Consider the following 56,954-nt stretch of genomic DNA (forward strand, 5'->3'; position numbering starts at 1 on the left):
GCCGGGGGGCGCGTCCGGGAGGGCGGCGCGGACCTCGGAGAGAAGACGGAGGGTGAGGGGGTGGCGAGCGTCGGAGGCGGCGAGCGTGCCGTCGGGGAGGGCGTAGCGGGCCCGGGCCCGGCGGGCCTCGTCCTCGGTGAGGTCGCCCAGGTGTACGCAGGGCGGGAGGTGCCCCCGCGAGTCGCCGTACAGGAGCTCGTCCGGGAAGCCCGCGCCCTCCCAGTACTCCGCGCGGCACGCCACCACCAGCCGTGCCCCCGTCTCCGCCAGCCACTGTGCTGTGCCCTGCGTCCACTCGGCGAGGCGGTGCGCCAGGACCGGGGGCATCTCCTCGGGGCCGTCGAGGAGGAGGAACAGGGGGCGGCCGGCGGCGCGGGCCAGCCGGGCCAGCCGCTCGGGGGTGAGGTCGCCCAGGTCGGCGGGGACGGTGCCCCCGGAGGTCGCGACGATCCGGGCCGCCCTGGCGAGCGCGCGGCGGGCCGCGTCGCCCACCGAGGCGTCGGTGTCCGCCAGGTCGGCGCCGCGCAGCCAGAGCGTCGGGGCCGGAGCGGGGCCGCGGTGGCGGCGGGCGGCGAGGGCCGCGAGTTGGGTCGTACGGCCGCTGCCGGGTGGCCCGACGAGTCCGAGGACGGGGGCCTGTCCCTCGGTGAACGCGGTGAACTCCCCTGTGACCGCGGCCCGTTCGACCGGTTCCGGGGTGTCTCCGGGGCCCGGACGACCTGTCAGTGCGCCCGGCGGCCCGTCCTGCGCCACCGAGGTGGCCGTCAGCTCCAGCACACCGGCGAGGTTGAGGTCGGCGCCGTACGCCGGGACGGTCGTGGCGTTCTCCGCGAGCAGGTCGGCGAGGGGGCCGGTGCGGACGGAGCCGAGCGGGACCGCGTAACCGCTGTCGCGGTGGCCGCTGTGCAGGGCGGTGCCGAGGACGGCGACGACCGCGCCGGTCACGGCGTCGAGGACAGGCCCTCCCGCGGCTCCGCCCCCCAGCCGCAGCGCGTCCCGTCCCGCGGTGCCGATCGCCAACTCCACTGCTTCTTCCAGGAGATGGAAGCCGTCGGTGGCCGTGTAGGTCACGGCGGCGGGGCCGAGCACCCTGGCCTCGCGCCAGCAGCCGGCGAAGAGCCGGACGTAGGTGCCGGTGGCGACGGTGTCCCGCACGGAGACGGGCAGCGGGTCCACGCCGAGTCCCTCGGTGCGGACGAGCGCCAGATCAAGCTCGGGCAGCGGGGTCACGGCATCGGCGGCCACCACGCATGTGCGGTCACCGGCGTGCAGAACGAGCCGGGCCGGACCGTCGACGGCCTCGTGGCTGGTGACGACGGTGCCGTGGTGATCGCCGACGAAGCCGGTCCCCCAAAGCCGTCCTGCCAGGTCGTGGATCCGCACGAGGTGCGTGTCCCGCCCGGGTCCGGACGAGACCTGATCCCGGGGCTCGCGTCGGTGCTTTTGCACGGGCCGGGAACGGTCGTCGCGCCGCCCCCACCGGTGCCTCTCGCACCCCGGCCGCGGCTGCCCGTCCTCCTCGGCGGCCACCCGGTCGCCTCGGCCCGTCGGCCCGGCCGGCTGCCCTGCGGTTCCGTCCTCCTGCCGCGCGCTCCGCGTGCCGGAGTCGGGTGGCACGGCTCCACCGACGGAGTCACCCCCTGCCGTCATGGCCGAACCTCCCCGCCGTACGCACGTTCCTGTTCTCGACGGTAGGCGTGCGGTGATCAGCGGGACAGATCGCGTGGTGAACGCGCCCCCTTCCACACCCCCGGTTCACTCCGAGCGCCTGCCCGCGCGGGTGAATGGAAGGGGGACGGCGGATACACCCTAGGGGTGGGGGAACCGAGGGGGGACCGTGGAGCGGCGGCACAACCCCGTGATCGCCGCTCCACGGGCGGACCGCCCCGGTGCCCCCGCGTTTCCGGCGTCAGCCGAAGACGGCCAGGCTCTTGGCCTTGCCCTTCTGTTCCTCGACCAGTGCCAGGAATTGGCCCTCGGGGCCGAAGACGGCCACCGTGCCGGCGCCCGTGTACTCGTCGGGCATGTCGAGCCGTACGCCGTTGGTGAGGAGCTTGGCCCGGCGGTCGTCGACGTCCCAGCGAGGGAAGGCGGCTGCCGCGGCCTCCGCGATCGGCATCACCGTCAGCTCCTGCTGGAGCTGGTCGATGGTCCTGGCCGAGTCCAGCTTGTACGGGCCCACGCGGGTGCGCCGCAGAGCCGTCAGATGGCCGCCGACGCCCAGGTCCGCGCCCAGGTCACGGGCGAGCGCCCGGATGTAGGTGCCGGACGAGCAGACCACCGACACGACCAGGTCCACCACGGCCGTGCCGTCCTCGGCGACCGCGTCCCGGACGTCGTGGACCGCGAAGGACGAGACGGTGACGGGGCGGGCGGGGATCTCGAACTCCTCGCCCTCCCGTGCCCGCTTGTACGAGCGCACCCCGTCGATCTTGATGGCGCTGACCTTGGACGGCACCTGCATGATGTCGCCGGTCAGCCTGGCGATCCCGGCGTCGACGGCGTCGCGGGTGACCTTCGAGGCGTCGACCGACCTCGTGATCTCGCCCTCGGCGTCGTCGGTCAGGGTCGTCTGGCCGAGCCGGACGGTGCCCAGGTACTCCTTCTCGGTCAGCGCGAGGTGCCCGAGAAGCTTGGTCGCCTTCTCGACACCGAGGACCAGCACGCCCGTCGCCATGGGGTCGAGGGTGCCGGCGTGTCCGACGCGGCGGGTCCTGGCGATCCCGCGCATCTTGGCGACCACGTCGTGCGAAGTGAAGCCCGACGGCTTGTCGACGATGACAAGCCCGTCGGGCGTCCGGTTCTTCTGGGTCATTCGGCGGCGTCGTCCGTCTCGTCCTCGTCGCCCGGCTTCCGGTACGGGTCGGCGTCGCCGGCGTACGCGGCACCCGCGGACACCTCGCGCACCTTCTCGTCGGACTGGCGGGCCTTGTCGAGGAGGTCGTCGATGGTCTTGGCGGTGTCGGGCAGCGCGTCCGCCACGAAGGTCAGCGTCGGCGTGAACTTCACGCCCGCCGCCGCCCCGACCGCGGAGCGGAGCACGCCCTTGGCGCTCTCCAGTCCGGCGGCCGCGGCCGCCCGCTCCTCGTCGCCGCCGTACACCGTGTAGAAGACGGTCGCCTCCCGCAGGTCACCCGTGACCCGGGTGTCCGTGATGGTGACGTGTGAGCCGAGCCGCGGGTCCTTGATCCCGCGCAGCAGCTTCTGGGCCACCACCTCTCGGATGAGGTCCGCCAGCCTCTTGGCGCGCGCGTTGTCGGCCACTGGTCCGTCTCCTTAAGTACTTACTTGTTGCTTCAGTCTTCGTCGCTGTGGAGCCTGCGTCGAACCGAGAGCAGCTCCACCTCGGGCCGCCCGGCCACCAGCCGCTCGCAGCGGTCCAGTACGTCGGTGAGGTGTCCTGTGTCCCCGGAGACCACCGCGAGCCCGATCTCGGCCCTGCGGTGGAGGTTCTGATTGCCCGTCTCCGCCGCGCTCACCGCGTACTTGCGCTGGAGCTCGGCCACGATCGGACGGACGAGAGAGCGTTTCTCCTTCAGCGAGTGCACGTCACCGAGGAGGAGGTCGAAGGACAGAGTCCCCACATACATGTGTGTCCGGATGTCCCGCCGGTTCGGGGTACGGGCGCCACGCTTCGACGCCGATACCGGAACCGTACACGCAACGGCCGGGGCCGATCGACGGATATTACGTCCGCCGACCGGCCCCGATCGCGTGCTGAGACGGTCAGCCGCGCGGCTTCTCGCGCATCTCGTACGTCGCGATGACGTCGTCGACCTTGATGTCGTTGAAGTTTCCGAGGTTGATACCACCCTCGAAGCCTTCGCGGATCTCGGTGACGTCGTCCTTGAAGCGACGCAGTCCGGAGATGGTGAGGCTCTCCGCGACCACCTTGCCGTCGCGGATGAGGCGCGCCTTGGTGTTGCGCTTGACCTCGCCGGAGCGGACCAGGACACCGGCGATGTTGCCCAGCTTGGACGACTTGAAGACCTCGCGGATCTCCGCCGTACCGAGCTCGACCTCTTCGTACTCCGGCTTGAGCATGCCCTTGAGGGCCGCCTCGATCTCCTCGATCGCCTGGTAGATGACCGAGTAGTACCGGACGTCCACACCTTCGCGCTCGGCCATCTGCGCGGCACGCCCTGCGGCGCGCACGTTGAAGCCGATCACGATGGCGTCCGAGCCCATCGCCAGGTCGACGTCCGACTCCGTGACCGCACCGACACCGCGGTGCAGGATGCGGATGTCGACCTCTTCGCCGACGTCCAGCTGGAGCAGGGAGGACTCGAGAGCCTCCACCGAACCGGACGCGTCGCCCTTGATGATGAGGTTGAGTTCCTGCACCAGACCGGCCTTGAGGGCCTCGTCCAGGTTCTCCAGGGAGAACCGGACACCCCGGCGGGCGAAGTTGGCGTTCCGCTCACGAGCGGCGCGCTTCTCGGCGATCTGACGGGCCGTACGGTCCTCGTCGACGACGAGGAAGTTGTCGCCGGCGCCCGGGACGTTGGTGAGACCGAGGACGAGGACCGGAGTCGACGGACCCGCCTCTTCCAGGTTGTCGCCCTTGTCGTCGAGCATCGCGCGGACACGGCCGTACGCGTCGCCGACCACCATGGTGTCGCCGACCCGCAGGGTGCCTCGCTGGACCAGGACGGTCGCGACGGCACCGCGGCCGCGGTCGAGACGGGACTCGATCGCAATACCCTGCGCGTCCTGCTCCGGGTTGGCCCGCAGGTCGAGCGAGGCGTCCGCGGTGAGGACCACGGCCTCCAGAAGAGCCTCGATGTTGAGGCCCTGCTTGGCGGAGATGTCGACGAACATGGTGTCGCCGCCGTACTCCTCGGCCACCAGACCGAACTCGGTGAGCTGACCGCGCACCTTGGTCGGGTCGGCACCCTCGACGTCGATCTTGTTGACCGCGACCACGATCGGCACGTCGGCCGCCTTGGCGTGGTTCAGCGCCTCGATCGTCTGGGGCATCACACCGTCGTTGGCCGCCACCACGAGGATCGCGATGTCGGTCGACTTGGCACCACGGGCACGCATGGCGGTGAACGCCTCGTGACCCGGGGTGTCGATGAAGGTGATCTTGCGCTCTTCGTCGTTGACCTGGGTCGTGACCTGGTACGCACCGATGTGCTGCGTGATACCGCCGGCCTCGCCCGCGACGACGTTCGTCTTGCGGATGGTGTCGAGGAGGCGGGTCTTGCCGTGGTCGACGTGACCCATGACGGTCACGACCGGCGGACGCGCGACGAGGAACTCCTCGCCACCCTCGTCCTCGCCGAACTCGATGTCGAAGGACTCGAGCAGCTCGCGGTCCTCCTCCTCGGGGCTGACGATCTCGAGGACGAAGTTCATCTCGTCCGCGAGGAGCCTCAGCGTCTCGTCGGAGACGGACTGCGTGGCAGTGACCATCTCGCCGAGGTTCATCATCACGCCGACGAGCGACGCCGGGTTGGCGCCGATCTTCTCGGCGAAGTCGGTGAGGGAGGCACCGCGCGACAGGCGGACGGACTGTCCGTTGCCGCGAGGCAGCATCACGCCGCCGACCGACGGGGCCTGCATGGCCTCGTACTCCTGGCGCCTCTGCCGCTTCGACTTGCGACCGCGACGCGCGGGACCGCCGGGACGGCCGAAGGCGCCCTGCGTGCCACCACGACCGCCCGGACCACCGGGACGACCGCCGAAGCCGGGACGACCGCCGCCGCCACCACCGGGACCACCCGGACGGCCGGCGAAACCGCCGCCACCGCCACCGGGACCACCGGGACGACCGGCGAAACCGCCGCCGCCACCACCGGGACCGGCCGGACGACCGGCGAAGCCGCCACCGCCCGGACGACCGCCGCCACCGCCACCGGGGCGACCGCCGCCACCGGGACCGCGGCCACCGGGGCCACCGCCGCCGGGACGCGGACCGGCAGCGGGACGCTGCGGCATCATGCCGGGGTTAGGACGCGCACCACCGGGACCACCGCCGGGACGCGGACCGCCGCCCTGCGGACGGGGCATGCCGCCCGGGCTGGGACGCGCGCCGCCCGGAGACTGCGGACGGGGACCGCCCGCCGCACCCTGGGGACGGGGACCGCCCTGGCCCTGACCCTGCGGACGCGGAGCGCCGCCGGGAGCACCGGGGCCGCCCTGGCCGCCGGGACGCGGGGCGCCGCCCGGACGGGGCGCCTGCGGGCGCGCCATGCCGGTGGAGCCACCGGAGGTGAAGGGGTTGTTGCCCGGACGGGGACCGGCCGGACGAGCACCGGGACGTGCGCCCTGGCCACCCGGACGCGGAGCGCCGGGACGGTCGCCGCGGTCACCGCGACCCTGACCGCCCTGGCCGGGACCGCCGGCCGGACGCGGGGCGCCCGGACGCGGAGCCTGCTGGCCGGCCGGGCGAGGAGCACCCGGACGCGCGGTGGAACCCTGGCTCTGGCTCTGGCTCTGGGAGGCCGTCTGGCCCTGGGAGGCAGCCGGCGCGGCGGGAGCCGACGGCGGTGCCGTGAACTCGGGCGTGGTCGGAGCCGGGGACGCCGGGGCGGGCCGCGGCGCGGGCTTCGGGCCCGGAGTGGGACGGGGGCCGGAAGCGGCCGGCGCGGCGGGAGCCGCGGGCTGCTCGGCGGCGGCCGGCTTCGGGGCCGGCGGGCGCGGGGCGGCCGGACGGGCGGCCTGCGCGGGAGAGGGGGCTGCCGGACGAGCCGGGGCAGCCTTGCGTGCGGGGGCGGGCTTGCCGCCTCCGTTGCCCTGCTGGAGGGCGTCTGTCAGCTTGCGTACGACGGGCGCCTCGATCGTCGAGGAAGCCGAACGAACAAATTCACCGAGTTCTTGGAGCTTGGCCATGACGACCTTGCTCTCCACCCCGAACTCCTTGGCGAGTTCGTATACCCGGACCTTAGCCACTTCGCTCCTTTTAGGTCCGGGTTGCGGCCGGACCGTCGCTACTTCATGGGCGTACTCATCGCGTGCTCATCGAGTGCTCATCGCAATCTCGACCTACTTCCAACTCGCGGGGTACCTGGGCCGCACGGGGGTTCCGCGCGACGCTTCTTACGGTGTTGCCTGCTCAGCAACTGTCTGTCTGCTCGACGTACTGGCGCAACGCCTTTATGTCGAGTGCTCCCGGGGCGCGCAACGCCCGCGTGAACACCCGGCGGCGTACCGCCTGGTCGAGACAGACCAGGGCGGGGTGGATGTACGCACCCCGGCCGGGCAGCGTACCGCGAGGATCAGGGACGCATGCGTCCTTGATCGCCACGATGCGCAGCAGATCGGTCTTGGCCGCTCGCTGCCTGCAACCCACACAGGTTCGTTCAGGGCATGCGCGGGCGTGCGTCCGGCCAGACACTCTTAAGTCTACCTCCCCGTACCGACCTCACCCCTTGGGGGCAGCGATCGAACGGTTGTTGTCGTGATCTAAGCCACCGACGGCTTGGATCTATTCCTCGGCGCCGTCCGCCGACGCTATTCGGCGGCCTGCTCGGTGTCCGGCCGGATGTCGATCCGCCAGCCGGTGAGCCGGGCCGCCAGGCGGGCGTTCTGGCCCTCCTTGCCGATGGCCAGGGAAAGCTGGTAGTCGGGTACGGTCACCCGCGCGGAGCGGGCGGCCATGTCCACGACCTCGACCTTCGAGACGCGGGCCGGCGAGAGGGCGTTCGCCACCATCTCGGCCGGGTCGTCCGACCAGTCGACGATGTCGATCTTCTCACCGTTCAGCTCACCCATGACATTGCGCACGCGGCCGCCCATGGGGCCGATGCAGGCGCCCTTGGCGTTCAGGCCCGAACGGGTGGACCGTACGGCGATCTTGGTGCGGTGACCGGCCTCGCGGGCGATCGCGGCGATCTCGACGGACCCGTCGGCGATCTCCGGCACCTCCAGGGCGAAGAGCTTCTTCACCAGATTGGGGTGCGTGCGGGACAGGGTGACGGACGGACCGCGGACGCCCCGCGCCACCCGTACGACGTACGACCGGAGCCGCATGCCGTGCGGATAGGTCTCACCGGGCACCTGCTCCTGCACCGGCAGGATGGCCTCCAGCTTGCCGATGTCCACGAGCACGTTCTTCGGGTCGCGGCCCTGCTGGACCACGCCCATGACGATGTCGCCCTCGCGCCCCGCGTACTCGCCGAGCGTCGCGTCGTCCTCGGCGTCGCGCAGCCGCTGCAGGATGACCTGCTTGGCGGTGGTGGCGGCGATACGGCCGAAGTCGGACGGGGTGTCGTCGAACTCCCGGGGCTCCTGGCCCTCTTCGAGGTCCTCGGGGTCCTCCTTCGCCCACACGACCACGTGTCCGGAGTCCCGGTCGAGTTTCACGCGCGCGTGGCGGTGGCTTCCCTCGGTGCGGTGGTAGGCGATGAGGAGGGCCGACTCGATCGCCTCGACCAACAGGTCGAAGGAGATCTCCTTCTCCCGCACCAAGCCCCGCAGGGCACTCATGTCGATGTCCACGGCTACGCCTCCTCTTCGTTCTTGTCCTTGCGGCTGAACTCGACCTGCACGCGCGCCTTGTCGACCTCGGAGAAGGCGAGTCTGCGGGCGGTGGCCTTGCGGCCCTTCACACCGGGCACCTCCAGGTCGAGGCCGTCGTCGTCGACCTTCAGGATCCGCGCGACCAGCTCGCCGCCCTCGGCCAGCTGGAACTTCACCAGGCGGTCCACGGCCCGCACATAGTGCCGGTGCTCTTTGAGCAGGCGCTCCGCGCCCGGGGTACCGACCTCGAGGGTGTACTCCCCCGCGCCCATCGCGTCGCTCTCGTCGAGCTTCGCCGAGAGCTCGCGGCTCACATCGGCGATCTGGTCCAGGTCGGCACCGGTGTCCGAGTCGACGACGACGCGCAGCACTCGCTTTCGCCCTACGGAGTCCACTGCGATCTCTTCGAGATCCAGGCCCTGGGAGGTGACGAGCGGTTCCAGGAGCTCTCGCAGCCTCTCGCTCTGGGTGGTGCTCATCCGGGTGACTCCTCGGCCGCGTGTGCTGTTGTGGGTAGGTCGCGTGTCTGGTCAAAGGGTATCCGGTCGCGAAGGGTGTTGCCGTCCAGGTGACATCGGATGCGCGGGTACCGTGATCGCCGGCGGGCTCGACCTCCCGCCCGTTTGTTCGTACGAGCTTCCCGAGGACGTCTGTCGTGCCGTACCCCCCTCAGCCGCGCGTCCCCTCCGGGCCGCGCAGAAGATCCCTGCTCGCCTCGGTCGCCGGGGGCGCCCTTCTCGTGGGGTGCTCCGACGGGACCGGAGACAGCGAGGAGGGCACCGCCGGCAGTCCCTCCGTCGTCGAACGGGTCCGCGTGCGGGCGGCCCGGGACAGTCGGGGGATCGTCGAGCGGTACGACGCGGTCCTGGCCGCGCATCCGATGCTCGCGGAGCGGGTCGGGCCGTTGCGGGCGGAAGCCGTGCGGCATGTGGAGGCGTTCGGGGAGAAGGTCACGACGGCCTCCCCCACCGCGCCGGGCAGCGCCTCGCCCTCGCCGTCGGCCACCGTGCCCGCGACCGAGAGGGACGCCCTCGCCCAGCTCGCCGCCGCCGAGCGGGCGCTCGCCGATCGGCGGGCCCAGGCACTGCTGGACGTCCCCAGCGAGCTGGCCCGGCTGCTGGCCTCGGTGGCGGCGGCCGGCGCGGCGCACGCCTACCTGCTGACGGAGGGTGCCCGATGAGCGAGAAGCAGGAGCTGGAGGCCCTCCAGAAGGCCCTGGCCGCCGAGCACGCCGCCGTCTACGGCTACGGCGTCGTCGGCGGCCGGATCGGCGAGGCCCGGCGCGCGGAGGCCAAGGCCGCCTATGACGCCCACCGGGCCCGCCGGGACGCCCTGGTGCGTGCGGTGCGGGACCTGGACGGGAAGCCGGTGGCCGCGGCGCCGGCGTACGCGCTGCCCTTCCCGGTGCCCGACCCGGCAGCGGCGGTACGACTCGCCGCCGATCTGGAGGACCGGGTGGCCGGGGTGTGGTCCGACGTGGTGCGGGCAACCGGGGGCGAGCGGCGGAGCACGGCCGCCGAGGCGCTGCGGGAGGCCGCGGTGCGGGCGGTGCGCTGGCGCGGCGAGAGCGTAGCCTTCCCTGGGCTCGCCGAGCGGGCGACCACGGCGTCGCCCTCGTCCTCGGCCTCGCTTTCCCAGGCGGCCCCCACGACGTGACGCGGTACTGGAAGGGAAAGACTCGCGCATGGCTTTCGAACCACCACAGCGGCTGGTGCGGGCGCTCGGCGAGAGCGTGCCGGACGCCGACGACTGGGTGGACAAGCTGCCCGACACCGCCGGACAGGCCGTCGCGCTGCGCGAGTTGACCGTGGAGCGGGTCCAGGTGCCCGGCGGACGCAGCAGCCTCGTCGTGCTTGTGCGGCGGCCCGACGGAACGCCCGCCGTGCTCAAGCTGGTGCCGCCCCGGTCCCGGCCGGAGAGCGAGCGGGCGGCTCTCGCGCACTGGGACGGGCGAGGGGCCGTACAGCTGCTGGAGCCGTTCGTCACCGAAGGTGTGCTGCTGCTCGAACGGCTGCATCCCGATGTCTCCGTGCGGTCGCTGCCCGAGGCGAAGGCGCTGCTGGAGGCGGCCGGGACCCTGCGGCGGCTGTGGGTGGAGCCTCCCGACGACGACAACGCCCATGTCTTCGAGACGGTGGCCGAACGGACCGGACGGCAGGCCGACGCGATGCGGAGTGCTCCCGCCGAGGCCGCCGCACTGGTGAGCGCGGCTCTCGACGCACGGGAGTCGTTGCTGGCCGCGCCCCCGGAGGAACGGCTGCTGCACGGCACGTTCCGGCAGAGCAAGGTGCTGTCCGGGACGCGCGCCCCCTGGCTCGCCGTCGGCCCCGACCCGGTCGTCGGGGAGTGCGCGTTCGACCTTGCGCGGCTGGTGCGGGACCGGGTCGAGGACCTGATCGCCACGCCGTCCGGGGCGGCGACCACCCGGCGGCGGGTGAAGCGGCTCGCGGAGTCGCTGGAGGTGGACCAGGAGCGGCTGCGGGGATGGACGCTGTTCCGGGCCGTGGAGTCGGGGGTCCGGGCGCTCCGGGTGGGACGGCCCCGGGACGCCGAGCTGCTGCTGGAGTTCGCCGGGTGGCTGTGAGGCGGCGTTCGGGTACGCCGCCTCACCTCGTGACGGTTTTTCCCTAGGCGGTCAGACGGGCGATCGCCTCGTCCACCGTCAGCTCCTCGCGCTCACCGCTGCGGCGGTCCTTGAGCTCCAGGACGCCCTCGGCGGAACGACGGCCCGCGACCAGGATCTTCGGTACGCCGATGAGCTCGGAGTCCGTGAACTTCACCCCCGGGGAGACACCGGCGCGGTCGTCGACGAGGACCCTGAGGCCCGCCGCGCGCAGCTTCTCGGAGACGTCGAGGGCCACTTCGATCTGGAGGGCCTTGCCGGCCGCGACGACGTGCACATCGGCCGGGGCGACCTCGGCGGGCCAGCACAGGCCCTTGTCGTCGGCGGTCTGCTCGGCGAGAGCGGCGACCGCGCGGGAGACGCCGATGCCGTAGGAGCCCATGGTCACGCGGACCGGCTTGCCGTGCTGGCCGAGGACGTCGAGCTTGAGGGCGTCGGCGTACTTGCGGCCCAGCTGGAAGATGTGGCCGATCTCGATGGCGCGGTCCAGCTTGAGGCCGGTGCCGCACTTCGGGCACGGGTCGCCCTCCTGGACGACCACGACGTCGACGTACTCGTCGACCTCGAAGTCCCGGCCCGCGACGACGTTCTTCGCGTGCGTGTGCTCCTTGTTGGCGCCGGTGATCCACGCGGTGCCGGGGGCCACCCGCGGGTCGGCGATGTACTTCAGCTTCTCCTGACGGCCCTGCGGACCGACGTAGCCGCGGACGAGGTCGGGGCGGCCCACGAAGTCCTCCGCCGTCACCAGCTCCACGGCGGCGGGCGCGAAGTGGGCCTCGACCTTGCCCAGGTCGACCTCGCGGTCGCCGGGCACACCGACGGCCACGATCTCGCCGTCCACCTTCACGAGGAGGTTCTTCAGGGTGGCGGAGGCCTCGACGCCGAGGTGGGCGGCGAGGGTCTCGATGGTCGGGGTGTCGGGGGTGGGGATCTCCTCGAGAGCGGCGACGCCGTCCGCGTCCACCGGCTTCAACTCGTACGTGATCGCCTCGGTGTTGGCCGCGAAGTCGCAGTTCGGGCAGTCGGCGAAGGTGTCCTCGCCGGCCTCGGCGGGGGCGAGGAACTCCTCCGACTTGGAGCCGCCCATCGCGCCGGCGGTGGCGGCACAGATGCGGTAGTCGAGCCCCAGGCGCTCGAAGACCTTCCGGTAGGCCTGCCGGTGCAGCGCGTAGGACCGGGCCAGGCCCTCGTCCTCGGTGTCGAAGGAGTACGAGTCCTTCATCAGGAACTCGCGGCCGCGCAGGATCCCGGCCCGCGGACGGGCCTCGTCACGGTACTTGTGCTGGATCTGGTAGAGGATGACCGGCAGGTCCTTGTAGGAGGACGCCTGGTCCTTCACCAGCAGGGTGAAGATCTCCTCGTGGGTCGGGCCGAGGAGGTAGTCGCCGCCCTTGCGGTCCTGGAGCCGGAACAGCTCGGCGCCGTACTCCTCCCAGCGGCCCGTGGCCTCGTACGGCTCCCGCGGCAGCAGGGCGGGGAGCAGCACCTCCTGGGCGCCGATCGCGTCCATCTCCTCACGGACGATCCGCTCGACGTTGGCCAGCACCTTCTTGCCGAGCGGCAGCCAGCTCCAGATGCCCGCGGCGGTACGTCGGACGTACCCGGCGCGCACCAGCAGCTTGTGACTGAGGACCTCGGCGTCCGCCGGGTCGTCGCGCAGCGTCTTCGCCATCAACTGGGACATGCGCTGGACCGGTGCGTTCGCCATGGTTCTCGTACTCCTGCCGGAAAAAGGGTGATGGCAAGGAGGTTAGCCGGGGGGCGTCTGCCGGTGGAAATCCGTTAACGGCGGCGCAGCGGCAGCGGGGCCCCCATGACCGCGTACGGCTTCGGGGCACTCGGGAAGAGGACCTGGCGGGCGAGGTCCTGGTAGCCGAGCGAGTGGTACAGGCCGCGGGCCGGACTGTCGGTGTCGATCGCGGAGAGGATCGAACGGGGCTCGGCGGCACTGTCCGTGATGGTGGTGATCAGAGTGCGCCCGATGCCGCGGTTCTGGTGCTGCGGGTGCACATGGAGCTCGGTGATCACGAAGGAGTCGTCGAGCCAGAGGTCGTTGTGCCGCGCGCGCAGGTAGGGCTCCACGACGGTGGACCACCAGTGGGTGCGGTCGTTGGGCATGCCGTACACGAAGCCCACGAGGGTGCCGCCGACGGTCGCGCCGAGAGCTCTCGCGCCGGGGTAGGTCATGTGCCGCAGGACGATCTGACGGCGGACCGCCACCTCGTCGGCACCGAGCCCGAAGGCGACGGCTTGGACGGCTAGCGCCTCGTCTACGTGGGCCGACAGGTCTAGGGGGCCGATGACGAGGTCCATGCGGGGAGCGTACAGGCAGGCGGGTTCAGAAGAGGACGCTCATGAACGCGCCCACCTCCTGGAAGCCCACCCTCGTGTACGTCCTTCTGGCCGCCGTGTTGAAGTCGTTGACGTAGAGGCTGACCACCGGGGCCACGTCCGCGAGGGCGTAGCGCAGGACCGCGGCCATCCCGGGCGCGGCCACTCCCCTGCCCCGGTACTCCGGGGCCACCCAGACGCCCTGGATCTGGCAGGCCCGGTCCGTCGCGGCGCCGATCTCCGCCTTGAAGACGACCTTGCCGTGCTCGTCGACACGGGCGAAGGAGCGGCCGGAACCGACCAGTTCGGCGACGCGGGCCTGGTAGAGGAGACCACCGTCGCCGGCCAGCGGGGAGACACCGACCTCCTCCGTGAACATCGCCACGCAGGCCGGCATGATCGTCTCCATCTCGTCCTTGCGGACGCGGCGGACGTACGGATCCGGGGCGATGTCGGCCGGCATGCGGTCGGTGACCATGAGCGGCTGGTGGCCGCGGACGTCCCGGGCCGGGCCCCAACTGGGCTCCAGCAGGCGCCAGAGCAGAGCGGTGGGTTCGGCCGGGCCGACGATCGAGGAGCAACGGCGGCCCGCCCTCCTCGCCCGGTCGGCGAAGGCACGGACGGCTCGCGGGGTCGCGCAGATCGGGACCAGGTTGGCGCCGGCGTAGCAGAGGGACGTGAGCATGCCGTCCTCGTACCAGCCCCACATCTCGCCGCCGAGCCGCCACGGGTCGAGGCCGGCGACCTGCACCCTCGACGTCACGAAGGCGTTCGCGACCGGATCACTGTCGAGGATGGCGAGCGCGGCGTCCAGGTCGCTCGGTTCGAGGACCCGGGAGGTCGTCTGGGTCAACACGGGCGGGGCCTCACACTGGGGTCTGCTGATCTCCGCACTGTACCTGTGGAAGCCGAGCGGTGCCGACCCGCGTTTCGGTGCCGTTTGCCGTGAGGCGCCCGGTGGTTCGGTGACCGTTCCCGGGGGCCGCGCGCCCCCGGACGGGCTGAACCGGCGGTCGGCCGGTGTCAGCCCGCGACCGACACCGACGGCTCGCCCGAGGCGATGCCCTGTGCCTCCATCTGCTCGGCCAGCTTCATCGCCTCTTCGATCAGGGTCTCCACGATCTTGGACTCGGGGACGGTCTTGATGACCTCGCCCTTGACGAAGATCTGCCCCTTGCCGTTGCCGGAGGCGACGCCGAGGTCGGCCTCGCGGGCCTCGCCCGGACCGTTCACCACGCAGCCCATGACGGCGACGCGCAGCGGGACCTCCATGCCGGTCAGGCCCGCCGTGACCTCCTCGGCCAGCTTGTAGACGTCCACCTGGGCGCGGCCGCACGACGGGCAGGAGACGATCTCCAGGCCGCGCTGCTTGAGGTTCAGGGACTCCAGGATCTGGTTGCCGACCTTGACCTCCTCCACGGGAGGCGCGGAGAGGGAGACACGGATGGTGTCGCCGATGCCCTGGGAGAGAAGCGCCCCGAAGGCCACCGCGCTCTTGATCGTGCCCTGGAACGCCGGGCCCGCCTCCGTGACGCCGAGGTGGAGCGGGTAGTCGCACTGCGCGGCCAGCTGCTTGTACGCCTCGATCATGACGACCGGGTCGTTGTGCTTCACCGAGATCTTGATGTCCCGGAAGTCGTGCTCCTCGAAGAGGGACGCCTCCCACAGGGCCGACTCGACGAGCGCCTCGGGCGTCGCCTTGCCGTACTTCTGGAGCAGACGGCGGTCCAGGGAGCCCGCGTTCACGCCGATGCGGATCGGGGTGCCGTGGTCGCGCGCGGCCTTCGCGATCTCCTTGACCTTGTCGTCGAACTGCTTGATGTTGCCGGGGTTCACCCGGACCGCCGCGCAGCCCGCCTCGATGGCGGCGAAGACGTACTTGGGCTGGAAGTGGATGTCCGCGATCACCGGCAGCTGCGACTTTCGGGCGATCGTCGCGAGGGCGTCCGCGTCGTCCTGGGTGGGACAGGCCACGCGCACGATCTGGCACCCGGAGGCGGTGAGCTCGGCGATCTGCTGGAGCGTCGCGCCGATGTCGGACGTACGCGTCGTCGTCATCGACTGGACCGAGACCGGGGCGTCACCGCCCACCGCGACCGTGCCGACCTGGATCTGCCGGCTCTTCCGGCGCTCGGCGAGCTTGGTCGGAACGGACGGCATGCCGAGAGAAATCGCAGTCATCTGCTGTGCAACCCCAAGTCGTGGATCAAGGTCCCGGTCCCGTCAGCGGCGGGCTCCAGGCTTCGAGATTACGGCACCGACCGGGGCCCGAGCACATCCCGCCCGCCAAACCCACCCAATGGAAGGCGGCCCGGCATGGGTCACACCGGGCCGCCTCGAACGCCGTATGGCTACGAGATGCGCACTGGGTTAACGACGTCCGCGACGAGCACCAGCAAGGTGAAGCAAATGAAGATCCCCGCCACCACATAGGCCACCGGCATCAGCTTCGCCACGTCGAACGGGCCCGGGTCCGGGCGCTTGAGGACCTTGGCCAGGTTGCGGCGCAGGGACTCCCACAGGGCGCCGGCGATGTGGCCGCCGTCCAGGGGGAGCAGCGGGAGCATGTTGAAGAGGAACAGGGAGAGGTTGAAGCCCGCCACCAGCATCAACGCCATCGCCAGCTGCTGGGTCGGCGGGATGTCGAGGGTGAAGATCTCGCCGCCGACGCGGGCCGCGCCGACCACGCCCATCGGGGAGTCCGGCTCGCGCGGGGCGTCGCCGAAGGCCGCGTTCCACAAGGCCGGGATCTTGCCGGGGAGGGCGGCGAGGGAGTCGACGGCCTCGCCGACGCGGTCGCCCATCCAGACCACGGAGTCGCCGAAGTCCTGCTTCACGATGCCGGTTGCGGCGCTGAAGCCGAGGAAGCCGGCGGTGACGTACTCGCCCTGGACGTACTGGCCGCTGGAGTCCTTCTTGGCGACCTGGTTGCTGGCGATCTTCGCCGTCAGGGTGACGTCCTTGCCGTCGCGCTCGACGACGATCGGGACCGTCTTGTCGGGGTTGGCGCGGATGAGGTCGGAGAGCTTGTTCCAGTCGTCGGTCTGCACGCCGTTGAACGAGATAATCTTGTCGCCCGCCTTGAGGCCGGCGGCCGCGGCCGGGGAGGCCGGGTCGGAGGCCTTGCAGGTCTCGCGGTTCTGGCTCTGGGCGATCACGCACTTGGAGACCGAGCTGACCGTGTTGGTCTGCTGGGAGATCCCGAAGCCCATGAGGACGGTGAGGAACAGGGCGACGGCGAGGATCAGGTTCGCGAAGGGGCCCGCGAACATCACGATGACGCGTTTCCAGGGCTTACGGGTGTAGAAGAGGCGTTTCTCGTCGCCGGGCTGGAGTTCCTCGAAGGCGGCCGAGCGGGCGTCCTCGATCATGCCGCGCCAGGGGGAGGTGGAGCGGGCGCTGATACGGCCGTCGTCGCCGGGCGGGAACATGCCGATCATGCGGATGTAGCCGCCGAACGGGACGGCCTTGATGCCGTACTCCGTGTCGCCCTTCTTGCGGGAGAAGACGGTCGGGCCGAAGCCGACCATGTACTGCGGCACGCGGATGCCGAAGAGCTTGGCGAAGGACAGGTGCCCCAGCTCGTGCCACGCGATCGACACCAGGAGGCCCAGGGCGAAGAGCCCTATGCCGAGGATGAACATCAGGGTCGTCATGCACGGGCCTCCGCCGTCTGTGCCGTCAGTTCCCGGGCCCGGGTCCGCGCCCAGGTCTCCGCTTCGAGGACGTCCGCGACGGAGAGCGAGGTTCCCCCGTGCGGGGTGCCGTTCTCGTCCACCACCCGGGTCACGGTCTCCATGATCCCGTTGAACGGCAGTGCGCCGGCCCGGAAGGCCTCGACGCACTCCTCGTTGGCGGCATTGAACACCGCCGGGGCCGTGCCCGCGAGCTGTCCCACGTGTCGCGCGAGGTTCACCGAGGGGAACGCTTCGTTGTCGAGCGGGAAGAACTCCCAGGTCGACGCCTTGCTCCAGTCGAAGGCGGGCGCCGCGTCGGGGACGCGTTCGGGCCAGCCGAGGCCGATGGCGATCGGCCCGCGCATGTCGGGGGGCGTCGCCTGGGCGATCGTGGATCCGTCCGTGAACTCAACCATCGAGTGGACATACGACTGGGGATGCACGACCACCTCAATGCGGTCGAAGGGAATGTCGTAGAGGAGGTGTGCCTCGATGACTTCGAGACCCTTGTTGACGAGGGTCGCGGAGTTGATCGTGATGACCGGGCCCATGGCCCAGGTGGGGTGGGCGAGGGCGTCCTCGACGGTCACCTGGGCGAGGTCGGCCTTGGTGCGGCCGCGGAAGGGGCCGCCGGACGCGGTCACGACCAGCTTGCGGACGTCGGCCCGGGTCCCGGAGGCCAGGGCCTGGAAGAGGGCCGCGTGCTCGGAGTCGACGGGGATGATCTGCCCGGGCTTGGCGAGGGCCTTGACCAGCGGGCCGCCCACGATGAGCGACTCCTTGTTGGCGAGCGCGAGGGTGCGGCCCGCCTCCAGGGCGGCGAGGGTGGGGGCGAGTCCGATGGAGCCGGTGATGCCGTTGAGCACGGTGTGCGCGTCGGAGGCGGCGAGCTGGGTGGCCGCGTCGGGGCCGGCGAGGATCTCGGGGAGCGGCTCGCCGGTGCCGTAGAGACCGCTGAGCGCTTCGCGTAGCTGGGGTACGACGTCCTCGCGGGCGACGGCGACGGTCCGTGCCCTGAGCCGGTGTGCCTGCTCGGCGAGGAGTGCCACGCGCCCGCCGTTGGCGGAGAGGCCGGTCACCCGGAAGCGGTCGGGGTTGCGCAGCACGAGGTCGATGGCCTGGGTGCCGATCGAGCCGGTGGAGCCGAGGATCACCACGTCCTTGGGGCCGTCGCCCGCGACCGGGTCGTAGACGAGGTGCGGGTCGGCGAGAGGGGCTGGACTGTCGCTCATCCCTCCATTGTGGCCGTAAGGACGGTGTGGGGGGACAGCGCGTCCCTCTCCCGGGGGGCGCGCTGTCGTGAGGGGTCAGCGGATGGGCCGGTGGACGTTCTCCTTCTCGGAGGGGCCGGGGGTCGCGTCCGCGATCCAGACGCCTTCGCCGGAGGGGTCGACGATGCCGTCCTCCAGCCAGGCGTAGGTGCCGGAGAGCACACCCTTGACGACCTTGCGGTCCTGGTCGTCGGTGTTGTTCCAGAGGCGGCCGAAGAGTTCCTCGACGCGCAGGCGGGACTGGTGGCAGAAGGCGTCGGCGAGCTGGTAGGCCTCGCGGCCGTGGGCTTCGGTGGTGTAGAGGAGTTCGGCGCGTACGCAGGCGGCGCTCATCGCGAAGAGTTCGGCGCCGATGTCGACGATGCGGCCGAGGAAGCCCTGCTTGGTCTCCATGCGGCCCTGCCAGCGGGACATGGCGTAGAAGGTGGAGCGGGCGAGTTTGCGGGCCGTTCGTTCGACGTAGCGCAGGTGCGTCGAGAGGTCGACCTCTCGTTTGAACTCACTGTAGGAGTTCGGGAGTTGGCCGGGTCCGGCGACGAGTTTGGGGAGCCACTTGGCGTAGAAGACGCCTGCGTTCGCGCCTGCTTTCGCCTTGTCGCCGAGGGATTTGTCCGGGGCGATGAGGTCGCCTGCGACGGAGAGGTGGGCGTCGACGGCCTCGCGGGCGATCAGCAGGTGCATGATCTCGGTGGAGCCCTCGAAGATGCGGTTGATGCGCAGGTCGCGCAGGACCTGTTCGGCGGGGACGGCCTTCTCGCCGCGGGCCCTCAGGGAGTCGGCGGTCTCGAAACCGCGGCCGCCGCGGATCTGGACGAGTTCGTCGGCGATGAGCCAGGCCATCTCGGAGGCGTAGAGCTTGGCGAGGGCGCCTTCGATGCGGATGTCGTTGCGGTTCTCGTCGGCCATCTGGGAGGACAGGTCGAGGACGGCCTCCAGGGCGAAGGTGGTCGCGGCGATGAAGGAGATCTTGGAGCCGACGGCTTCGTGGTGGGCGACGGGCTTGCCCCACTGTTCGCGGGCGGCGGACCATTCGCGGGCGATCTTCAGGCACCACTTGCCTGCGGCGACGCAGGAGGCGGGGAGCGAGAGGCGGCCGGTGTTGAGGGTGGTGAGGGCGATCTTCAGGCCCTGGCCCTCCTTGCCGATGAGGTTCGCGGCCGGGACCCGGACCTGGTGGAAGCGGGTGACGCCGTTCTCGATGCCGCGCAAGCCCATGAAGGCGTTGCGGTTCTCGACGGTGATGCCGGGTGAGTCGGTCTCGACGACGAAGGCGGTGATGCCGCCCTTGTGGCCCTCGGACTTCGGGACGCGGGCCATGACGACGAGGAGGTCGGCGACCACGCCATTGGTGGTCCAGAGTTTCACTCCGTCGAGGACGTAGTCGTCCCCGTCGGGTACGGCGGTGGTGGCGAGGCGTGCCGGGTCGGAGCCGACGTCCGGTTCGGTGAGGAGGAAGGCGCTGATGTCGGTGCGGGCGCACCGGGGCAGGAACTTCTCCTTCTGCTCCTGGGTGCCGAAGAGCTTCAGCGGCTGGGGTACGCCGATCGACTGGTGGGCGGAGAGCAGTACGCCGATCGCGGGGCTCGCGGAGCCCACGAGGGCGAGCGCCTTGTTGTAGTACACCTGCGTGAGGCCGAGGCCGCCGTACTTGGTGTCGATCTTCATGCCGAAGGCGCCGAGTTCCTTGAGTCCGGCCACGACGTCGTCGGGGATGCGGGCCTCGCGTTCGATGAGGGCGCCGTCCACCTTGGTCTCGCAGAAGTCGCGGAGTGCGGCGAGGAATGCCTCGCCCCGCCGGGCGTCCTCCTCGGGGGGCATGGGGTGGGGGTGGATGAGGTCGAGCCGGAACCGGCCGAGGAACAGTTCCTTGGCGAAGCTGGGCTTGCGCCAGTCCTGCTCCCGGGCTGCCTCCGCAACCTCGCGGGCCTCGCGCTCGGTGACGACGGGCTTGGTGGACGGTGCGGACATCAGGCTCACCTCGTCGTGAATGGGGATCTTGGGGGTCGTATGGTTACCGACGGGTGCTACCCGATCGTATGTACCTGATCCGGGGCGAGCCCACCACCCCTCGCGCGGCCGTTCGGCCCATGTCGACGGAATACGATCCGGTGCCGGGTCATCGGGGCGGCAGAGACCGCGTCGGTGCCGAGCTCATGTATGTCGCTTCTCGGAGGTCTCCGGTCCGAGGGAGGGTGCCGCCGGGGCGGCCCTGCGGCCGGTGGTGGGGGCACGGAAACACAGGCGCGGCCGTTTCCGGGTCCGGTTGGCGGGTGAGTGCGACGGGGACGACCGTCGGCGGGCGTGGCTTCGCGTGCGCGCTGCCGAGGCGGCCGGTCCCCGGCCCCGGTGTGTGTCAGGGCGGTGCCGGCCGGGGCGAGGTCCCAGCCCCCGTCCTGGCCGAGCCGCCCCCACCACCCAGCCGGGCCCCACCCCACCCCGCGCTCCACCGTCCCGTCGAGCCCCGCCCCACTCGGTACCGACCTGTTCTGCGGCCGGACTCCCGTGTCCCGCTCCATGGCCCCGGCGGGCCCGTCGTGGTAGGCAGGAAGCCGCGCCCCGCCAGGGCGGTGAACGACCAGGCCGGAGTGGGTTCATCTGCTTGGGTCCGTCCCTGCGGGTCACTCGCCCAAGAGTCTTGTCGAAGCGCTTCGACAACCTATGGACACCCACTCCCGGGGGAGCTACTGTCGAACCACCCCCACTCGCACCTGTTCACACTGCGCACTGTCGAAGCGCTTCACAAAGCTTGGAGAGCTGGATGGTCACCCTCGCCGAGGTCGCCCAGCACGCCGGAGTCTCGGCGAGCACGGTGAGCTATGTCCTCAGTGGCAAGCGGTCCATCTCGACGAGCACCCGGCAGCGGGTCGAGGAGAGCATCCGCGAACTCGGCTACCACCCGAACGCGGGCGCCCGCGCCCTCGCCAGCAGCAGGTCGAACATCATCGCGCTGATGATCCCGCTCCGCACCGACATGTACGTGCCGGTGATGATGGAGATCGCCATCGCGGTGGCCACCACCGCGCGGACACACGGGTACGACGTCCTGCTGCTCACCGGCGAGGAGGGCCCCGACGCCGTACGGCGCGTCACCGGCAGCGGGCTCGCCGACGCGATGATCCTGATGGACGTGGAACTCGACGACGAGCGGCTGCCGTTGCTGCGCGGCACCGACCAGCCGTCCGTGCTCATCGGCCTGCCCGCCGACACCTCCGGACTCACCTGCGTCGACCTCGACTTCCGGGCCACCGGCGCGCTGTGCGTCGAGCACCTCGCGAAGCTAGGTCACCGCGACATCGCTGTCATCGGCGAGGCCCCGGCGGTCTACGAACGGCACACCGGTTTCGCCGAACGCACCCTGGACGGACTCCGGTCGCGCGCCCAGGAGTTGGGCGTACGGCTGCTGCACCGGCCGTGCGACGGCGGGTACGACGCGATGGCCGTGACCCTCGCCCGCGTCCTCGACGAGCGTCCGTCCACCACGGGCTTCGTCGTGCAGAACGAGCAGGCCGTGGAGCCGCTGCTCGCGCTGCTGCGTCAGCAGGGCCGGGCCATCCCCGAGGACGTCTCGGTGGTGGCGATCTGCCCCGAACAGGTCGCCGTGCAGGCCTCGGTGCGGCTGACGTCGGTGGCCATCCCCGCCCAGGAGATGGGCCGGCACGCCCTGGAGCGTCTCGTCGCCAAGCTGGAGGGCCGCGGTGAGGACGAAGTGGTCCTGATCGAGCCCGAGTTGACGGTCCGGGCGAGCACGGGCCCGGCGCCTTCGGTGTCCTGACACCTCCCCCACCGGATCCCACCCACCTCACACCACGCGTTCCGTGCCTGTGCGGCACGCCCCTGTCTGCATTCCTTCAGGAGCACCCCTCGTGAATCAGCCTGCCGAAATCCAGCCCAAGGTCAGTCTCGCGCAGTCCTCCCCCACCGTCGGCACGTTCCGGGAGCGGGACGGCGCGCTGGAGTGGAGCGGGCGTCAGGAGACCGTACGCGTCGAGCCGTGGGGACCGGACGCGGTGCGGGTGCGTGCCCGGCTCGGCGGGCCGATCCTGGAGGGACTGCCGGGCGCCCTGCTCGACGAGGCTCCGGCCACCGAGAGCACGGTCAAGATAGGTGACGGGGAAGGGCAGTTGACGGTGGGCGCGCTGACCGTCCACGTCGACGCCGAGGGGCAGCTCCGGTTCCTGCGCACCCAGGACTCCGCCGAGCTCCTCGCGGAGGCGCGCGCCCACTTCTGGTGGCCCGGCTCGCGTCTGTACACCGCGGTCGGCAATGGCCACCACCGCCTGGAGCAGCGCTTCGCCGCCTACGACGACGAGAGGCTGTACGGTCTCGGCCAGCATCAGCACGGCAAGCTGGACCAGAAGGGCCTGGTCCTCGACCTGATCCAGCGCAACGCCGAGGTCGGCATCCCGGTTCTCGCCTCCAGCCGGGGCTACACCCTGCTGTGGAACAACCCGGCGATCGGCCGGGTGGAGCTGGCCCGCAACGGCACGCGCTGGGTGGCCGACTCGGCCCGCCAGATCGACTACTGGATCACCGCGGGCACCCCGGCCGACGGCCAGCGCCGCTACAGCGCGGTGACGGGGCGTACGCCGATGCTGCCGGAGTGGGCGGCGGGCTTCTGGCAGTGCAAGCTGCGCTACCGCACCCAGGACGAACTCCTCTCCGTGGCACGGGAGTACAAGCGGCGCGGGCTGCCGATCTCGGCGATCGTCTGCGACTTCTTCCACTGGACGCATCTCGGTGAGTGGAAGTTCGACCCGGCCGAGTGGCCCGATCCGGCGGCGATGGTCCGGGAACTGGAAGAGCTGGGCATCAAGTTGGTGGTGAGCGTCTGGCCGTCGGTGTCGCCGCTCAGCGAGAACCACGCCCTGATGGAGCAGCGCGGCTGGTTCATCGGCACGCAGTACGGCCCGATGGCGCACGCCGACTGGCCGGACAAGGGGGTCGCCTCGACCGTCCAGGTCGCCTTCTACGACGCCACGAACCCGGAGGCCCGGGAGTTCATGTGGTCGAAGGTCCGCGACAACTACCTCGCCCCGTACGGCATCACGGCCTTCTGGCTGGACGCCTGCGAGCCGGAGCTCAAGCCGGGCTTCCAGGAGAACCTGCGCTACTGGGCGGGTCCCGGTATGGAGGTCGGCAACATGTACCCGGCCGAGAACTCCCGCACCTTCCACGAGGGCCTGAGCGCGGCCGGCGAGGAGGTGATCACCCTCAACCGCTCGGCCTGGGCGGGCAGTCAGCGTTACGGTGCAGCCCTGTGGTCCGGTGACATCGGCACCGACTTCCCGACCCTGCGCGACCAGATCACCGCCGGTCTCAACACCGCGATGTCCGGCATCCCCTGGTGGAACACCGACATCGGCGGCTTCCACGGCGGCGACCCGGACGACCCGGCGTACCGCGAGGTCATGGTCCGCTGGTTCCAGTTCGGGGCGCTGTCCCCGCTGATGCGGCTGCACGGCTTCCGCGACCCGGGCATGCCGCTGGGCCCGGACATGACGGGCGGTCCGAACGAGGTGTGGTCGTACGGCGAGGAGGCCGGCGCGATCATGGAGAAGTACCTGCGGCTGCGCGAGCGGCTGAAGCCGTATGTCCTGAAGGTCATGCGCGAGGCCCATGAGGAGGGTCTGACGCCGATGCGCCCGCTGTTCCTGGAGTTCCCGGACGACCAGGCGGCGTGGACGGTCGACGACGCGTACCTCTTCGGCGGGGACCTCCTGGTCGCCCCGGTCCTCACGGCCGGCGCGACGGCCCGGACGGCCTATCTCCCGGCGGGCGCGGCCTGGACGGACGCGTGGACCGGCCGGACGTACGAGGGCGGTACGACGGTGACCGTGGACGCCCCGCTGGACCGTATCCCGCTGTTCCTGCGGGACGGGGCCAGGCTGCCGGTGGCGGAGTAGCGGCAGCCGGAGCGGCCGGCCCCACGGGGGTGGGCCGGCCGCTTCGTCGTGTGGGGGTCAGCTTCCGCAGACGGAGTGCAAGGCGCGGGCCAGGGCCCGGGTGTGCAGGGCGTCGAGGTGGTCCTCGTGGTGGACCTGGAGGGCGGCCAACGCGAGTTCGGGGCGGCAGGCGAGCGCGCCGCGGTCGTCGGCGGTGGTGGCGAGGGCCTCGACGAGGGCGCTGGTCACCCGGTTGATCTCCTGCCGTACGACACTCAGGTCGGGCTTGGTCGTCGGCGCCTGGTCGGGGTGGTCGGTCCAGCGCTGGAACAGGCCGCGCTGGACGATCTTGTTGGCCTCGATCTGGTCGCGGAAGATCACCCGGATCTCGTCCGGGTCGGCGCCGAGCTGCTGAGCCTGGGCGGCGACGTTGTCGAGGACCTGCTGTTCGCGGGCGGGGTCGTCGATGGGGCTGTCGGTGCCCCACTTGGCGGCGGCGACCAGGTCGGCGGTGGCGAGGCGTTCGGCGGCGAGTTCGACGACGGGATGCAGGGCGGAGAGGGAGGGGGCGGTGGCGTGGGGTGCCGCGGCCGTCCCGGAGACGGGAACCGCGACCGCGGAACCCGTCGCGGTGAGGACGACGGCCGCGGTCGCGGTCACGGTGATCAGGGCACGTCGGAGGGGGGTGGTGGTACGCATGTCCCCATCAAACCCGACGCACCCCCATGGTCAGGTCAACTGCTGCTCACGGTCAGGTTGTTGGTGGTGAAGTTCAGACCGCCGGACGAGCTGGTGATCTCGAAGCCGAACTGCACGTCACCGATGGTCTCGTTGCCGAACCAGCCCTTGGTGTCCTTGATCCACTTCAGGATCGGGAGGACGTCGACCGTGCCCGAGGTCGAGTTCGAGGTGCGTACGAAGGAGAACACCTGGTTCGACCCGTTGGTGCCCTTGTACACGGTCCAGCTGTGGCCGCCGAGCGTCACGTTGCCCTGCGAGCTGCCGAGCGGGCCGACGGCCCCGGTCTTGTTGACCCAGAGCATGATCTCGTACCTGTAGTTGGTGTCCCAGATGTCGTACGACGTGTTGTACGCGCCCGACGAGGGGACCGAGACGTTGTAGTTGCTGGAGAGCGAACCCAGCGAGGTGATCGACTTGTTGACCACCTTCTTGGAGTTCGGGTAGGACTTGATGCCGCCGGTGTTGGGGTGGTCGGCCCAGACGCCCCAGTTGGTGCCGGAGTTGGCCCAGATGCACTGGCTGCCGGCGCCGGAGCCCCAGATGTTGTTGTAGAGGGTGTAGCCGTTCAGGCTCGTGCTGCCCCACTGGTCGCAGGAGTTCCAGACGGCGGCCGAGGCGGGGGCTGAGGCGAGTCCGACGGTGGCGCCGATGGCCATCGCCGGGGCCAGTGCGGCCATGGTGATCTTGCGCAGGGTGCTTGCCATGGTGTCCCTTCCATGGGTGGGGGGAAATGCGGGGGTGGTTACCACGCCTCCAGACGCAGGACGTGGTCTTCTCCGGCGACGAGTTCGAGGGGCTCGGCGCCTGAGGAAGTCCTCAGTTCGACGCGGTGGGTGCGGGTGGGGCGCAGCACCGCGGTCGCTTCGGTGGGGCTCCAGACGAGGTCGAGTTCGGCCCCGAACCTGGTGCGGATGCCCCGTAGTTCACCTCGGGGGCAGCTGGTGGGAACCGCCGGGAGCAGCACCAGCCGGTCCGGTGTCGACTGGACGAGCATCTCGACGAGGACGGCGGGCAGGGTGTGGGCGGCGTCCGCGTTGTAGACGTTCCGGTTCGGGTAGTGCGCGCTCATCAGCGAGGTGTGGAAGAAGTCGCCCCCCAGGACCTGGCCGAGCGCGTGCGCGACCCGTTCGCCGTCGCGCAGCCGGGCCGCGACGAGGGCGTGGTGCAGGTGTCCGTGGGCCGAGTCGTTCTCGGAGCCGCGGAGTTCGAGGGCGCGGTGGGCGGCCCTGGCGAGGTCGGGGGTGTCGTAGGGGGTGATCTCGTCGAGGGGCCAGACGCCGTAGAGGTGACTGAGGTGGCGGTGGTCGTAGGTGTCGTCGAGGCCGGGCCAGGCCCATTCGGCGAGGGCTCCGTCGGCGTTGGTCCGGTGCGGTGGGAGCCGGTCGGCGAGGGCCCGCCAGGCTTCCGCCTTCTCGGGGTGGTAGGCGGCGGCCGTGAGCAGGGCGTGCCGGGCGGCCGAGAGGTCCATGGCCGCGTTGATCGCACCCCAACTGGCGTTCGCGGGGCGGTTCTCGGGTGAGTAGGAGGGGACGACGACGAGATGGCCGTCGGCGTCCGTGCGGGTGAGGAAGTCCTCGTAGAACAGGGCGACCTCGGCGAGGGCGCGGGCGGTGCGGGGGTCCTGTTCGCCGCGGGTCTCGTCATGGTCGACGAGGGGCTTGAGCAGCCAGTCGGCGCCGGCCGTCCACAGGTGCAGCGGGTACTCGCGCTCGAAGTGGTACGTCAGCCCGGACTCGCCGTCGGAGTGCGGCGGGGCCACGACACCCCGGGCGCCGAAGATCTCGCGGGCGTTGTCCTGCCAGTCGGGCAGCTGACGTTCGATGAGGGAGGCAAGAGCGGCCGTGACTTCGGGGAGTGCGGCACACGCGGCCGACGCGGTCTGGAGGTTGACGTTGGCGTCGTTGGTGAACGCTCCCGACCAGGCCGTGTCCCAGTCGCCGGTCCACAGGCCGGTGAGGCGGGGCGGGAAGAGGCCGCTGGCGGAGAGCAGGTGGTAGCGGCCGGCGGCGAAGAGGCGTTCCAGGAGGGCGGGGCTGTCGGGCCGCTCCAGCAACTCCGCGCCAGCAAGGGCGCGTTCGGCGGGGTCGGCGCCGAGGTCGAGGGTGACGCGCTCGTAGGCGGCGCGGTGGAGGGAGGTGTGCCGGTCGAGGAGTCGGGCGTACGCGTCGGAGGCGGACTCGGCCTCGGCCTCGGCCTCGGCCTCGGCCTCGGTGTCAGACTCGGTCTCGGTCTCGGGGACCAGATCGCGCAGGGCCTCGGCGTGCGGTGCCGTGTCCAGTTCGCCGGTGTGGCGTACGACCCGGGTCAGCAGCAGGACCGACTCGGCGCCGGTGACACGGGCGCCGGGCGGGACGAGCGCGGTGCGGCCGCCTGTGGGGACGACCAGGGTGATGCCGGTGTAGCGGCGGTCGCTGTCGGGATAGCGGACGCGGAGGGTGAGCAGGGCCCCGTCGGCGGCGCGGACGATGCTCTGGCCGACCATCAGGCCGTGGGGGGCGCCGGGGAGCCGGTGGTCCAGCGAGACGACCAGGTCCGCCGCCTGGACGTGCTGGACGATGACGTCGTCCGCGCGGGAGACGAAGACCTGGCCGCGCCACTCCTCGCACTCGGTGTGCACGACACCGGTGGTGAAGTCGACGGACCGGCGGTAGCCGGAAGCCGCCGCGCGCGGGCGGCGCAGCCGGATCTGGAAGGCCGGGTGGAAGGGCTGCACCCACTGGAGGGGCCGGCCGTCCGTGAAGCGCTCGGCGGCGTCGAGCTCACCGGCGAGCAACCGGTCCTGGAGTGCCGGGAGTTCGGCGGCCAGGCGGGGCGGGCGGGCGTGTTCGGAGCCGTTGGGGCGGACGAGTGTGTGATGGGTGACGACGACCCGCTCGTCGTTCGGCTCACCGAACACGAGGGCGCCGTGGCGGCCGTTGCCGCTCAGGAAGCCGTCCTCCCAGCGGGTGGCGGGCGCGGGTTCCCAGGTTCCGTGGATCACGTTCATGAGCGCAACACCACCACGTCGTGACGCCCGAGCACGACTTCGTCCCGGAAGGTGGTCCCGGTGAGCAGATCGTGGTGTGTGCCCGGTACCGGGACGGTGACCGCGTCCCGGCCGTGGTTGAGGACGAAGAGCAGGTCGCCCCGGCGTACCGCCTCGACGAGGTCGGGCAGGCCGTCGAGCACCGGGCGCGCCCCTGCGTCGTACGCGATACGGCCGAGGAGGTCGCGCAGGGCGCCCGGTTCGGGGAGCGTCGAGAGGTACCAGGCGCGGCCCCGGCGGAGGACGGCGGGGAGTCCGTCCAGCTCACCGCCCTTGTAGACGGCCTCCGTCGTGGAGTCGTCGGTCTTCTCGATCTCCTCCGACCACAGCGTGCCCCGGAATCCGTCGCAGTCGGCCGTCTCCCCCTCCTCCAGCGGCCACCACTCGTGCAGGGTGCGGATGCCGAACAGGCCGCGGAGCCGGGCGTCCATGCCGCCGTCCCGGACCCGGTCTTCCTGGTCGGCGATGCCGGTGAGGAAGCCGGAGACGAGGGTGCCGCCCTGGCGGACGTAAGCGAGGAGGTTGTCGATGGCCGCGTCGGTGAGGGCGTAGAGCTGGGGGACGACGACCAGTCTGTAGGCGGTGAGGTCGTGGTCGGGGTGGGCGAAGTCGGTGGTGAGGTGGGCCTCCCAGAGGGCGCGGTGCCAGGCCTTGAGCACGTCGGCGTGATCGACCCGGGTGGAGGGGCGACCGTCCTGGGCGCCGGCCCACCAGGCGTGCCAGTCATGGAGGACGGCGATGTCGCTGCGGGAGTGACTGCCGGTCACCTCGCCCGATATCCGGGCCAGTTCGGCACCGATCCGCTTGACCTCCTGGTACGTCCGCCCCTCCTCCCCCGCGTGGCTGACCATCCCGGAGTGGAACTTCTCCGCGCCCTGCCGGGACTGGCGCCACTGGAAGAAGCAGACGGCGTCGGCCCCGCGGGCGACGGCTTGGAGGGACCAGAGGCGGTTGAGGCCACGGGGCTTGGGGTGGTTCACACCCCGCCAGTTGACCGGCCCCGCGGCCTGCTCCATGAGCATCCAGGGGCCGCGGGCCTGCGAGCGGGTCATGTCCTGGACGAGGGCTCCCTGTTGGGCCCCCAGGGGATCGCGCGGGTCGGGGTAGAGGTCGACGGAGACGACGTCCTCCTCCTCAGCCCAGCGCCAGGCGTCCTGCCCGACCCACAGCGGCATGAAGTTGCTGGTCACGGGGATGTGCGGGGTGGCCCGGCGCACGATGTCCCGCTCGGCGACGTAGCACTCCAGAAGCATGTCGGAGGTGAACCGCTTGAAGTCCAGCACCTGGGTGGGGTTCTTCATGTAGTGGGCCTGGCGGGGTGTGTGGATCTCCGCCCAGTCGCCGTAGCCCTGGCTCCAGAAGGCGGTGCCCCAGGCGGAGTTCAGGGCGTCGAGAGAGCCGTAGCGGTCCTTGAGCCAGGTGCGGAAGCGGGCGGCGGCCTCGTCGCTCCAGTCGTAGGTGCAGTACTCGTTGTTGATGTGCCACAGGGTGAGGGCCGGGTGGCCGCCGTAGCGGGCGGCGAGGTCCTCGGTGATGGCGGCGGCGTAGCGGCGGTAGGTGGCGCTGGAGTGCGAGAAGTGCTGGCGCCCGCCCCAGTACTCGGTGCGGCCGTCCTCGGTGACGGGCAGGGTGTCGGGGTGGAGGTGGCCCATCCACGGCGGCGGCGAGGAGGTCGGGGTGGCGAGGACGACTCCGATGCCGTTGTCGTGCAGGAGGTCCATCAGCCGGTCCAGCCAGCCGAAGTCCCGCTCGCCCGGCCGGGGTTCGAGCTTCGCCCAGGAGAAGACACCGAGGGTGACGGAGTTGACGCCGGCGGCCTTCATCAGCCGGACGTCCTCGTGCCGGGTCTCCTCGGGCCACTGCTCGGGGTTGTAGTCGCCGCCGTAGAGGATGCGGCCGCGGGTGGCGTCGCCCAGCGACGGGCTCTTGTCGACGGCCATCAGACGGGCTCCCCGTACTGGATGCCCCGGCCGTTGGTGGCGATGTAGACGCGGCCGTACACCCGCGGGTCGGCGGCGATGGTCGCGCCGATCCAGCCCCACTGGTGCCGGTCGTCGTTGACGCGCACCCAGGTCTTCGCGCCGTCGTCGGAGCGGTACACGCCGGTGATGGTCTCCGTGGCGCCGACCATGTAGATCGCCGGGTGGGCGGAACCGGGGGCGGCCCTGCCGAAGGCGAGGGTGTGCGAGGCCCAGCAGCTGGTGAGCTTGGCGAAGGTCGCTCCGCCGTCGGTGGACCGGTACAGGCCGTTCGTCTTGGTGCTCAGCCACAGGTCGCCGGAGCGCCCCGGGGCCGCGGCCAGCTGGAACTGGCTGTCGCCGGAGGGCAGCCCGCTCGCCCGCCCGCTGAAGGTACTGCCGCCGTCCGTGCTGGCGAACAGGGTGCCGGTGTCGGTGTCGTACGCGTAGAAGCGCGTCGGGTCGGCCGGGTCGGCGAGCGGGGTGGCGCCCTTGGGGTAGCCGGCGACCTCGGACCAGGTCGCCCCGTTGTCCGTGGAGCGCTGGGCGGGGTACCTGGTGCCGTCCCAGTGCACGAAGGTCCACAGCAGCACACTGCCGTCGCTGTTGGTGGCGATCGGCCCGGGCGCGTCCTTGGCGAGGGCGGGCTGGGCCGCGAAGGGCGCCCAGGACTTGCCGCCGTCGTGGGAGAAGGCGCCGTTTCCGTGGTCGCCGAAGCCCGTGCGGACCACGTACGACGGTCTGGCCGCGGCCTGCGCCAGTCCCGTCGCCGACCCGAACACGGGGTTCGAGGCCATGCCGCGCGAAGGCGAGGCGGTCAGCCGCTCGTGGTACATCACGCCGACGTCCCCGAGACCGCTGAGCAGGTGCGCCTGCCCGGTCGGCGGCGAGATCAGCAGGCGTACGGCGGTCTCCTCCAGGCCGCGGATCTGCGGCGCCCAGTGCTTGAGGTCCCGGGTGCCGTAGAGGGCGGCGCCGGTGCCGTACACGATGTGCTTGGAGTCGTGCGGGTCGACGGCGAGGGCCTGGATCCACCAGCCGAACTTGGGCTCGTCGGCGCCGAAGGTGAGGAACGGGATCTCGGACACGTCGAGGACCGCGGAGTCCTTCAGGGACGTCCAGGTGCGGCCGCCGTTGGTGGTCCGGTACAGGGTGTCGACGGCCGCCCAGCGGTTGTTGGTGGAGACGACGACCGTGCCGGGGCGGCGGGCGTCCACGGCGACGCCGCCGTAGCCGAAGGTGTCGGCGGAGCCTCCCCCACTCTCGGCTTCGCTCGAGCGGGCGGTGCCCCCAGCCGTCGTCCCGCCCGGCTTCACCGGCGTGATGTCCGACCACGTGCCGCTCGTCGTGGCCAGCTTGTGCACACTGCCGTCGGACTGCCCGTTGGGTCCGGGCGCGTTGGCGTAGGTGACGTACAGCTCGCGGGTGTGGCAGTCGTACGCGGCCCGGATCGGCACCTTGGCGGAGGTCCCGGAGGGCTGTGCGGGGACGGCTTCCCAGGTGGTGCCGTCGGAGGTGCGGTACAGGTTGGCCGTAGTGCCGTCGGAGTCGCCCCAGCCGGCGTACAGGGTGCGTCCGGCGGCGACGAGGAGGGTGACGCCCTGGCCGGTGCTGGTGGGAGCCCCGGGGAAGCCGGTCGCGGCGGCCCACGTGGCGCCCCGGTCGGTGGACTTGAGCAGCCCGTCATGTCTGGTCCCGAGCCACAGGGTGTCGCTGTCCCGGGGGTCGACGAGCAGCCGCTCCCCGGTCCCCCGCCCGTCCTCGTTCCCCCCGAGCTGCACGGAGAGGTCGGTCCTGGCCCAGGTGGCGCCGCGGTTCTCGGACCGCAGCACGGCCCCGTTGCCGGCCCAGGACTGTGCGTAGGTGCCGAGCGCGAGGTAGACCCGGTCGGGGTGGGCGGGGTCGACGGCCATGGCCTCGACACCGAGGAGGTTCCAGTCGTCCCAGCCGAGGTCGTCGTTGAGCGGTGTCCAGCGGGCGCTCCGCTCGTCCCACCGGTAAGCCCCGCCGATGTCGGTACGGGCGTAGGCGAGCCCCCGTACGGAGGGGTGGAAGTGAACTCCGGTGACGAACCCGGTACCTCCGATGACGGCGGTGCGCCAACGGTAGGCGGGGGTGGTGGCGGCTTCAGCACGCCCTTGGAACGTCGGAACAACGGTGACCGCCGCGGCGGCCGCAGCACCACCAAGAACAGCACGACGGCTAGGCCCGGACGTGTGCATGACACATACCTCGCTGATCGAGAAAGGGGGGAGACACCTACCTGGGGGCGCGAGGAACTGCGCGCCCAACGACCAACAACCCGCGGCCGCCGTCCGACAGAACCACCCCTGCGGGATGGCGAGCGGTCAGCCCTTCACCGCACCCGTCAACATGCCCTTCTTGAAATGCCGCTGGACGAACGGAGAAGCGACCGCCACCGGAATCAACGCCAGCACCATCACGGCCATCTGCAGTCCCAGCGCCGACAACTGCCCTGTCCGCACCGCCTGCTGCAAGCCCGTGGGGGCCGAGGTGTGCTTCTGCACCAGTTGGATGAGCACGTTCTGCAACGGCATCATGTCCTGGTCGCTCAGATAGATCGACGCGTTGAACCAGGCGCTCCAGTAACCCACCGCGTAGAACAGGGAGATGACGGCCAGCACGGCCCGGGACAGCGGCATGATGATGGTCAGCAGGATCCGCAGGTCACCGGCCCCGTCGATGCGCGCCGACTCGGTGAGTTCGGGCGAGATCCCCATGAAGAAGGCCCGCAGCACCAGGATGTTGAAGACGCTGACCGCGCTCGGCAGGATCAGCGACAGATACGTGTCCGTCAGTCCCAGCGACTGCACCAGCAGGTATGTGGGAATCAGGCCGGCTCCGAAGAACATCGTCGCCATCATGGTGATCAGGAAGAACCGGTGTCCCAGACTCCCTGGCCGGGACAGACCGTAGGCCGCCAGCACCGACACGGCCATCGAGAACAGCGTGCCGACGAGCGTGACCCCGACCGAGACCATGATGGCCCGGCTGACCTGGCCGCCGCTGAGCAGTTCGGTGTAGTTGACGAAGGTGATGCCCTGCGGGATCACGACCAGGCCACCGACCCGGTCGATCACCGGCTTCGGGGAGAGGCTGGTGACGATCACGATCCACAGGGGACCGAGCACTCCCAGGCAGCACAGGAGGAGAAGGCCGCCCTTCGCGGTGAGTCCCGCCTTGTGGGGCTCCTCCTCCCACGCGGGCCGCGCGGGAGCCTTGAGACTGCGGACGAGCTGCGTGTTCAGACTCACTTGTGGTACACCCCCTGCTCGCCGAGCAGGTGCGCGAACTTGTTCGCACCCAGGACGAGACACACTCCAATGGCTCCCTTGACCAGGCCGACCGCGGCCGCGTAGCTGAAGTCGCCGTTCTGGATGCCCATGTTCCACACGTAGGTGTCCAGGACCTCGCTGGCCCCGACCCCGACCGCGTCCCGCTGGAGCAGGAACTGCTCGAAGCCGACGCTCAGCGCGTCACCGACCCTGAGCACCAGAAGCAGGGCGATCACCGGGCGCAGCGCGGGCAGCGTCACGTGCCACATGCGGCGCCAGCGCCCGGCGCCGTCCATGGCGGCGGCCTCGTACAGGTCCGTGCTCACGGCGGCCAGCGCGGCGAGGAAGACGATGATCCCCCAGCCGGCGTCCTTCCACACGGCCTGCGCGGTGACCAGGTACTTGAACAGGCCCGCGTTGGTCATCAGGTCGAAGCCGGACCAGCCGTGGTCCTCCAGGGTCTGGGCGATGATGCCCGCGCCGCCGAGGATCTGCTGGAACACGGTGACGACCAGGACCCACGAGAAGAAGTGCGGCAGGTACATGATGGCCTGCGCCACGGCGCGCACCCGCGGCCGGATCACGCTGTTGATGAGCAGCGCGAGGGCGATGGGGATCGGGAAGAACAGCACCAGTTGGAGCACGAACAGCACGAGGGTGTTCTTCGCGGCGCCCCAGAACAGCGGATCGTCGAACATCCGCGAGAACTGCTCGACGCCGACCCAAGGGCTGTGGAAGATCGCGGTGACGCCGTTGCTGGAGACGTACGGGTCGTACTCCTGGAAGGCGACGACGTTGCCCAGCAGCGGGACGTAGTTGAAGACCAGGAGCAGGAGGATGACGGGCAGCGTCATCAGGATCAGCGTGCGGTCGCGGCGCAGCCGGACCATGAAGGGAACCTTGCCTGCCTTGGCCGCCTTGGGCGGCACCCGCTCCTTCGTCACCGCGGCGGCGACCGCGGCCGTCGGCTCCTCTACGGCCGCGGGGGGACGAGTCCCGTCGGGCCTGCTCCCGGCCGTGAGAGACATCAGTTGCCGCTGCCGTTCTTGTCGATGAGCTCCTTGTACCAGTCGCGCAGCTTGTCGCCGCCGGAGGACTTCCAGGTGGAGATGGCGGCCTGCACGTCGGACAGCTTCTTGTGGCCCCGCACGTAGTCGATCTCCAGCTGCTCGAACTGGCTGGAGAGGTTGGCCCAGCGGGTCGGCTCGACGATGTTCATGCCGAACGTGGACGTCTTCTTCATGAAGGCGCCCATCCGCTGCTGCCACTCGACCTGCTTGCGGGCGACCTCGGGGAAGTCGGGGTGGGCGTAGTAGGCGGCCGGCGCGGCCAGCATGACCCAGGCGTTGAGCACCTCGGAGTTGCCGAGGTCGTTCTTGACCGGGACGCCGTTCTTGACGGTGTAGTGGGTGCCCTCGACGCCGTAGTCGACGAGCATGCGCTCCTTGGTGCCGTAGGGCGCGGCCGAGAAGTCGGCGGCGGCCAGCGCGTTCTCGATCGTCGTCTTCGAGGCGCCCTTGCGGATCAGCGACCAGATGGTGGCGGGTGAGGAGGCGTACAGCTTCGGGTTGCCGCCGTCGGCGCCGAAGAGGTCGATGGCGTCGATCTGGAGGGAGGGGTTGGACTGGGCCTGTTCGGAGACCTTCCCGTACCAGTCGGCGATGTTGGTGTTCCAGACCAGGATCTGCCCGGCGGTGAACCGCTGGCCGGCGTCGCCCGTGCGCGCCTTGTCGTCGGGGTGGACCACGCCCGCGTCGAACAGCTTGCGGACCCACTCCAGGGCTTCGAGGTACTCGGGCTGCTCGATGCGGTACGTCAGCTTGCCGTCGGACCCGGTGTCCCAGCCGATCGGCCCGGAGCCGCGGACACCGAAGAAGCTCCACGCCGACCAGGTCATGTCACCGCAGGCCCACACCTTGGCCTTGGCGCTGGTGGCCTCCTTGGCCCAGCTCATGAACTCGTCGGCCGACTTCGGTACCGCGTAGCCCTTCTTGTCGAAGACGTCCTTGCGGTACAGAGGTGCGATCCAGTTCGCGGTGGCGGCGGGCATCGGGATGCCGCGCAGGGCACCGCCGAAGATGCCCATGCGCCAGGCGTCGGAGGGGATGGCGGCCAGGTTCGGGTACTTCTTGACCTTGTCGCCCGCGAGGTAGGGGCCGAGGTCCATGAACTTGGCGGTGACCGCGTTCGCGATCTTGCCGACGAGTTCCCAGCTGGGCACGACCACCATGTCGGGTATGGAGCTGGAGGCGAGGACGGCCCCGAGCTTCTGGCCGTAGGTGTTGCCGTCCTGGTTCTGCCAGGTGATCTTGGTGCCCGCGGCGGCGTCGAGCGCCGTGTAGTAGGCGCAGCCGGCCTTCGGCGGGGAGCCCCAGAACGGGGACATGATCTTGAAGGGGGCGCCGGTGCCGAGCTTGTCCGGGACCGAGGCCTTCAGGGCCGCGAGGTCGACCTTGCCGGTGTAGCCGGCGGCCGAGCCGTTCTTGGACGGCAGATCCGGGTTCGCGACCGTGCTGGCGACGAACGTCGGGAGCAGCTTGTCCGCGGCCTTGCCCGAGGTGGCCCCTTCGCGCTCGCCGCTGTCCGAACCGCCACAGGCGGCAAGCAGCGGCATCCCGCCCGCCACCGCTGCGGTGGCGACCGCGGTGGAGGCGAGGAAGCTTCTCCGGCTGGGCCCGGAAGGACCGGAGGAGGGGGCAGCGGCATTCGGCGTCATTGCGTCAACCCTTCATGGCGCACCAGGACACCCGGCGGTGGAGCCGTCGGCTGCGGTGTCTTGAGTGGAACTGGCTGAGCTGAAGCGATGCTTCGACTGTGTGACGGAATCCGTAGTCGAAGCGCTTCGATGTTGCTGTGAGGTTAAGTGAACACCCAGGGGTGCACAAGGGTCGTTCCCAAGATTCCTGCGCGGTAGAAGAGGTGACCTTTTCTTATGCACCGCCTGAAGTGACGGTGTCGATCTCTTGACACCCACCCCGGTGCCGAATGAGCATCGAAGCGCTTCGAAAGCATCGAATCGATCCATCGCAAGGGGATCCCCACGTGACCGCACACCCGCCGCACACACCGCCGTTTCGCGATCCGCACCTGCCGTTCGCGAAGCGCATCGACGATCTGCTGACGCGGCTGACCCTCGACGAGAAGATCGGATTCCTGCACCAGTGCGCCCCCGCCGTCGAACGCCTCGGCATCCAAGCGTTCCGCACCGGCCAGGAGGCGCTGCACGGCGTCGCGTGGATGGGCCCGGCGACGGTCTTCCCGCAGGCGGTGGGCCTCGGCGCGACCTGGAACACCGAGCTCGTACGGCGGGTCGGCGAGGCGGTGTCCAAGGAGGTCCGGGCGATGCGCGCCCGCGACGACAGGGTCGGCCTCAACGTCTGGGCACCGACGGTCAATCTGCTCCGCCATCCGCTGTGGGGCCGTAACGAGGAGGGTTATTCGGAGGACCCGAAGCTCACCTCGGCCATCGCCACCGCCTACACCCACGGGCTGCGCGGCGATCACCCCACGTACTGGCGCACGGCCCCGGTGCTCAAGCACTGGCTGGCCCACAACAACGAGACGGACCGGGCCACTTCGTCGAGCTCGGTGCGTCCGCGCGTGCTGCACGAGTACGACCTGCGCGCCTTCCGCGAGGCGGTCGAGGCGGGCGCGGTGGCCGGGGTGATGCCGGCGTACAACCTGGTCAACGGCCGCCCCAACCACGTCTCGCCCTATCTGCGCGAGCACCTGCGTGCCTGGACTCAGGAGGAGCTGCTGGTCTGCTCGGACGCGGGCGCGCCCTCCAACCTGGTCGATCACGAGCACTACTTCGACACCCACGAGGAGGCCACCGCGGCCTCCCTCAGGGCCGGCGTCGACAGCTTCACCGACCACGGCACGGACAGCTCGCAGATGATCGCGCGCATCCAGGGGGCCCTCGACCAGGGCCTGCTGACCGAGGCCGAGATCGACACCGCGGTCCGCCGGCAGCTCTCGGTCCGCTTCCGGCTCGGCGAGTTCGACCCGCAGCACGACCCGTACGCGGACGTCCGGGACTTCGACACCCCGGCACACCGGGCGCTCGCCCAGGAGACCGCCGAGCAGGCGATCGTGCTGCTCAGGAACGACGGCGTGCTCCCACTCGCCCCCGACACCCGGCTCGCCGTGGTCGGTCTGCTCGCCGACGAGTGCAAGCTGGACTGGTACAGCGGCACCCTCATCCACCGCTCCACCCCGCTGGAGGGGCTGTACGAGCGCTTCGGCGCCGAGCGGGTGGAGTTCGCGGAGGGCGTGGACCGGGTCCGGCTCAAGACCTCCGCCGGGACGTTTCTGCACGTCCTGACCTCCGAGCACGACGAGGACGCGGTGCGCGGCGCCGAGGGCGCCCTGGATCCGGCGCTGCTCGCGGGGCGCACGGACCTGCCCCCGCTGACGACCGACGCGACCGGCACCGAGTTCGCGCTGATCGACTGGGACGAGGGCGTCCTCACGCTGCGCGCCCCTGACGGCCGTTATCTCTCCGTCGCCGAGGACGGCTACCTGCGCGCCTCGGCCGACCAGCCCGGAGGCTGGATCGTCCAGGAGACCTTCCGCCTGGAACCGCACGGCAGCGGTCACCTCCTCAGGCACATCGGTACGGGCCGCCACGTCACTGTCGCCGCGGACGGAGTGAAGGTTGCCGACGAAAACGGCGGGAACGCGGAACCCGAGGCGAAGCCGGAGACCTTCACGCTGATCATCGCCGAACGCGGCGAGGACGCAGTGACCCGCGTCACGTCCGAGGCCGACGTGGTCCTGGTCGTCGCGGGCAACGACCCGCACATCAACGGCCGCGAGACCGAGGACCGCGCCTCCCTGCGACTCCCCGCCCACCAGGAACGCCTGCTGCGGGCGGCGCGCGCCGCGAACCCCCGGACGGTGCTGGCGCTGGTCTCGGCCTACCCGTACGCGGTCGACACGTCGGACCTGGCCGCGGCCCTCTGGACAGCCCACGGCGGCCAGGCGGCCGGCACCGCCCTGGCCCGCGTCCTGGCCGGTGACGTCTCCCCCGCAGGCCGCCTTCCGCAGACCTGGTACGAGAGCGACGCCGACCTGCCCGGCCTCCTCGACTACGACGTCGTCGGCAGCCGTCAGACCTACCTGTACTTCGAGGGCACGCCCCTGTTCCCGTTCGGGCACGGGCTGTCGTACACGTCCTTCTCGTACGGCGACCTCACGGCCCGTATGACGAAAGGGGCGCTGCACGTCTCGTTCACGATCACGAACACCGGTGACGTCACCGCCGACGAGGTCGCCCAGCTCTACACCCGGGCGATCGACCCGGCCCTCCCCCGCCCGCGCCGTGAGCTGGTGGCCCACCGGCGGGTGACGCTCGCCCCGGGCGCCGAGGAGGAGCTGTCCTTCGAAGTCCCGCTGCGCGCCTTCGAGTTCTGGGACGTGGCGCGGGGCCGGTGGCGTCTGGAGCCGGGCCCGTACGAGCTCCTGGCCGGTGCCTCCAGCGAGGACATCCGGCTGCGCACGACGGTGCTGCTCGACGGTGAGCCCGGCGCACCGCGGCCCGTGCTCCAACGGGGCCTGGAGGGCGCGGACTTCGACGAACACAGTGGCGTCGAGATCGTCGACCGGACGAGGACGGCGGGCGACGCGGTGACGGCCGCCGAGGGCGGTGCCGGTGAACTGGTCTACCGGGACTGCGACTTCGGCGACGGCGTCACCGAGGTGACGGTGACGGTGTCCGGCAAGGGCTCGGTCGAACTGTCGCTGGACGGGGGCGCGGTGCTCGCCACCTGGGAGGTGAAGGAGTCCGACTCCGGACCGTACGACTACACCACCCTCGGCGCCGGGATCGTCGCCGAGGGCGTGCACGACGTGCACCTCGGGCTGCGCGGCCCGCTGCGGCTCGCGCACGTCGGCTTCTCCGGTTGAGGGACCGGAACGGCTGACGACAAGAAGAGGCCCGGCACCGGAAGGCATCGGTGCCGGGCCTCTCCGAGAACCCTATATGGAAACGATTCCCATTAACTAGAGGGCGAGGCCGGTCAGCACCAGCACCCGCTCGTACGTGTAGTCGTCCATCGCGAACCGCACGCCCTCGCGGCCCACACCGGACTGCTTGACGCCGCCGTACGGCATCTGGTCGGCACGGTAGGAGGGCACGTCACCGATGACCACGCCGCCGACCTCAAGAGCGCGATGAGCGCGGAAGGCTGCCTGGAGGTCGTGGGTGAACACACCCGCCTGGAGGCCGTACTTGGAGGCGTTGACCGCGGCGAAGGCCTCCGTCTCGCCGTCCACCTTCTGCACGGTGAGGACGGGTCCGAAGACCTCCTCGCAGGAGATCGTGGTGTCGGCCGGGACGTCGGCGAGGACGGTCGGCGCGTAGGAGGCGCCGTCGCGGTCGCCGCCGGTGAGCAGGGTGGCGCCCGCCTCGACGGCCTCCTTCACCCACGCCTCGACCCGCACCGCCGCGTCCTCGCTGACCAGCGGGCCGACATCGGTCTTGTCGTCGCCCGGGTCGCCGGTGACCTGGGCCCCGACGGCGGCGACGATCCGCGGCAGCAGCCGGTCGTACACCGACGCGTCGGCGATCACCCGCTGCACGGAGATGCAGGACTGGCCGCCCTGGTAGTTGGAGAAGGTCGCGATGCGGGTCGCGGCCCAGTCGAGGTCCTCGTCGCTCGCGTAGTCGCCGAGGACGACCGCGGCGCCGTTGCCGCCCAGCTCCAGGGTGCAGTGCTTGCGGGGCACCGAGTCCATGATCGCGTAACCGACCTTCTCGGAACCGGTGAAGGAGATCACGGGCAGCCGCTCGTCCTGGACCAGGGCGGGCATCCGGTCGTTCGGGACGGGCAGGATGCTCCACGCGCCGGCGGGCAGCTCGGTCTCGGCGAGCAGCTCGCCGATGATCAGCCCGGACAGCGGGGTCGCCGGGGCCGGCTTCAGGATGATCGGCGCGCCGGCCGCGATCGCCGGGGCGATCTTGTGGGCGCAGAGGTTGAGCGGGAAGTTGAAGGGCGCGATCCCGAGCACGACCCCCTTCGGGAAGCGCCGGGTCAGCGCGAGCCGGCCCTGGCCGCCGAGGTCGGTGTCCAGGCGCTGGGCCTCACCGCCGTTGAACCGCCGGGCCTCCTCAGCGGCGAACCGGAACACGGAGACGGCACGGCCGACCTCCCCCCGGGCCCACTTGATCGGCTTGCCGTTCTCGGCGGAGATCAGCCGCGCGATCTCCTCCGTGCGCTCGACGAGCCTGCGGCTGACGTGGTCGAGGGCGGCGGCGCGGACGTGGGCGGGAGTGGCGGCGAACTCGTCCCGTACGGCGTACGCGGCGGCCACGGCCTCCTCGATCTGCTCGTCGTCCGGCACGGCGACCTTGCCGACGAGCCGGCCGTCCCACGGGGAGGTGACGTCGAAGGTGTCCTCGCCGGTGACCTGGCGGCCGGCGAGCCAGAAGGCGTGGGTGGAAGTCATGTCCCCACGGTAGGGCCGGGAGGGCGGGATCGAATTTGTCCGGGGTGTAGCAGTGGAGCACTTGGACACTCCGGTTCGGCACTCCCGGCGAGGCCTACTCCGCCGAGGCCGTCTTCAGCGCCAGCCACAGCTCCATGCGCGCGTCCGGATCGTCCAGGGAGCGGCCCAGGATCTCCTCGACCCTGCGCATCCGGTACCGCAGGGTGTGCCGGTGGACGCCCAGGTCGGCGGCGGCCGCGTCCCACTGGCCGTGCCGGGAGAGCCAGGCCCGCAGCGAGGCGACCAGGTCGCCCCGGCCGGTCGCGTCGTGCTCGTACAGCGGCCGCAGCAGCCCGTCCGCGAAGGCCCGCACCGCGTCGTCGGCGAGCAGCGGCAGCACCGATCCTGAGGCCAGTTGTTCGTGCTCGACGTACACCCGGCCCCGCCGCCGGGCCACCGAGAGTGCCTGCTCGGCCTGCTTGTAGGCGGCCGCGGCGGCGATCGGCCCGGCAGGGGCCGAGACGCCGACGACCAGTTCGCCCTCGTCCCCGGCGGCAGTCTGCTCGCGGGTGCGCGCCGCCTCCAGGGCCACCGTGTACTCCGCGCACGCGGAGACGGCGGCCCCGCCGTCCGCGGCCAGCACCACCAGCCGCTCCCCCTCGGGCACCACGAGCACGCTCTCCCCGGAGCGGGCCGCCGCGGACTCCACGATCTCGGTGAGCGCCCCGAGCGGATCGCCGTTCATGTCGGCGGCCGCGGCGAGCGCGGCGGCGGACGGGACCCGCGCGGGGGTGTCGGCGGCGATCCGGACCGACGACACGACCGCCGTCTCCGCCACGATCAGCCGGAAGGGCGCGTCCAGGAGCCCGCCGTACAGGTCGCCCGCGACGGTGCGCGCGTGCTCCGGCTCCCCCGCGAGCAGCATCCGCAGTACGGCCGTCCCGATCCGTTGCTCGGCGGCCTGCAGCGAGCGGGAGCGCTCGGTGGTGAGCGTCAGCAGCGCGATCGCCGAGTGCACCGCGTACCGCTCCGCCGTACCCAGCGTGGCGGCCGTCCCCACCGCCAGCGCGGCCCGCGGCCGCCGCCCGGTGCCCAGGGAGTGCAGCTCCACGCGGTCGTCGTTGTCGGGAGGGCCGGCTCCGCCGACCACGGAGGAGGCGGGCGCGGGCCGCTCCCGCAGTCGTTCCACGTCGGCGGTGAGACGCGCGGCCCGGCGGCCGGCCCACTCCGGCGCGGCGGCGACGACCGCGCCCGAGGCGTCGTAGAGCGCCGCCCAGCCGTCCACCTGGGAGGCGAGCGCGGCGAGCAGCCCTTCCGGGCCGTCGGTCAGCGTCTGCCTGGTCAGTTCGCGCTGGGCGGCGAAGCCCGCGGTGACGGACCGGTACTGGTCGGCCGCGATCGCCGCGGACACGGCCTTGCTGATGGCGAGGAAGGGGGTGCGGCGCGGCACTTCGAGCAGCGGGAGCCCCTCGTCGCGGGCCGCGTCGACCAGGGCCCCGGGGATGTCGTCGTAGTTGACCCCGACGGCGAACCCGAGTCCGACCACCCCGGCCCCGGCCAGTCGCTTCACGTACCGCCGCATCGCCTCCGGGTCCTCCGCGTCCAGCTTCAGGGCGGTGATCAGCAGCAGCTCCCCGCCCTCCATGTAGGGGACGGGATCGGCGAGCTCGCTCACGTGCGCCCAGCGGACGGGGACGTCCAGCCGGTCCTCGCCCGCGCGCACGGTCAGCTTGAGCGCGGAGTGGTGGACGAGCGAGGCGAGGGTGGGTGGCATGGGCCCTGGGCCTTCGAAGAGGTGTGCGGAGAAGCGAGCAGAGGAACGTGCGCAGGTGGGTGATCTTTTGGCCGCCGTGTATGAACGGCCTGTACCGATTCTGCCTCACCGTACGGTCCTCAGGTCACGTCATCCCCGCAGATCCACCAGCAGCGGCGGCGCGTGCTCACCCGTCACCGTGGTCAGCGACAGCACCGCGTGCCCGGGCGGAACCGCGTGCGCCAGTTCGGACGCGGACCACCGTTCCCGCTCGACCTGCCGTACGGTCACCGCCCGCGCGGTCGGCGCCTTGCCGGTGATGACCTGGCGCACCGCGTGCAGCACCTTGCCGGCCGGGGTCTCGGCGATGATCTGCCGGTCGGTGACGTCCCGCGCCTCGATCCACTCCTTGCCCCACACCTCGGCGAAGTCCTGCCCGTCCCACGGAGTGAGCCCGGACAGCGCCATCCGGCACCCGATGGCACCGAGCAGGGGCCCGCGCAGCGGCCGCGGTACGTCGTCCAGCGTCCGCAGCGTCAGCACCACTCCGGCGTTTCCGGACCGCAGCCGCTGCACGCCCCGTACCGCCTCGGGCGTCACGATCCCCGTGGCGTCGTCGACGACCAGACAGGCGAACAGCGACCGGTCCTCGCGCACCGCGACGCTCGCCGTGAACTGCGCGAGCACCAGCCGCGCCAGAATCCGGGAGGCGTCGGCGTGCCCGCGCTGGGGCAGGTCGATCCGGACCCGGACGGGGTGGTCGAGGGCCTTCAGCGAGAACGGCCGCGACTGCCCGGACGGATCGGAGCCCGCACTGTGGAAGAAGGACGCGAACGCGGGCCGGTCGAGCAGCGCGATCCGGTCCGCGAGGATGCCCCCCACATCCCCCGGATTCCCCATCTGCCGCTCCCGCGCGTCGAGTTCCCGCAGCAGCGACTCCTGCCCGGAGTCCTCGAGCCCCTTCCGCAGCGCGGCCATCGGCCCGGGCGCCCCGTCGAGCAGCTGCCGCAGCTCCGGTACGGAGGGGAAGCGGCCGTGAACCGCCCGGAACGGCCCGAGGAGCTGGGCGAGCACGGTGGTGGACCGCCGGGTGTCGCCCCCCTGGTGCGGCTCGGCGAGGTCCCCGACGAGCGCCTCGGCGAGCACGGCCGCGGCCTCGTCCGGATCGGTCGTGCCCCCGTACAGGTCGAGGTCGTACACCGACTCCGGATTGCCGATCTGTACGACGACGTCGTAGGAGTCGGCGGGACCGAGCCCCGCGCCCGCGGCACCGACCACCACGACGGCGGCCCGCCCTGCGAGCGCGTGCAGACACAGCGACTCGGCGATCGGCCTGACGACGGTCCCGGTCTTCCCGGACCCGGCCGGCCCGACGGCGAGCAGCGAGGTCCCGAGCAGCTCGGGGTCGAGCCCGAGCCCGGCCCCCCGGTACGCGTACGGGTTGCGGGCGTCGTCGGCGGTGGTCCCCAGCCGCACCTGGCCGGTGAGGAGATCATGCCGGGCGAGCCGGGCGGGCAGGTCCCGCTCCCCGGACGGGTGCAGACAGGCGGCGGCGCCCTCCTGGAGCACGGCACCGGTGAACGTGGCGAGGCTGAACCGGCCACTGCGCACGCCCTGCCAGGCCCGCGTGATCCGGGCATGGTCCACGTCCCGCATCAACCCAGCCCTGGCCTCGGCGGCAAGCCGCTCGGCGGCGTCGCCGGCACCGGCGGCCCGGAGCTGGGGCCATTCGGCGGGGTCTTCGGCAGGCGCCGGGGCGGGCTGCTGCTGCCGCGGCGGCTTCCGGCGCAGGTGCGGCAGGACGAAGCGACGCCACACCTCACTCCAGCGGCCGAGGCGCCCTACGACGATCATGATGACGAGAGCGACGATCAGCTCGTACCCCTCGTACAGAAGGTAGTTGCCGACGCCACTGCCGCCGCCGCGCCAGGCATCGGGGATGAGCAGCTTGAACGGCAGGAGCCACCAGTCGCCGACATACCCGTTCTGAAGCAGCGACCAGACGAGCCATCCGACGAGAAACGCGATCAGCGCGCCACTGATCAGCTGGCGCCCGGGGATGAGCTCCGGTTCCGCCTCCGGCCGGGGCCGGTGGCCGAACCGCCACACCCCGGGCAGCGTCTCGGGCCGAGGCGTCCGCAGCCATGTCAGGAACGCCGAGCTGCCCGTGAGCGAGGAAACCGAGGGCGCTTCCGTGGGCATCGGCGGCATCGCCCCCCGTGCCCGCGGCACAGGATTCGCATGCGTACCCCGCGCGTCCTGCGTCCCGTCGCTGTCCATCGCCCCTGCTCCCCGACCAGCCGTTCCGTCCACCGTCAGCGGTCAATCTAACGCGCCCGCAAAGGGAGTTCACCGATTGCGGGGCCGCGCCGTCACACCGTCCCGGAAACGGGCTATGTCCACCACGGACAACGCGCTCCCGCGACAACGCCCACATGGAGCATGCCCACCCCCCGTCCCCCGTCCTAGCCTGCGAGAAAAGACTGGACACAGTCCGCGACATCTCCGCCCGCAACACCCCAGGAGCCCCTCATGAACGCACTTCCGCAGGAGCGCCGCGTCGTCACCGCCATCCCCGGACCCAAGTCGCAGGAGCTGCAGGCCCGCCGGGTCGCCGCGGTCGCGCAGGGTGTGGGGTCCGTACTGCCCGTCTTCACGGCGCGCGCGGGCGGCGGGATCATCGAGGACGTCGACGGGAACCGGCTGATCGACTTCGGTTCGGGCATCGCCGTGACGTCCGTCGGCGCCTCCGCCGAGGCCGTCGTGCGCCGGGCCTCCGCCCAGCTCGCCGACTTCACCCACACCTGTTTCATGGTCACCCCCTACGAGGGCTACGTGGAGGTCGCCGAGGCCCTCGCCGAGCTCACCCCGGGTGACCACGCCAAGAAGTCGGCCCTGTTCAACAGCGGCGCCGAGGCCGTCGAGAACGCCGTCAAGATCGCGCGGGCGTACACCAAGCGGCAGGCCGTCGTCGCGTTCGACCACGGCTACCACGGCCGCACCAACCTCACCATGGCGCTGACCGCGAAGAACATGCCGTACAAGCACGGCTTCGGACCCTTCGCCCCCGAGGTGTACCGCGTGCCCGTCGCGTACGGCTACCGCTGGCCCACCGGCCCCGAGAACGCCGGGCCCGAGGCCGCCGCCCAGGCCATCGACCAGATCACCAAGCAGGTCGGCCCGGAGAACGTCGCCGCGATCATCATCGAGCCGGTGCTCGGCGAGGGCGGCTTCATCGAGCCGGCTAAGGGCTTCCTGCCGGCGATCAGCCAGTTCGCCCAGGACAACGGAATCGTGTTCGTGGCGGACGAGATCCAGTCCGGCTTCTGCCGCACCGGCCAGTGGTTCGCCTGCGAGGACGAGGGCATCGTCCCGGACCTGATCACCACCGCCAAGGGCATCGCCGGCGGTCTTCCGCTCGCCGCCGTCACCGGCCGCGCCGAGATCATGGACGCCGCCCACGCCGGCGGTCTCGGCGGCACGTACGGCGGCAACCCGGTCGCATGCGCCGGCGCGCTCGGCGCCATCGAGACGATGAAGGAGCTCGACCTCAACGCGCGGGCGAAGGCGATCGAGGCCACGATGAAGGCCCGTCTGACCGCGATGGCCGAGAAGTTCGACATCGTCGGCGACATCCGCGGCCGCGGCGCCATGATCGCCATCGAGCTCGTCAAGGACCGTACGACCAAGGAGCCGAACCCGGAGGCGACCGCCGCGCTCGCCAAGGCGTGCCACCAGGAGGGCCTGCTGGTCCTGACCTGTGGCACCTACGGCAACGTGCTGCGCTTCCTGCCCCCGCTCGTCATCGGCGAGGACCTGCTGAACGAGGGCCTCGACATCATCGAGCAGGCCTTCGCCGGCATCTGACGTCTCGGGGGCAACACGGCAGGTCGGAAGCGGACCCGCGCCTTCCGACCTCAGCCGTCACAGCCCTGACACCCCTTGGGATTCCGGGGCTGCGGTGGCGAGCGGCAGAGGGTGTGAAGAAGGTGTGCGAGGTGGCCGTGAGGATGGGATTCTGTCTGTCGTACGCCGTCGCGCTGCCGTAGGTTTTATCGAGATGAGAGATACACCCCGCCCACAGGGGACTGTGGGCGACATCAGGCCGGGGCCTCCCCAGCTTCGACCTGGTCGTGCCCTCGCGCACACAACTGGAGCTTCCGGCTCTGGATCTCTTCACCGATCGGACAGTCGCCCGCCCCAAACCCCCCGGGGCGGCCGGCAACCCGATCTGATCGGCCGCCCCGGAACCACCCCCCCTGTTCCGGGGCGGCCGGCCTTCCTCATCCTCCTTCTCGGAATTCCTGCCCTCCTCTTCGCCCTGATCACCTGGCAGGTCGTCGAGGACGGGCCGCTTCTGCGTGTCGACGAGCGGGTCAGCCGCGCCCTGGTCCATCCGGACCGCGTCTCGGCGGGCCTCTCCGACCTGGGCAATGCCGAGGTCGCGATCCCGGTCCTGGCCGTGGCTCTTCTCTGGTCGGCCTGGCAGGCGCGTCGCGCCGGTACGGACCGCTGGTGGCTGCCGTCCACCGCGGCGGCCGTCCTGATGGCCCTGGTCCCGGCCCTGGTGGTCCCCCTGAAGGAACTCATCGACCGTCCGGGCACGGCCGTGTCGTCCGGGACCGGCTACTACCCCTCGGGCCACACCGCCACGGCCGCCGTCGCGTACGGCGCCGCCACCCTCCTGGTCCTGCCCTGGCTGCGGTCCACCCGGACCCGCCGCGCACTCGTCATCGGCTACGGCCTTCTCATCCTCGGCGTCTCCTTCGGCCTGGTCCGCCGCGGCTGGCACTGGCCCCTGGACGTGGTGGGCAGCTGGTGCCTCTGCACGGTCCTGCTGCTCGGACTCTGGCTCTTCCTGGCACGGCACAGCCGCCGCTGAACTCCTGGGCACACTGGGCGTGGTCGCTGTCGGCGGGGGAGGCCCGCAGCGCCGCACTCCCACTGTGCACAGGAGTCCTCGACTCCGCGTCGGCCGCACGGGCGGCCGACGAGGCGTGCTGTGACCGTCGGCTCAGCCGTCGCCCTCCGTCGCCAGGCCCGCCGCCGCCTCGTGCATCGCGAGTTCCAGCAGCGCCGGATCGACGAGGATGCCGGAGCCGTCCGGCGGGACCAGCCAGCGCACCCCTCCCCCGGCCACCCGGCCCGGATACGGCACGACGATCCAGGTACCGGCGCCGGCCGTACGGATACCGGTGCCCAGCCAGCGGGCCGCGGTGCCCGGCGGCACGAAGAACCCCATGCGCGCGTCGCCGAAGTCGACGAGCACCGGGCCGAGCCGGTCGAGGATGCGGGTCAGGACATCGAGCGTCGGATAGCCCAGCTCGCCCGGCAGGATCAGTACGTCCCAGGCCTTGCCGGCCGGAAGCAGCGCCACCCCGAGGGGGTTGCGCTCCCACTCCCAGCGGCACGCCTCGGGATCCGGTGCGACGGATGCCAGCCACTCGACCGCCGTCTTCGCCCCAGTCATGAGAAGACCTCCCTTTCTCTCGTCGACGCCTGTCGCGTCACGAGGGAGAGGAAGGTCTCCCGGCGAGCATTACGCGGGTTCTGACCACCCGTTGGAGTGAATCAGATCACATACGATCGTTCAGCTGTCGAATCCCAGACCGAACCTGTCCATGGTCCGCAGCCACAGGTTGCGCCGCCCGCCGTGCGCGTCGGCCCGGGCCAGGGACCACTTGGTGAGGGCGATGCCGGTCCAGGCGAAGGGTTCCGGCGGGAACGGCAGCGGCTTCTTGCGGACCATCTCCAGCGAGGTCCGCTCGGTGGTCTCCCCGGCCAGCAGGTCCAGCATCACGTCCGCCCCGAACCGGGTCGCCCCGACGCCGAGCCCCGTGTAGCCGGCCGCGTACGCCACCTTGCCGTGGTGGGCGGTGCCGTAGAACGCGGAGAACCGCGAGCAGGTGTCGATCGCGCCGCCCCACGCGTGCGTGAAGCGGACGCCCTCCAGTTGCGGGAAGCAGGTGAAGAAGTGCCCCGCGAGCTTGGCGTAGGTCTTCGGCCGGTCGTCGTACTCGGCCCGCACCCGGCCGCCGTACGGGTAGACCGCGTCGTAGCCGCCCCACAGGATGCGGTTGTCGGCGGAGAGCCGGAAGTAGTGGAACTGGTTGGCGCTGTCCCCGAGCCCCTGGCGGTTCTTCCAGCCGATCGACGCGAGCTGCTGCTCGCTCAGCGGCTCGGTCATCAGGGCGTAGTCGTAGACCGGCACGGTGTACGCCCGCACCCGCTTGACCAGGTTCGGGAAGATGTTCGTGCCGAGCGCGACCTTCCGGGCCCGGACGGAGCCGTACGGAGTGCGTACGGCCATGCCGGCGCCGTGCGTCCGCAGAGTGAGGGCGGGGGTGTGCTCCCAGATGCGGACGCCGAGCCTCAGACACGCCCGCTTCAGGCCCCACACGAGCTTGGCCGGGTTGAGCATGGCCACGCCCCGGCGGTCCCACAGCCCGGCCTCGAAGGTCGGTGAGGCGACCTGTTCGCGCATCGCGTCGGCGTCCAGGAAGTCGACGCCGCCGGCCAGGCCCTTCTCCTGGAGCTCCTCGTACCAGTCACGCAGTTCCCGGGCCTGGTACGGCTCGGTCGCCACGTCGATCTCGCCGGTGCGCTCGAACTCGCAGTCGAGATCGTGCCGGGCGATCGCCTTCTCGATCTCGTCGAGGTTGCGGGCGCCCAGCTCCTCCAGCTTGTGGATCTCGTCCGGCCAGCGGGTCAGCCCGTTGGACAGGCCGTGGGTGAGGGAGGCGGCGCAGAAGCCGCCGTTGCGACCGGAGGCGGCCCAGCCCACCTCGCGGCCTTCCAGCAGGACGACATCCCGCCCCGGATCGCGCTCCTTCGCGTTGAGCGCGGTCCACAATCCGCTGTAGCCGCCGCCCACCACCAGCAGGTCGCAGGTCTCGGCGCCGGTGAGGGCGGGCTCGGGGTGGGGTCTGTCGGGGTCGTCCAGCCAGTACGGGACCGGCCGGGCTTCGGAAAGTGCCTTTGTCCAACGGCTCATGCCTACGCCTTTTGCCTGTTCCGACGATTTCCGATGACCATCGAGACCAGCACGAGCAGCACGGCGACGAGGAACATGGTCGTACCGATGACATTGATCTGCACGGGCGTGCCGCGCTGTGCCGAACCCCAGACGAACATGGGGAAGGTGACGGTCGAGCCCGCGTTGAAATTGGTGATGATGAAATCGTCGAAGGAGAGCGCGAAGGACAGCAACGCGCCCGCGGCGATTCCGGGCGCCGCGATGGGCAGGGTCACCCGGAGGAAGGTCTGGACGGGACTCGCGTACAGATCCCGGGCTGCCTCCTCCAGGCGCGGGTCCATCGACATCACGCGCGCCTTGACGGCGACGACGACAAAGCTGAGGCAGAACATGATGTGGGCGATCAGAATCGTCCAGAAACCCAGCTGAGCACCCAGGTTGAGGAACAGGGTGAGCAGCGAGGCCGCCATGACGACCTCGGGCATCGCCATCGGCAGGAAGATCAGCGAGTTCACGGTGCCCCGCGCGCGGAACCGGTAACGGACCAGCGCGAAGGCGATCATGCTGCCGAGGACGGTCGCGCCGACCGTCGCCCAGAAGGCGATCTGGAGGCTGATCGACAGCGAGCCGCACATGTCGGCGACGCCGCAGGGGTCCTTCCAGGCGTCCGTGGAGAACTGCTGCCACTGGTAGTTGAAGCGCCCCTTCGGTTTGTTGAAGGAGAACACCGTGACGACGATGTTCGGCAGCAGGAGATATCCGAGAGTCAGCAGTCCCGCGATGACGACGAAATGACGCTTGAGCCAGTTGACGAGGGCCATTTAAACCAGATCCTCCGTCCCGGACTTGCGGATGTAGAAGGTGACCATGAGGAGAATCGCGGCCATGAGGATGAAGGAGAGGGCTGCCGCCGTCGGATAGTCCAGAATCCGCAGGAACTGGGTCTGGATGACGTTTCCGATCATGCGCGTGTCGGTCGAGCCGAGGAGTTCGGCGTTGACGTAGTCGCCGGCCGCCGGGATGAAGGTCAGCAGCGTCCCGGAGACCACGCCCGGCATCGACAGCGGGAAGGTCACCTTGCGGAAGGTGGTGACCGGCTTGGCGTACAGATCGCCCGCCGCCTCGTGCAGCCGCCCGTCGATCCGCTCCAGCGAGGTGTACAGCGGCAGGATCATGAACGGCAGGAAGTTGTACGTCAGACCGCACACCACCGCGAGCGGCGTGGCCAGGACGCGGTCGCCGGTGGTCCAGCCGAGCCAGCTGGTGACGTCCAGGACGTGCAGGCTGTTGAGGGCGCCGACGACCGGACCGCCGTCCGCGAGGATCGTCTTCCAGGCGAGGGTGCGGATCAGGAAGCTGGTGAAGAACGGCGCGATCACCAGGACCATGATCAGGTTTCGCCAGCGCCCCGCGCGGAAGGCGATGAGGTAGGCGAGCGGATACCCGAGCACCAGGCAGAGGATCGTCGCGGCACCGGCGTACAGGATCGACCGCAGGAACTGCGGCCAGTAGTCGGCCAGCGCGTCCCAGTAGGTCGCGAAGTGCCAGGTGACCTTGTAACCGGTTTCCAGGGAGCCCGTCTGCACGGACGTGGAGGCCTGGTAGATCATCGGCAGCGCGAAGAAGACCAGCAGCCACAGGATGCCGGGCAGCAGCAGCCAGTACGGCGTGAAGCGGCCCCTCTTGCGCGGGGGCTTCTTCCCGGGCGCGGTCGGGCTGAGAGGCGGGGGCGCCTCGGTGAGCGTCGCCATCAGACCGTCGCCTCTTCCTGGATACCGGCGTCGATGTCCTGGGCGGCGTCGAGGCCGAAGGTGTGCGCCGGGTTCCAGTGCAGGACGACCTCGGCGCCGGGCACGAGCCGGTCGTCGCGGTCGATGTTCTGGGCGTAGACCTCGAACTCGGGGCAGACGGGGCTGTCGATGACGTACTGCGTGGAGACACCGATGAAGGAGGAGTCGGCGATCTTCCCGGTGATCCGGTTGCGACCGTCCGGAATCTCCCCGGCCTCGTCGGCGTGGGCGAGGGAGATCTTCTCGGGCCGGACGCCGACCAGCACCTTGCCGCCGGTCGTGGTCGGCCCGGCGTACCGCGCTTCGGGCAGCACCAGCTTCCCGCCGCCCGCCTTCAGCACGATCTCGCCGCCGCTCTTGGAGTCGACCTCGGCCTCGATGAGGTTGGAGGTGCCGAGGAAGTTGGCGACGAAGGTGGTGTTCGGGTTCTCGTACAGGTCGGTCGGCGAGCCGAGCTGCTCGACGCGGCCCGCGTTCATCACGGCGACCGTGTCGGCCATGGTCATGGCCTCCTCCTGGTCGTGCGTGACATGCACGAAGGTGATGCCGACCTCGGTCTGGATGCGCTTGAGCTCCAGCTGCATCTGGCGGCGCAGCTTGAGGTCGAGGGCGCCGAGTGGCTCGTCGAGGAGCAGCACCTTGGGCGTGTTGATCAGAGCCCGCGCCACGGCGACCCGCTGCTGCTGGCCACCGGACAGCTGGTGCGGCTTCTTGCGGGCCTGCTCCCCCAGCTGCACGAGCTCCAGCATGTCCTCGACCTGCTTCTTCACCGACTTGATGCCACGCCGGCGCAGGCCGAAGGCGACATTCTCGAAGATGTCGAGGTGCGGGAAGAGGGCGTAGGACTGGAAGACGGTGTTCACCGGCCGCTTGTAGGGCGGCAGCCGGGTGACCTCCTGGTCGCCGAGGTGCACGGTGCCCGTCGTGGGCTCCTCAAGACCGGCGATCATGCGCAGGGTGGTCGTCTTGCCGCAGCCGGAGGCGCCGAGCAGGGCGAAGAAGGAGCCCTGCGGGACGGTCAGGTCGAGCGGCTGTACGGCGGTGAAGCCGTTGTCGTACGTCTTGCTGATCCCGGCGAGGCGGACGTCGCCGCTGTTGTCGGTGTTCTTGTTCGTCACGGTGATCACGCCCCAGTCAGCTTCGCGAACTTCTCTTCAAAGGCCGTCTCTTCCTTCGCGCTCAGGGAGCGGAAGGCGTGCGACTTGGCGGCCATGGCCTTGTCGGGGATGATCAGCGGGTTGTTCGCCGCATCCGGGTCGATCTTCGCCAGCTCGGGCTTCACACCGTCGACGGGCGACACGTAGTTGATGTACGCGGCGAGTTCGGCGGCCGGCTTCGGCTGGTAGTAGAAGTCGATGAGCCGCTCGGCGTTCGTCTTGTGACGGGCCTTGTTGGGGATCAGCATGTTGTCGGTCGACGTCATGTATCCGCTGTCCGGGATGATGAAGTCGATGTCCGGGCTGTCGGCCTTCAACTGGACGACGTCACCGGCCCAGGCGACACAGGCCGCGAAGTCTCCGCTGGTCAGGTCGGAGGTGTAGTCGTTGCCTGTGAAGCGGCGGATCTGCCCCTTGTCGACGGCCTTCTGGAGCCGCGCGATGGCCGCGTCGTAGTCGTCGGCGGTGAAGTGCGCCGGGTCCTTGCCCATGTCGAGCAGGGTCATCCCGATGCTGTCGCGCATCTCCGACAGGAAGCCGACCCGGCCCTTGAGCTTGGTGTTGTCGAGCAGATCGGAGATCGACTTCACCTCTTGGCCGTCGAGGGCCTTCTTGTTGTAGGCGATGACGGTCGAGATGCCCTGCCACACATAGGAGTACGCCCGCCCCGGGTCCCAGTCGGGGTCACGGAACTGCTGGGACAGGTTGGCGTAGGCGTGCGGCAGGTTGGAGGAGTCCAGTTTCTGGACCCACCCCAGCCGGATGAGCCGCGCGGCGAGCCAGTCGGTGAGCACGATGATGTCGCGCCCGGTGTCCTGCCCGGCCGCCAACTGCGGCTTGATCTTCCCGAAGAACTCGACGTTGTCGTTGATGTCCTCGGTGTACTTGACCGAGATACCGGTCTGCTTCTTGAACTGGTCGAGCGTGGGATGGTGCTTCTCGCTCTCGTCCACGTCGATGTACTCGGTCCAGTTGGAGAAGTTGACGGTCTTCTCCTTGGCCGAGTGGTCCTCCGCGGAGACGCCGCCCTGGGTGTTGCCGGCCGCGGGGATGCCGCAGGCGCTCAGCGTCCCGAGGCCGCCGACCGCGAGCGCACCGCCCGCGGAAGCGCGCAACAGGGACCGCCGGGTCATGGCGGCCCGGCCATTGCGGAAACTGCGCCGCATGGCGGCCACTTGGGCCGGTGACAGGCGGTCGGGCTCGTACTGCTCCATGCGCTGGTGCCCTTTCGGGAAAGTGGGCGGCCGCGGGTCGGGCGGCCTGTATACGGCTATCGGTCCCCGAAGATCGTGCGGTGCCAGTCCTTCCTGACAACCGCCGTATTGTCGAACATAACGTGCTTGATCTGGGTGTACTCCTCGAACGAGTACGAGGACATGTCCTTGCCGAAGCCGGACGCCTTGTACCCGCCGTGCGGCATCTCGCTGATGATCGGGATGTGGTCGTTGACCCACACGCACCCGGCCTTGATCTCCCGGGTGGCCCGGTTCGCCCGGTAGACGTCCCGGCTCCAGGCGGAGGCGGCGAGCCCGTACGGGGTGTCGTTGGCGAGCCGGATGCCCTCGTCGTCACTGTCGAAGGGCAGCACGACGAGGACCGGCCCGAAGATCTCGGACTGGACGATCTCGCTGTCCTGAGCGGCGTCGGCGACCAGCGTCGGCTTGTAGTACGCCCCCTTGGCGAGCTCCCCGCCCGGCGCCTCCCCGCCGGCCACCACGCGCGCGTAGCCACGCGCACGGTCGACGAACCCGGCGACCCGGTCCCGCTGCACATGCGAGATGAGCGGCCCGAGATCGGTACCGGCGGCGAACGGATCGCCGAGCCGGACGCTCTCCATGAGCGCGGCGGTCCTCTCGACGAAGGCCTCGTACAGCGGTCGCTGCACATACGCGCGTGTGGCGGCCGTGCAGTCCTGCCCGGTGTTGATGAGCGCGCCCGCGACCGCCCCGTTGACGGCGGCCTCCAGGTCGGCGTCGTCGAAGACGACGAACGGAGCCTTGCCACCCAGCTCCAGATGGAGCCGCTTGACGGTGGCGGTGGCGATCTCGGCGACCCGCTTGCCGACGGCCGTAGACCCGGTGAAGGAGGTCATGGCCACGTCGGGATGCCCGACCAGCCGCTCCCCCGCCTCCTTCCCGGTCCCGGTGACGATGTTGATGACCCCGTCGGGAATTCCGGCGTCGGTGGCGGCCTGGGCGAAGAGAAGCGAGGTGAGCGGGGTGATCTCGGCGGGCTTCAGAACAATGGTGTTGCCCGCGGCGACGGCAGGAAGGATTTTCCAGGCGGCCATCTGCAGCGGGTAGTTCCAGGGCGCGATGGACCCGACGACACCGATGGGCTCCCGCCGGACGTACGACGTGTGGTCCCCGGAGTACTCACCGGCGGACTGCCCCTGAAGATGCCGAGCGGCCCCGGCGAAGAACGACGTGTTGTCGATGGTGCCCGGAACGTCGAACTCCCGGGTCAGCTTCAGCGGCTTCCCGCACTGGAGCGACTCCGCGCGGGCGAAGTCCTCGGCGCGCTCGGCGAGCAAGGCGGCGAACCGGTGCAGGGCGTCGGAACGGTCACCGGGCGTGGTGGCCGCCCAGCCCGGGAAGGCCGCGCGGGCCGCGGCGACCGCGGCATCGACGTCCTCGACGCCCGCCAGCTCATAGGTGAAGGCCTCCTCCCCGCTCGCGGGATCCACGACCGCGTGCGTACGACCGGAGGTCCCCTTGGTGAGACGCCCTCCGATGAACTGCGCGCCGTCGGCGAACCGCTCCTGGGCCGCGAACCGGTCCGGGGTGGCACTGCCCGGGTTGTGCATGTCGCTCTCCTCCGCCGTGACCCCGCGGTTACCGCGGGCGGGTGGCGTAGCTCCAGCTCGATTTGAGTGCCGATCCTGACAGAGCAATGACACTCCTACAAGTGATTCCGTTGTTGCCTTTCGGTTACGCGACGAAATCTGTCGACCAGGTGTCGAGTCGCCCCGGAAAAGGAAGGACGGAGTGTCAGTGGTTCCTGCCAGACTCGCGTGCATGGGGAAGATCACGGGGAAGATCGATTCACAGGATGCCCTGGTCAAGCAGGTCCGGGCCGGAGCGAAGGTCAAGTATCTGCACTTCTGGGGCCACCGCCCGCGCCCGGACGGCCAGGTGGGTGCGAGCTGTCTGAGCCAGTGGTGGCCGTCACCGTTCGTCGTGGACGGGCTGGCCTATGCGACCGCCGAGCACTGGATGATGGCGGGCAAGGCGCGGCTTTTCGAAGATCAGGAGGCAGAGCGGCGCGTGCTGGCCGCCGGGCACCCCTCCCAGGCCAAGAATGCGGGCCGTCTGGTCCGCGGCTTCGACGAGCAGACCTGGCAGCGCGAGCGCTTCGGGCTGGTCGTCGAGGGCAGCGTCCACAAGTTCGCGGCCCACGAAGACCTGCGGGAGTACCTCCTGAACACCGGCGACCGGATCCTGGTGGAGGCCAGTCCGGTGGACCGGGTGTGGGGCATCGGACTCGCGGCGGACGACGAGGCGGCGAGCGACCCCGAGCGCTGGCGAGGCCCCAACCTCCTGGGCTTCGCGCTCATGGAGGCGAGGGACCGCCTCAGAAACGCCTGAAGGGGACCCCCGCGTCGCGGCGGATCCCCTTCGTCCTTCCCCGTCCGGTACTACGCCACCGAGGTGGCCGTCGCCACGACGGCGAGGGACCCGTCGTAGTAGTCGGAGTCGTCCTCCGAGTTGATGGCGGCCGTGATGCCGATGATGAGCAAGACGACCACGGCGACGCCGATGATCGTCCCGATGATCCCCATGATGAACCCGGCCTGCGCCTGCCCGCGGTTGGTGGCCTCCCCCCGCTCGGCCTTCTTGCGCCCCTTGATCCCGAACACGATGGCGAGGACCCCGAGGATCACCGAGAGGATGCCGTACATGCAGAACAGGGCGCAGGACAGGATGCCCAGCACCATCGCGGCGACACCCATGCCGTTCTGCGGGGGCACGGGCGGGGCCCAGCCGCCGTACCCCTGCGGGCCCTGCGGATACGCCGGGTAGCCATAGCCGACGGGAGCGCCCGGCCCCTCGGGCCCGATGGGCGGCGGCGGCACGGCGGCGGGCCCACCGGGTATGCCCTGCTCGGGGGCCGGATAGCCGTATCCCGGAGCGGCCCCGGGAGGCGGGAAGCCGTAACCGCCGTCAGGCACCGACGTCACGGTGGCGTGATCATGCACGGACGGCGACGGCGGCTGCCCGGGCGAAGGACTCTTCTCCAACGAAGGCCCACTCTCCGGCGGCGCCCACGGATCCCGACCGTCCCCGCTCGACTGCGTTCCGTCCGCCATGCTCATGTCCCCCTAGGTCGTTCGTGCGGCCATGCTACGTGAGCGGTGAGCTGCGCTGCTTGGGCCTGGGCGCCTACGGGGGTGCCTCGCGATGTCGTCGGGCGGCTGCGGGTACGTGGGGGCTGGTCGCGCAGTTCCCCGCGCCCCTGGGTGGGTGCAGTCACCGGCGCCCCGACGGGCCGTTGGCCGCGTACGGCGGGCAGGGGACGGGGTGGGGGGTGTCCGCCCGCAGCGGCCGGCGTCCGTTACAGAGCCCTACTCAAAGGAACCG

Annotated in this window: 43 protein-coding genes (1 of these 43 only partly in view); 9 read left to right on the forward strand and 34 right to left on the reverse strand. The window is 70.7% G+C overall.

The genetic code is table 11. From position 1 onward, the window contains the following. The 8 genes from H293_RS0136005 to rimP all read right to left on the reverse strand — a co-directional run. Positions 1-1,383, reverse strand: partial view of a trypsin-like peptidase domain-containing protein gene (locus H293_RS0136005; RefSeq protein WP_028808496.1) — the 5' end (the start) only. 1,968 nt of this gene lie to the left of the window's left edge; 1,383 of the gene's 3,351 nt are visible here — the first part of the coding sequence; its start codon is at positions 1,381-1,383; its stop codon lies beyond the left edge, outside the window. Positions 1,384-1,909: 526 nt separating this feature from the next. Then, positions 1,910-2,815: a tRNA pseudouridine(55) synthase TruB gene (gene truB, locus H293_RS0136010; protein WP_020122664.1), complete on the reverse strand. Its 906-nt coding sequence runs from the start codon at positions 2,813-2,815 to the stop codon at positions 1,910-1,912. Then, positions 2,812-3,264 (reverse strand): 30S ribosome-binding factor RbfA, encoded by a 453-nt coding sequence (gene rbfA, locus H293_RS0136015; RefSeq protein WP_007385054.1) that lies wholly within the window; start codon positions 3,262-3,264, stop codon positions 2,812-2,814. The genes truB and rbfA overlap by 4 nt, the downstream gene beginning before the upstream one ends. Positions 3,265-3,296: 32 nt before the next feature. Further along, positions 3,297-3,590, reverse strand: a complete 294-nt coding sequence (locus H293_RS0136020; RefSeq protein ID WP_020122665.1) for a DUF503 domain-containing protein — start codon at positions 3,588-3,590, stop codon at positions 3,297-3,299. Positions 3,591-3,726: 136 nt separating this feature from the next. Continuing rightward, entirely contained in the window at positions 3,727-6,897 is a 3,171-nt protein-coding gene (gene infB, locus H293_RS55575; RefSeq protein WP_078612767.1) for a translation initiation factor IF-2, read from the reverse strand. Positions 6,898-7,060: 163 nt separating this feature from the next. Continuing rightward, positions 7,061-7,342 (reverse strand): YlxR family protein, encoded by a 282-nt coding sequence (locus H293_RS0136035; protein ID WP_078612768.1) that lies wholly within the window; start codon positions 7,340-7,342, stop codon positions 7,061-7,063. 116 nt (positions 7,343-7,458) lie between these two features. Beyond that, the gene (nusA, locus tag H293_RS0136040) at positions 7,459-8,445 is read right to left on the reverse strand and encodes a transcription termination factor NusA (RefSeq protein WP_020122669.1); all 987 of its coding nucleotides are present in this window, start codon (positions 8,443-8,445) and stop codon (positions 7,459-7,461) included. Between the two features lie 2 nt (positions 8,446-8,447). Then, positions 8,448-8,945 carry a ribosome maturation factor RimP gene (gene rimP, locus H293_RS0136045; RefSeq protein ID WP_020122670.1) on the reverse strand — a complete coding sequence of 166 codons (498 nt, stop codon included), beginning with the start codon at positions 8,943-8,945 and terminating at the stop codon, positions 8,448-8,450. Between the two features lie 176 nt (positions 8,946-9,121). Here rimP and H293_RS0136050 point away from each other — a divergent pair, with 176 nt between their 5' ends. From H293_RS0136050 to H293_RS0136060, 3 genes are read left to right on the forward strand one after another with little or no spacing between them, the layout of a single operon-like run. Beyond that, positions 9,122-9,646, forward strand: a complete 525-nt coding sequence (locus H293_RS0136050) for a hypothetical protein (protein ID WP_020122671.1) — start codon at positions 9,122-9,124, stop codon at positions 9,644-9,646. Next, the gene (locus H293_RS0136055) at positions 9,643-10,122 is read left to right on the forward strand and encodes a ferritin-like domain-containing protein (RefSeq protein ID WP_020122672.1); all 480 of its coding nucleotides are present in this window, start codon (positions 9,643-9,645) and stop codon (positions 10,120-10,122) included. Before H293_RS0136050 ends, H293_RS0136055 begins: the two co-directional genes overlap by 4 nt. A gap of 28 nt (positions 10,123-10,150) precedes the next feature. Next, entirely contained in the window at positions 10,151-11,050 is a 900-nt protein-coding gene (locus H293_RS0136060; RefSeq protein WP_020122673.1) for an aminoglycoside phosphotransferase family protein, read from the forward strand. A gap of 43 nt (positions 11,051-11,093) precedes the next feature. Here the strand turns inward: H293_RS0136060 and H293_RS0136065 are convergent, their stop codons facing one another. The 7 genes from H293_RS0136065 to H293_RS0136095 all read right to left on the reverse strand — a co-directional run bounded on the left by H293_RS0136065 (position 11,094) and on the right by H293_RS0136095 (position 20,336). Beyond that, the gene (locus H293_RS0136065) at positions 11,094-12,797 is read right to left on the reverse strand and encodes a proline--tRNA ligase (RefSeq protein ID WP_020122674.1); all 1,704 of its coding nucleotides are present in this window, start codon (positions 12,795-12,797) and stop codon (positions 11,094-11,096) included. A gap of 74 nt (positions 12,798-12,871) precedes the next feature. Beyond that, positions 12,872-13,402: a GNAT family N-acetyltransferase gene (locus tag H293_RS0136070; RefSeq protein ID WP_020122675.1), complete on the reverse strand. Its 531-nt coding sequence runs from the start codon at positions 13,400-13,402 to the stop codon at positions 12,872-12,874. A 25-nt stretch (positions 13,403-13,427) separates the two neighbouring features. After that, the gene (locus tag H293_RS0136075) at positions 13,428-14,276 is read right to left on the reverse strand and encodes a GNAT family N-acetyltransferase (RefSeq protein WP_020122676.1); all 849 of its coding nucleotides are present in this window, start codon (positions 14,274-14,276) and stop codon (positions 13,428-13,430) included. Positions 14,277-14,443: 167 nt separating this feature from the next. Further along, the gene (ispG, locus tag H293_RS0136080) at positions 14,444-15,601 is read right to left on the reverse strand and encodes a flavodoxin-dependent (E)-4-hydroxy-3-methylbut-2-enyl-diphosphate synthase (protein WP_028808497.1); all 1,158 of its coding nucleotides are present in this window, start codon (positions 15,599-15,601) and stop codon (positions 14,444-14,446) included. Positions 15,602-15,771: 170 nt separating this feature from the next. Then, a complete protein-coding gene (locus tag H293_RS0136085) occupies positions 15,772-17,064 on the reverse strand; it encodes a M50 family metallopeptidase (RefSeq protein WP_106968489.1) in 1,293 nt (430 codons plus the stop codon). An 8-nt stretch (positions 17,065-17,072) separates the two neighbouring features. Beyond that, a complete protein-coding gene (gene dxr, locus H293_RS0136090; protein WP_020122679.1) occupies positions 17,073-18,329 on the reverse strand; it encodes a 1-deoxy-D-xylulose-5-phosphate reductoisomerase in 1,257 nt (418 codons plus the stop codon). 75 nt (positions 18,330-18,404) lie between these two features. Further along, positions 18,405-20,336, reverse strand: coding sequence for an acyl-CoA dehydrogenase family protein (locus tag H293_RS0136095; RefSeq protein ID WP_020122680.1), 1,932 nt, complete (start codon positions 20,334-20,336; stop codon positions 18,405-18,407). Positions 20,337-21,126: 790 nt separating this feature from the next. On the opposite strand from H293_RS0136095, the gene H293_RS0136100 reads away from it, so the two are divergent. Both H293_RS0136100 and H293_RS0136105 read left to right on the forward strand, forming a co-directional pair. Next, on the forward strand, positions 21,127-22,140 hold the full coding sequence (locus tag H293_RS0136100; protein ID WP_020122681.1) for a LacI family DNA-binding transcriptional regulator: 1,014 nt from the start codon (positions 21,127-21,129) through the stop codon (positions 22,138-22,140). Between the two features lie 91 nt (positions 22,141-22,231). Continuing rightward, the gene (locus H293_RS0136105; RefSeq protein ID WP_020122682.1) at positions 22,232-24,271 is read left to right on the forward strand and encodes a glycoside hydrolase family 31 protein; all 2,040 of its coding nucleotides are present in this window, start codon (positions 22,232-22,234) and stop codon (positions 24,269-24,271) included. Between the two features lie 57 nt (positions 24,272-24,328). On the opposite strand, the gene H293_RS0136110 is transcribed toward H293_RS0136105, so the two are convergent. The 8 genes from H293_RS0136110 to H293_RS0136145 form a co-directional block, all read right to left on the reverse strand. Beyond that, on the reverse strand, positions 24,329-24,949 hold the full coding sequence (locus H293_RS0136110; RefSeq protein ID WP_020122683.1) for a chorismate mutase: 621 nt from the start codon (positions 24,947-24,949) through the stop codon (positions 24,329-24,331). Between the two features lie 35 nt (positions 24,950-24,984). Continuing rightward, the gene (locus tag H293_RS0136115; protein WP_020122684.1) at positions 24,985-25,695 is read right to left on the reverse strand and encodes a glycoside hydrolase family 12 protein; all 711 of its coding nucleotides are present in this window, start codon (positions 25,693-25,695) and stop codon (positions 24,985-24,987) included. A gap of 38 nt (positions 25,696-25,733) precedes the next feature. Further along, positions 25,734-27,977, reverse strand: a complete 2,244-nt coding sequence (locus H293_RS0136120) for a glycosyl hydrolase family 95 catalytic domain-containing protein (RefSeq protein WP_020122685.1) — start codon at positions 27,975-27,977, stop codon at positions 25,734-25,736. Continuing rightward, positions 27,974-29,956 (reverse strand): beta-galactosidase, encoded by a 1,983-nt coding sequence (locus tag H293_RS0136125; protein WP_020122686.1) that lies wholly within the window; start codon positions 29,954-29,956, stop codon positions 27,974-27,976. Before H293_RS0136125 ends, H293_RS0136120 begins: the two co-directional genes overlap by 4 nt. Next, a complete protein-coding gene (locus H293_RS0136130; RefSeq protein ID WP_020122687.1) occupies positions 29,956-32,196 on the reverse strand; it encodes an endo-1,4-beta-glucanase in 2,241 nt (746 codons plus the stop codon). Before H293_RS0136130 ends, H293_RS0136125 begins: the two co-directional genes overlap by 1 nt. A 126-nt stretch (positions 32,197-32,322) precedes the next feature. After that, positions 32,323-33,249 (reverse strand): carbohydrate ABC transporter permease, encoded by a 927-nt coding sequence (locus H293_RS0136135; RefSeq protein WP_020122688.1) that lies wholly within the window; start codon positions 33,247-33,249, stop codon positions 32,323-32,325. Beyond that, positions 33,246-34,298: an ABC transporter permease gene (locus H293_RS0136140; RefSeq protein WP_020122689.1), complete on the reverse strand. Its 1,053-nt coding sequence runs from the start codon at positions 34,296-34,298 to the stop codon at positions 33,246-33,248. Before H293_RS0136140 ends, H293_RS0136135 begins: the two co-directional genes overlap by 4 nt. Continuing rightward, on the reverse strand, positions 34,298-35,986 hold the full coding sequence (locus H293_RS0136145; RefSeq protein ID WP_020122690.1) for an extracellular solute-binding protein: 1,689 nt from the start codon (positions 35,984-35,986) through the stop codon (positions 34,298-34,300). Before H293_RS0136145 ends, H293_RS0136140 begins: the two co-directional genes overlap by 1 nt. A gap of 326 nt (positions 35,987-36,312) precedes the next feature. Here H293_RS0136145 and H293_RS0136150 point away from each other — a divergent pair, with 326 nt between their 5' ends. Beyond that, the gene (locus H293_RS0136150) at positions 36,313-39,177 is read left to right on the forward strand and encodes a glycoside hydrolase family 3 C-terminal domain-containing protein (protein ID WP_020122691.1); all 2,865 of its coding nucleotides are present in this window, start codon (positions 36,313-36,315) and stop codon (positions 39,175-39,177) included. A 96-nt stretch (positions 39,178-39,273) separates the two neighbouring features. On the opposite strand, the gene H293_RS0136155 is transcribed toward H293_RS0136150, so the two are convergent. The 3 genes from H293_RS0136155 to H293_RS0136165 all read right to left on the reverse strand — a co-directional run bounded on the left by H293_RS0136155 (position 39,274) and on the right by H293_RS0136165 (position 44,731). Further along, positions 39,274-40,719, reverse strand: coding sequence for an aldehyde dehydrogenase family protein (locus tag H293_RS0136155; protein WP_020122692.1), 1,446 nt, complete (start codon positions 40,717-40,719; stop codon positions 39,274-39,276). A 94-nt stretch (positions 40,720-40,813) separates the two neighbouring features. Further along, positions 40,814-42,472: a PucR family transcriptional regulator gene (locus H293_RS0136160; protein WP_020122693.1), complete on the reverse strand. Its 1,659-nt coding sequence runs from the start codon at positions 42,470-42,472 to the stop codon at positions 40,814-40,816. A 129-nt stretch (positions 42,473-42,601) separates the two neighbouring features. Further along, a complete protein-coding gene (locus H293_RS0136165) occupies positions 42,602-44,731 on the reverse strand; it encodes a hypothetical protein (protein WP_020122694.1) in 2,130 nt (709 codons plus the stop codon). A gap of 252 nt (positions 44,732-44,983) precedes the next feature. Here H293_RS0136165 and gabT point away from each other — a divergent pair, with 252 nt between their 5' ends. Both gabT and H293_RS50650 read left to right on the forward strand, forming a co-directional pair. After that, a complete protein-coding gene (gabT, locus tag H293_RS0136170) occupies positions 44,984-46,318 on the forward strand; it encodes a 4-aminobutyrate--2-oxoglutarate transaminase (RefSeq protein ID WP_020122695.1) in 1,335 nt (444 codons plus the stop codon). A gap of 223 nt (positions 46,319-46,541) precedes the next feature. After that, positions 46,542-47,333: a phosphatase PAP2 family protein gene (locus tag H293_RS50650; protein ID WP_028808498.1), complete on the forward strand. Its 792-nt coding sequence runs from the start codon at positions 46,542-46,544 to the stop codon at positions 47,331-47,333. Between the two features lie 132 nt (positions 47,334-47,465). Here H293_RS50650 and H293_RS0136180 read toward each other — a convergent pair whose 3' ends face one another. The 7 genes from H293_RS0136180 to H293_RS0136210 all read right to left on the reverse strand — a co-directional run bounded on the left by H293_RS0136180 (position 47,466) and on the right by H293_RS0136210 (position 55,180). Further along, positions 47,466-47,921, reverse strand: a complete 456-nt coding sequence (locus tag H293_RS0136180) for a hypothetical protein (RefSeq protein ID WP_007385017.1) — start codon at positions 47,919-47,921, stop codon at positions 47,466-47,468. Positions 47,922-48,041: 120 nt separating this feature from the next. Continuing rightward, a complete protein-coding gene (locus H293_RS0136185; RefSeq protein WP_020122697.1) occupies positions 48,042-49,445 on the reverse strand; it encodes an NAD(P)/FAD-dependent oxidoreductase in 1,404 nt (467 codons plus the stop codon). 2 nt (positions 49,446-49,447) lie between these two features. Then, a complete protein-coding gene (locus tag H293_RS0136190) occupies positions 49,448-50,248 on the reverse strand; it encodes an ABC transporter permease (protein WP_020122698.1) in 801 nt (266 codons plus the stop codon). Beyond that, positions 50,249-51,178, reverse strand: a complete 930-nt coding sequence (locus tag H293_RS0136195) for an ABC transporter permease (protein WP_020122699.1) — start codon at positions 51,176-51,178, stop codon at positions 50,249-50,251. After that, complete coding sequence (locus H293_RS0136200; protein WP_020122700.1) at positions 51,178-52,344, reverse strand: ABC transporter ATP-binding protein; 1,167 nt, start codon at positions 52,342-52,344, stop codon at positions 51,178-51,180. Before H293_RS0136200 ends, H293_RS0136195 begins: the two co-directional genes overlap by 1 nt. Then, entirely contained in the window at positions 52,341-53,588 is a 1,248-nt protein-coding gene (locus H293_RS0136205; RefSeq protein WP_020122701.1) for an ABC transporter substrate-binding protein, read from the reverse strand. Before H293_RS0136205 ends, H293_RS0136200 begins: the two co-directional genes overlap by 4 nt. 56 nt (positions 53,589-53,644) lie before the next feature. Beyond that, entirely contained in the window at positions 53,645-55,180 is a 1,536-nt protein-coding gene (locus tag H293_RS0136210) for a gamma-aminobutyraldehyde dehydrogenase (protein WP_020122702.1), read from the reverse strand. A gap of 211 nt (positions 55,181-55,391) precedes the next feature. Between H293_RS0136210 and H293_RS0136215 the strand changes: the two genes are divergently transcribed. Beyond that, a complete protein-coding gene (locus tag H293_RS0136215) occupies positions 55,392-55,961 on the forward strand; it encodes an NADAR family protein (RefSeq protein ID WP_020122703.1) in 570 nt (189 codons plus the stop codon). 50 nt (positions 55,962-56,011) lie between these two features. Here the strand turns inward: H293_RS0136215 and H293_RS0136220 are convergent, their stop codons facing one another. Next, on the reverse strand, positions 56,012-56,683 hold the full coding sequence (locus H293_RS0136220) for a DUF4190 domain-containing protein (protein ID WP_028808500.1): 672 nt from the start codon (positions 56,681-56,683) through the stop codon (positions 56,012-56,014). Positions 56,684-56,954: the final 271 nt, after the last annotated feature.

This window comes from Streptomyces canus 299MFChir4.1, from assembly GCF_000383615.1.
Classification (GTDB): Bacteria; Actinomycetota; Actinomycetes; order Streptomycetales; family Streptomycetaceae; genus Streptomyces; species Streptomyces canus_C.

What these genes read in the sequence shown, in the direction of transcription:
- H293_RS0136145 (WP_020122690.1), bottom strand. Translation starts at nt 35,986, where the DNA reads ATGACGCCGAATGCCGCTGCCCCCTCCTCCGGTCCTTCCGGGCCCAGC.
- truB (WP_020122664.1), bottom strand. Translation starts at nt 2,815, where the DNA reads ATGACCCAGAAGAACCGGACGCCCGACGGGCTTGTCATCGTCGACAAG.
- H293_RS0136100 (WP_020122681.1), top strand. Translation starts at nt 21,127, where the DNA reads ATGGTCACCCTCGCCGAGGTCGCCCAGCACGCCGGAGTCTCGGCGAGC.
- H293_RS0136195 (WP_020122699.1), bottom strand. Translation starts at nt 51,178, where the DNA reads ATGGCGACGCTCACCGAGGCGCCCCCGCCTCTCAGCCCGACCGCGCCC.
- H293_RS0136110 (WP_020122683.1), bottom strand. Translation starts at nt 24,949, where the DNA reads ATGCGTACCACCACCCCCCTCCGACGTGCCCTGATCACCGTGACCGCG.
- H293_RS0136020 (WP_020122665.1), bottom strand. Translation starts at nt 3,590, where the DNA reads ATGTATGTGGGGACTCTGTCCTTCGACCTCCTCCTCGGTGACGTGCAC.
- H293_RS0136085 (WP_106968489.1), bottom strand. Translation starts at nt 17,064, where the DNA reads ATGTTCATCCTCGGCATAGGGCTCTTCGCCCTGGGCCTCCTGGTGTCG.
- H293_RS0136140 (WP_020122689.1), bottom strand. Translation starts at nt 34,298, where the DNA reads ATGTCTCTCACGGCCGGGAGCAGGCCCGACGGGACTCGTCCCCCCGCG.
- H293_RS0136185 (WP_020122697.1), bottom strand. Translation starts at nt 49,445, where the DNA reads ATGAGCCGTTGGACAAAGGCACTTTCCGAAGCCCGGCCGGTCCCGTAC.
- H293_RS0136160 (WP_020122693.1), bottom strand. Translation starts at nt 42,472, where the DNA reads ATGCCACCCACCCTCGCCTCGCTCGTCCACCACTCCGCGCTCAAGCTG.
- gabT (WP_020122695.1), top strand. Translation starts at nt 44,984, where the DNA reads ATGAACGCACTTCCGCAGGAGCGCCGCGTCGTCACCGCCATCCCCGGA.
- H293_RS0136190 (WP_020122698.1), bottom strand. Translation starts at nt 50,248, where the DNA reads ATGGCCCTCGTCAACTGGCTCAAGCGTCATTTCGTCGTCATCGCGGGA.
- dxr (WP_020122679.1), bottom strand. Translation starts at nt 18,329, where the DNA reads ATGAGCGACAGTCCAGCCCCTCTCGCCGACCCGCACCTCGTCTACGAC.
- H293_RS0136205 (WP_020122701.1), bottom strand. Translation starts at nt 53,588, where the DNA reads ATGGAGCAGTACGAGCCCGACCGCCTGTCACCGGCCCAAGTGGCCGCC.
- H293_RS0136125 (WP_020122686.1), bottom strand. Translation starts at nt 29,956, where the DNA reads ATGGCCGTCGACAAGAGCCCGTCGCTGGGCGACGCCACCCGCGGCCGC.
- H293_RS0136115 (WP_020122684.1), bottom strand. Translation starts at nt 25,695, where the DNA reads ATGGCAAGCACCCTGCGCAAGATCACCATGGCCGCACTGGCCCCGGCG.
- H293_RS0136155 (WP_020122692.1), bottom strand. Translation starts at nt 40,719, where the DNA reads ATGACTTCCACCCACGCCTTCTGGCTCGCCGGCCGCCAGGTCACCGGC.
- H293_RS0136215 (WP_020122703.1), top strand. Translation starts at nt 55,392, where the DNA reads ATGGGGAAGATCACGGGGAAGATCGATTCACAGGATGCCCTGGTCAAG.
- H293_RS0136220 (WP_028808500.1), bottom strand. Translation starts at nt 56,683, where the DNA reads ATGGCGGACGGAACGCAGTCGAGCGGGGACGGTCGGGATCCGTGGGCG.
- H293_RS0136120 (WP_020122685.1), bottom strand. Translation starts at nt 27,977, where the DNA reads ATGAACGTGATCCACGGAACCTGGGAACCCGCGCCCGCCACCCGCTGG.
- H293_RS0136130 (WP_020122687.1), bottom strand. Translation starts at nt 32,196, where the DNA reads ATGCACACGTCCGGGCCTAGCCGTCGTGCTGTTCTTGGTGGTGCTGCG.
- H293_RS0136095 (WP_020122680.1), bottom strand. Translation starts at nt 20,336, where the DNA reads ATGTCCGCACCGTCCACCAAGCCCGTCGTCACCGAGCGCGAGGCCCGC.
- rimP (WP_020122670.1), bottom strand. Translation starts at nt 8,945, where the DNA reads ATGAGCACCACCCAGAGCGAGAGGCTGCGAGAGCTCCTGGAACCGCTC.
- H293_RS0136065 (WP_020122674.1), bottom strand. Translation starts at nt 12,797, where the DNA reads ATGGCGAACGCACCGGTCCAGCGCATGTCCCAGTTGATGGCGAAGACG.
- H293_RS0136180 (WP_007385017.1), bottom strand. Translation starts at nt 47,921, where the DNA reads ATGACTGGGGCGAAGACGGCGGTCGAGTGGCTGGCATCCGTCGCACCG.
- H293_RS0136055 (WP_020122672.1), top strand. Translation starts at nt 9,643, where the DNA reads ATGAGCGAGAAGCAGGAGCTGGAGGCCCTCCAGAAGGCCCTGGCCGCC.
- H293_RS0136165 (WP_020122694.1), bottom strand. Translation starts at nt 44,731, where the DNA reads ATGGACAGCGACGGGACGCAGGACGCGCGGGGTACGCATGCGAATCCT.
- H293_RS0136060 (WP_020122673.1), top strand. Translation starts at nt 10,151, where the DNA reads ATGGCTTTCGAACCACCACAGCGGCTGGTGCGGGCGCTCGGCGAGAGC.
- H293_RS0136210 (WP_020122702.1), bottom strand. Translation starts at nt 55,180, where the DNA reads ATGCACAACCCGGGCAGTGCCACCCCGGACCGGTTCGCGGCCCAGGAG.
- H293_RS0136070 (WP_020122675.1), bottom strand. Translation starts at nt 13,402, where the DNA reads ATGGACCTCGTCATCGGCCCCCTAGACCTGTCGGCCCACGTAGACGAG.
- ispG (WP_028808497.1), bottom strand. Translation starts at nt 15,601, where the DNA reads ATGACTGCGATTTCTCTCGGCATGCCGTCCGTTCCGACCAAGCTCGCC.